Annotated in this window: 49 protein-coding genes and 2 pseudogenes (2 of these 51 cut by a window edge); 20 read left to right on the top strand and 31 right to left on the bottom strand. The window is 70.3% G+C overall.

Going from position 1 to position 57,671, the window contains the following annotated elements; genetic code table 11:
* From OG985_RS34485 to OG985_RS34465, 5 genes are all read right to left on the bottom strand, one after another.
* Positions 1-349, bottom strand: the beginning of a protein-coding gene (locus tag OG985_RS34485; RefSeq protein ID WP_371672275.1) for a carbohydrate ABC transporter permease. It extends 491 nt beyond the left edge of the window; only the first 349 of its 840 coding nucleotides appear in the window; its start codon is at positions 347-349; its stop codon lies beyond the left edge, outside the window.
* Complete coding sequence (locus tag OG985_RS34480) at positions 346-1,704, bottom strand: ABC transporter permease subunit (RefSeq protein ID WP_371672274.1); 1,359 nt, start codon at positions 1,702-1,704, stop codon at positions 346-348. The genes OG985_RS34485 and OG985_RS34480 overlap by 4 nt, the downstream gene beginning before the upstream one ends.
* Positions 1,705-1,710: 6 nt before the next feature.
* Positions 1,711-3,036, bottom strand: coding sequence for an ABC transporter substrate-binding protein (locus tag OG985_RS34475; protein ID WP_371672273.1), 1,326 nt, complete (start codon positions 3,034-3,036; stop codon positions 1,711-1,713).
* Positions 3,037-3,077: 41 nt separating this feature from the next.
* Positions 3,078-4,721, bottom strand: a complete 1,644-nt coding sequence (locus OG985_RS34470; protein WP_371674583.1) for a glycoside hydrolase family 13 protein — start codon at positions 4,719-4,721, stop codon at positions 3,078-3,080.
* A gap of 195 nt (positions 4,722-4,916) precedes the next feature.
* A complete protein-coding gene (locus tag OG985_RS34465) occupies positions 4,917-6,194 on the bottom strand; it encodes an ABC transporter substrate-binding protein (protein ID WP_371672272.1) in 1,278 nt (425 codons plus the stop codon).
* Positions 6,195-6,332: 138 nt separating this feature from the next.
* Between OG985_RS34465 and OG985_RS34460 the strand changes: the two genes are divergently transcribed.
* From OG985_RS34460 to OG985_RS34450, 3 genes are read left to right on the top strand one after another with little or no spacing between them, the layout of a single operon-like run.
* Positions 6,333-6,848 (top strand): PadR family transcriptional regulator, encoded by a 516-nt coding sequence (locus tag OG985_RS34460; protein WP_371672271.1) that lies wholly within the window; start codon positions 6,333-6,335, stop codon positions 6,846-6,848.
* Positions 6,845-7,594, top strand: coding sequence for an ABC transporter ATP-binding protein (locus tag OG985_RS34455; RefSeq protein ID WP_371672270.1), 750 nt, complete (start codon positions 6,845-6,847; stop codon positions 7,592-7,594). Before OG985_RS34460 ends, OG985_RS34455 begins: the two co-directional genes overlap by 4 nt.
* A 54-nt stretch (positions 7,595-7,648) precedes the next feature.
* Entirely contained in the window at positions 7,649-9,928 is a 2,280-nt protein-coding gene (locus tag OG985_RS34450) for an FtsX-like permease family protein (RefSeq protein ID WP_371672269.1), read from the top strand.
* Positions 9,929-10,034: 106 nt separating this feature from the next.
* Here the strand turns inward: OG985_RS34450 and pgi are convergent, their stop codons facing one another.
* From pgi to uvrC, 11 genes are all read right to left on the bottom strand, one after another.
* Positions 10,035-11,690, bottom strand: a complete 1,656-nt coding sequence (gene pgi, locus OG985_RS34445) for a glucose-6-phosphate isomerase (protein WP_371672268.1) — start codon at positions 11,688-11,690, stop codon at positions 10,035-10,037.
* A 406-nt stretch (positions 11,691-12,096) separates the two neighbouring features.
* Complete coding sequence (locus OG985_RS34440) at positions 12,097-12,432, bottom strand: RNA polymerase-binding protein RbpA (protein WP_003957010.1); 336 nt, start codon at positions 12,430-12,432, stop codon at positions 12,097-12,099.
* A gap of 234 nt (positions 12,433-12,666) precedes the next feature.
* Positions 12,667-12,903, bottom strand: a complete 237-nt coding sequence (gene secG, locus OG985_RS34435; RefSeq protein ID WP_371672267.1) for a preprotein translocase subunit SecG — start codon at positions 12,901-12,903, stop codon at positions 12,667-12,669.
* A gap of 110 nt (positions 12,904-13,013) precedes the next feature.
* Positions 13,014-13,790, bottom strand: a complete 777-nt coding sequence (gene tpiA, locus OG985_RS34430; RefSeq protein WP_371672266.1) for a triose-phosphate isomerase — start codon at positions 13,788-13,790, stop codon at positions 13,014-13,016.
* A gap of 6 nt (positions 13,791-13,796) precedes the next feature.
* Entirely contained in the window at positions 13,797-15,008 is a 1,212-nt protein-coding gene (gene pgk, locus OG985_RS34425; RefSeq protein ID WP_371672265.1) for a phosphoglycerate kinase, read from the bottom strand.
* A 135-nt stretch (positions 15,009-15,143) separates the two neighbouring features.
* The gene (gene gap, locus OG985_RS34420; protein ID WP_371672264.1) at positions 15,144-16,154 is read right to left on the bottom strand and encodes a type I glyceraldehyde-3-phosphate dehydrogenase; all 1,011 of its coding nucleotides are present in this window, start codon (positions 16,152-16,154) and stop codon (positions 15,144-15,146) included.
* Positions 16,155-16,379: 225 nt separating this feature from the next.
* The gene (locus tag OG985_RS34415; RefSeq protein WP_371672263.1) at positions 16,380-19,337 is read right to left on the bottom strand and encodes a M14 family zinc carboxypeptidase; all 2,958 of its coding nucleotides are present in this window, start codon (positions 19,335-19,337) and stop codon (positions 16,380-16,382) included.
* A 332-nt stretch (positions 19,338-19,669) separates the two neighbouring features.
* Entirely contained in the window at positions 19,670-20,659 is a 990-nt protein-coding gene (whiA, locus tag OG985_RS34410) for a DNA-binding protein WhiA (protein WP_371672262.1), read from the bottom strand.
* The gene (gene yvcK / locus OG985_RS34405; protein ID WP_371672261.1) at positions 20,650-21,717 is read right to left on the bottom strand and encodes a uridine diphosphate-N-acetylglucosamine-binding protein YvcK; all 1,068 of its coding nucleotides are present in this window, start codon (positions 21,715-21,717) and stop codon (positions 20,650-20,652) included. The genes whiA and yvcK overlap by 10 nt, the downstream gene beginning before the upstream one ends.
* Positions 21,714-22,754 (bottom strand): RNase adapter RapZ, encoded by a 1,041-nt coding sequence (rapZ, locus tag OG985_RS34400; protein ID WP_371672260.1) that lies wholly within the window; start codon positions 22,752-22,754, stop codon positions 21,714-21,716. The genes yvcK and rapZ overlap by 4 nt, the downstream gene beginning before the upstream one ends.
* Positions 22,751-24,796 carry an excinuclease ABC subunit UvrC gene (gene uvrC, locus OG985_RS34395; RefSeq protein WP_371672259.1) on the bottom strand — a complete coding sequence of 682 codons (2,046 nt, stop codon included), beginning with the start codon at positions 24,794-24,796 and terminating at the stop codon, positions 22,751-22,753. The genes rapZ and uvrC overlap by 4 nt, the downstream gene beginning before the upstream one ends.
* A gap of 473 nt (positions 24,797-25,269) precedes the next feature.
* Here uvrC and OG985_RS34390 point away from each other — a divergent pair, with 473 nt between their 5' ends.
* The 3 genes from OG985_RS34390 (at position 25,270) to OG985_RS34380 (ending at position 28,392) form a co-directional block, all read left to right on the top strand.
* The gene (locus tag OG985_RS34390) at positions 25,270-26,226 is read left to right on the top strand and encodes a hypothetical protein (RefSeq protein ID WP_371672258.1); all 957 of its coding nucleotides are present in this window, start codon (positions 25,270-25,272) and stop codon (positions 26,224-26,226) included.
* A gap of 163 nt (positions 26,227-26,389) precedes the next feature.
* The gene (locus tag OG985_RS34385; RefSeq protein ID WP_371672257.1) at positions 26,390-27,484 is read left to right on the top strand and encodes a LacI family DNA-binding transcriptional regulator; all 1,095 of its coding nucleotides are present in this window, start codon (positions 26,390-26,392) and stop codon (positions 27,482-27,484) included.
* The gene (locus tag OG985_RS34380; protein WP_371672256.1) at positions 27,481-28,392 is read left to right on the top strand and encodes a carbohydrate kinase; all 912 of its coding nucleotides are present in this window, start codon (positions 27,481-27,483) and stop codon (positions 28,390-28,392) included. Before OG985_RS34385 ends, OG985_RS34380 begins: the two co-directional genes overlap by 4 nt.
* Before the next feature lie 515 nt (positions 28,393-28,907).
* Here OG985_RS34380 and uvrA read toward each other — a convergent pair.
* Positions 28,908-31,970, bottom strand: coding sequence for an excinuclease ABC subunit UvrA (gene uvrA / locus OG985_RS34375; RefSeq protein ID WP_371672255.1), 3,063 nt, complete (start codon positions 31,968-31,970; stop codon positions 28,908-28,910).
* Positions 31,971-32,193: 223 nt separating this feature from the next.
* Between uvrA and OG985_RS34370 the strand changes: the two genes are divergently transcribed.
* Together OG985_RS34370 and OG985_RS34365 are read left to right on the top strand one after the other, a co-directional pair.
* Complete coding sequence (locus OG985_RS34370) at positions 32,194-32,883, top strand: maleylpyruvate isomerase family mycothiol-dependent enzyme (RefSeq protein ID WP_371672254.1); 690 nt, start codon at positions 32,194-32,196, stop codon at positions 32,881-32,883.
* 107 nt (positions 32,884-32,990) lie between these two features.
* Positions 32,991-33,641, top strand: a complete 651-nt coding sequence (locus OG985_RS34365) for an MBL fold metallo-hydrolase (protein WP_371672253.1) — start codon at positions 32,991-32,993, stop codon at positions 33,639-33,641.
* Between the two features lie 89 nt (positions 33,642-33,730).
* On the opposite strand, the gene OG985_RS34360 is transcribed toward OG985_RS34365, so the two are convergent.
* Positions 33,731-34,657, bottom strand: a complete 927-nt coding sequence (locus tag OG985_RS34360) for a hypothetical protein (RefSeq protein ID WP_371672252.1) — start codon at positions 34,655-34,657, stop codon at positions 33,731-33,733.
* Positions 34,658-34,702: 45 nt separating this feature from the next.
* Between OG985_RS34360 and OG985_RS34355 the strand changes: the two genes are divergently transcribed.
* The gene (locus OG985_RS34355; protein WP_371672250.1) at positions 34,703-34,966 is read left to right on the top strand and encodes a hypothetical protein; all 264 of its coding nucleotides are present in this window, start codon (positions 34,703-34,705) and stop codon (positions 34,964-34,966) included.
* Positions 34,967-35,016: 50 nt separating this feature from the next.
* On the opposite strand, the gene OG985_RS34350 is transcribed toward OG985_RS34355, so the two are convergent.
* The 4 genes from OG985_RS34350 to OG985_RS34335 are packed head-to-tail and all read right to left on the bottom strand — an operon-like array spanning position 35,017 to position 37,322.
* Positions 35,017-35,562: a hypothetical protein gene (locus tag OG985_RS34350; protein ID WP_371672249.1), complete on the bottom strand. Its 546-nt coding sequence runs from the start codon at positions 35,560-35,562 to the stop codon at positions 35,017-35,019.
* Positions 35,563-35,611: 49 nt separating this feature from the next.
* Positions 35,612-36,112 carry a hypothetical protein gene (locus tag OG985_RS34345; RefSeq protein ID WP_371672248.1) on the bottom strand — a complete coding sequence of 167 codons (501 nt, stop codon included), beginning with the start codon at positions 36,110-36,112 and terminating at the stop codon, positions 35,612-35,614.
* A 35-nt stretch (positions 36,113-36,147) separates the two neighbouring features.
* Complete coding sequence (locus OG985_RS34340; RefSeq protein WP_371672247.1) at positions 36,148-36,696, bottom strand: hypothetical protein; 549 nt, start codon at positions 36,694-36,696, stop codon at positions 36,148-36,150.
* Positions 36,697-36,743: 47 nt separating this feature from the next.
* A complete protein-coding gene (locus tag OG985_RS34335) occupies positions 36,744-37,322 on the bottom strand; it encodes a hypothetical protein (RefSeq protein ID WP_371672246.1) in 579 nt (192 codons plus the stop codon).
* A gap of 115 nt (positions 37,323-37,437) precedes the next feature.
* On the opposite strand from OG985_RS34335, the pseudogene OG985_RS34330 reads away from it, so the two are divergent.
* The 5 genes and pseudogenes from OG985_RS34330 to OG985_RS34310 all read left to right on the top strand — a co-directional run.
* A pseudogene (locus OG985_RS34330) lies at positions 37,438-37,602 on the top strand (IS5/IS1182 family transposase); the annotation flags it as partial.
* A 110-nt stretch (positions 37,603-37,712) separates the two neighbouring features.
* Positions 37,713-37,898 (top strand): annotated as a pseudogene (locus OG985_RS34325) (MBL fold metallo-hydrolase); the annotation flags it as partial.
* A gap of 388 nt (positions 37,899-38,286) precedes the next feature.
* Complete coding sequence (locus tag OG985_RS34320) at positions 38,287-39,171, top strand: ABC transporter substrate-binding protein (protein ID WP_371672245.1); 885 nt, start codon at positions 38,287-38,289, stop codon at positions 39,169-39,171.
* On the top strand, positions 39,168-40,085 hold the full coding sequence (locus OG985_RS34315) for an amino acid ABC transporter permease (RefSeq protein ID WP_371672244.1): 918 nt from the start codon (positions 39,168-39,170) through the stop codon (positions 40,083-40,085). Before OG985_RS34320 ends, OG985_RS34315 begins: the two co-directional genes overlap by 4 nt.
* The gene (locus OG985_RS34310; protein ID WP_371672243.1) at positions 40,082-40,843 is read left to right on the top strand and encodes an amino acid ABC transporter ATP-binding protein; all 762 of its coding nucleotides are present in this window, start codon (positions 40,082-40,084) and stop codon (positions 40,841-40,843) included. Before OG985_RS34315 ends, OG985_RS34310 begins: the two co-directional genes overlap by 4 nt.
* A gap of 25 nt (positions 40,844-40,868) precedes the next feature.
* Here the strand turns inward: OG985_RS34310 and aroQ are convergent, their stop codons facing one another.
* Positions 40,869-41,342, bottom strand: a complete 474-nt coding sequence (gene aroQ, locus OG985_RS34305) for a type II 3-dehydroquinate dehydratase (protein WP_371672242.1) — start codon at positions 41,340-41,342, stop codon at positions 40,869-40,871.
* 182 nt (positions 41,343-41,524) lie between these two features.
* Here aroQ and OG985_RS34300 point away from each other — a divergent pair, with 182 nt between their 5' ends.
* Positions 41,525-42,802 carry an MFS transporter gene (locus tag OG985_RS34300; RefSeq protein ID WP_371672241.1) on the top strand — a complete coding sequence of 426 codons (1,278 nt, stop codon included), beginning with the start codon at positions 41,525-41,527 and terminating at the stop codon, positions 42,800-42,802.
* Positions 42,803-42,974: 172 nt separating this feature from the next.
* Here the strand turns inward: OG985_RS34300 and OG985_RS34295 are convergent, their stop codons facing one another.
* The 6 genes from OG985_RS34295 to OG985_RS34270 form a co-directional block, all read right to left on the bottom strand.
* The gene (locus OG985_RS34295) at positions 42,975-44,075 is read right to left on the bottom strand and encodes a calcium:proton antiporter (RefSeq protein WP_371672240.1); all 1,101 of its coding nucleotides are present in this window, start codon (positions 44,073-44,075) and stop codon (positions 42,975-42,977) included.
* A gap of 147 nt (positions 44,076-44,222) precedes the next feature.
* The gene (locus OG985_RS34290; protein WP_371672239.1) at positions 44,223-45,224 is read right to left on the bottom strand and encodes a TerC/Alx family metal homeostasis membrane protein; all 1,002 of its coding nucleotides are present in this window, start codon (positions 45,222-45,224) and stop codon (positions 44,223-44,225) included.
* Between the two features lie 283 nt (positions 45,225-45,507).
* Entirely contained in the window at positions 45,508-47,589 is a 2,082-nt protein-coding gene (locus OG985_RS34285; RefSeq protein ID WP_371672238.1) for a TerD family protein, read from the bottom strand.
* Positions 47,590-47,656: 67 nt separating this feature from the next.
* Positions 47,657-48,235 (bottom strand): TerD family protein, encoded by a 579-nt coding sequence (locus OG985_RS34280; RefSeq protein ID WP_371672237.1) that lies wholly within the window; start codon positions 48,233-48,235, stop codon positions 47,657-47,659.
* Positions 48,236-48,406: 171 nt separating this feature from the next.
* Complete coding sequence (gene uvrB / locus OG985_RS34275) at positions 48,407-50,533, bottom strand: excinuclease ABC subunit UvrB (protein ID WP_371672236.1); 2,127 nt, start codon at positions 50,531-50,533, stop codon at positions 48,407-48,409.
* A gap of 40 nt (positions 50,534-50,573) precedes the next feature.
* Complete coding sequence (locus OG985_RS34270; protein WP_371672235.1) at positions 50,574-51,440, bottom strand: MHYT domain-containing protein; 867 nt, start codon at positions 51,438-51,440, stop codon at positions 50,574-50,576.
* A 279-nt stretch (positions 51,441-51,719) separates the two neighbouring features.
* Here OG985_RS34270 and OG985_RS34265 point away from each other — a divergent pair, with 279 nt between their 5' ends.
* Both OG985_RS34265 and OG985_RS34260 read left to right on the top strand, forming a co-directional pair.
* A complete protein-coding gene (locus tag OG985_RS34265; RefSeq protein WP_371672234.1) occupies positions 51,720-52,595 on the top strand; it encodes a glycerophosphodiester phosphodiesterase in 876 nt (291 codons plus the stop codon).
* Positions 52,596-52,663: 68 nt separating this feature from the next.
* Positions 52,664-53,218 carry a methylated-DNA--[protein]-cysteine S-methyltransferase gene (locus OG985_RS34260; RefSeq protein ID WP_371672233.1) on the top strand — a complete coding sequence of 185 codons (555 nt, stop codon included), beginning with the start codon at positions 52,664-52,666 and terminating at the stop codon, positions 53,216-53,218.
* Positions 53,219-53,326: 108 nt separating this feature from the next.
* On the opposite strand, the gene OG985_RS34255 is transcribed toward OG985_RS34260, so the two are convergent.
* On the bottom strand, positions 53,327-53,755 hold the full coding sequence (locus OG985_RS34255; protein WP_371672232.1) for a VOC family protein: 429 nt from the start codon (positions 53,753-53,755) through the stop codon (positions 53,327-53,329).
* 99 nt (positions 53,756-53,854) lie between these two features.
* Here OG985_RS34255 and OG985_RS34250 point away from each other — a divergent pair, with 99 nt between their 5' ends.
* Together OG985_RS34250 and OG985_RS34245 are read left to right on the top strand one after the other, a co-directional pair.
* Complete coding sequence (locus OG985_RS34250) at positions 53,855-54,763, top strand: pseudouridine-5'-phosphate glycosidase (RefSeq protein WP_371672231.1); 909 nt, start codon at positions 53,855-53,857, stop codon at positions 54,761-54,763.
* Positions 54,760-55,671, top strand: a complete 912-nt coding sequence (locus OG985_RS34245) for a carbohydrate kinase family protein (protein ID WP_371672230.1) — start codon at positions 54,760-54,762, stop codon at positions 55,669-55,671. Before OG985_RS34250 ends, OG985_RS34245 begins: the two co-directional genes overlap by 4 nt.
* 68 nt (positions 55,672-55,739) lie before the next feature.
* Here OG985_RS34245 and OG985_RS34240 read toward each other — a convergent pair whose 3' ends face one another.
* Positions 55,740-56,534, bottom strand: coding sequence for a class I SAM-dependent methyltransferase (locus tag OG985_RS34240; RefSeq protein WP_371672229.1), 795 nt, complete (start codon positions 56,532-56,534; stop codon positions 55,740-55,742).
* A 240-nt stretch (positions 56,535-56,774) separates the two neighbouring features.
* Here OG985_RS34240 and OG985_RS34235 point away from each other — a divergent pair, with 240 nt between their 5' ends.
* Positions 56,775-57,671, top strand: partial view of a magnesium and cobalt transport protein CorA gene (locus OG985_RS34235; protein ID WP_371672228.1) — the 5' portion only. 231 nt of this gene lie beyond the right edge of the window; 897 of the gene's 1,128 nt are visible here — the first part of the coding sequence; the start codon lies at positions 56,775-56,777; its stop codon lies beyond the right edge, outside the window.

Below are 57,671 nucleotides of genomic sequence, written 5' to 3'. Positions count from 1 at the left end.
CCACCACGACCAGGAAGAGCGACTCCCGGCCGGGGAAGTCCAGCCACGCGAAGGCGTAACCGGCGAGCGCCGCGAGGACCACGACCAGGACGGTCGTCGGAACCGATATCAGCACCGTGTTCACGAACGCCTGGGTGATCCCCGCGTTCCTCAGCAGTGCCGAGTAGTTGTCGAAGGACAGCTGCCCGGGACTGCTGAACACCGTCCACCAGCCGCCTCCGGCCGTGTCCTGGGCCGACCGCAGCGACGACAGGAACAGTCCCGCCAGCGGAGTGAGCCAGACCAGGCCGATCAGCACGAGGAGGACCTGAACGACACCGTTGCCCAGGGTGCGCCGCACCGCGTTCATCGCTGACTCCTTCGAAAGCGGCGGAGGTTGAAGACCATCGCCGGGACCACGAGGAGCAGGAGCAGCACACCCAGCGCGCTGCCGAGCCCCTGGTTGTTGCCGCCGCCGAACGACACCAGCCACATCTGCGTCGCGAGCACGGTCGCGTCCTCCTGCACCGGCCCGGGGGCGATGATGTAGACGAGGTCGAAGACCTTCATCACGTTGATCACGAGGGTCACGAAGACGACCGTCAGCACGGGTGCCAGCAGCGGCACCGTGATCCGCCGGAAGATCTGCCATTCGTTCGCCCCGTCCATCCGCGCCGCCTCCAGCGCGTCCCGGGGCAGCGTGGCGAGCCCGGCGCCGATCAGCACCATCGCGAATCCGGTCCAGATCCACAGGTACGCCCCGATGATCGCCGGTGTGACCAGCACGGGTCCGAGCCAGGAGACGCCCTGGTACGGCGGTGCGAAGTTGGCGGCCGGGAGCCGCACGCCGTAGGAGCCGGAGTCCAGCCCGGGGAAGGCGAAGGAGCCGTCCGAGGCGGTCGTCGTGCTCGCGACCGTCCTTCCGTCGCGCACCGCCTCGACCTTGATCTCCGGCAGCCCGCTCTCCCGCCGGTCGACCTTGCCTTGCTCCCCTCCCCCGCCCGGGGTGAAGTCCAGGTAGACCACCCCGCGCACCTCGTCCGGCGCCGCCTTGCGGCCGGCGGCCGGGTAGGCGGGTCCGGCGCCCGCGGGCAGGTCCTTCGGCGGGACGCCGACCAGCCCGAGCGCCACCGTGTCACCGGGCGACAGGCTCGTATCGGTCCGATAGGAGCCGTCCGGCCCCGCGCTGAGACCCTGGCCTTCGCGCGCCCGGGCGGTCGGATAGGCGGACGTGCCCGTGACGGCGTCGTGCACGGAGACCACGGCCGCGTTCAGCACGCCCTTGTCCGGGTCCTCGTCGTAGGCGAGCCGGAAGATGATGCCCGCCGCGAGGAAGGACACCGCCATCGGCATGAACAGCAGCAGCTTGAAGGCAGTGGCCCAGCGGACCTTCTCCACGAGGACGGCGAGGACCAGCCCGAGGCCCGTCAGGAGGGCCGGCGCCACGACGACCCAGACGGCCGTGTTGCGGACGGCCTTGAACGTGGCCGGGTCGTGGAGCATCTCGGCGTAGTTCCCACCGCCCACGAAGCGCGTCCCGGACGCGTCGAAGAAGCTGCGGCCGATCGAGAACAGCACCGGGTAGACGACCAGCGCCCCCAACAGGAGCAGCGCGGGGAGGACGAAGAGCAGGGCCACGGCGCGCCCCCGGCGCCGTCTGCGCCGCGCGCGGTCGGCGATCGCGGGGGGCGAGGGGGGCGCCTCTTTCACCAGAGTGGCGGTCATGACAGATCAGCCCCGGTACGCCTTGGCCGCCGCGGCTTCCAGCCCGGCCGCGGTCGCCGCCGGGTCGGACGGGTCGCGCAGGAAGTCCTGGAGCAGCTTCCATTCACCCGTGCCCTTCGTCCCGCCGAAGGCGGCCGGCGCCTGGTCGGACATGTCGAAGCGGACCGAGTCCCCGGCCCCGACCAGGGACTTGGCCGTGGCGCGGGTGACGTCGTCGCCGTACGAGGCGAGGTCGAGCTTCTTGTTCGGGGACAGGAAGCCGCCCGCTCCGGCCCACACGGCGGCGGCCTCCGGAGTGGCCAGGTACTCCAGGAACCGCGTCGCGGCCTTCTGGTTCTTGCCGTCCTTGAGCATGACGGCCGCATCCCCGCCGCTGACCACCGGCGCTTCGCCGCCGTCGACCGCGGGGAAGGGGAAGAAGTTCGCGTCCCGGCCGATGGTCTTCCCGAACTGGTCCTTGGCGACGCCCGCGACGAAGTCGCCCTCGTAGACCATGCCCGCCACGGGCTCGGGCCCGAACACCTTCTCCACGGACCCCGGGAAGTCGGTGTTCAGGGCCCCCTTCTGGCCGCCCGCCAGCAGCCGCTTGTCCTTGACGAGCTTGCCGAGGGTGGTGAGGGCCCTGACCACGCTCGCGTCGGTCCACTTCACGCTGTGCGCGGCGAGGGCGTCGTACTTCTCGGGTCCGGCCTGGGAGAGGTAGATGTTCTCGAACCAGTCGGTGAGGGTCCAGCCGTCCTGCCCGGCGACCGAGAAGGCGGCGAGACCCGAGTCGGATACCGTGTGCCCGGCCTTCAGCATCTCGTCGTACGTGGCCGGCGGCTTGACGCCGGCCTGGTTGAGGGCGTCGGGGCTGTACCAGACGGTCGACTTGTGGGCGGCCTTGAAATAGAGGCCGTAGAGGGTGCCGTCGACGCTGCCGTACTCCTTCCACACCTTCGCGTAGCCGGCGTCGACGGACCGCTCGGTCGTCTTGGACAGGGGCTTGAGCCAGCCCTGCTCGGCGAACTGCTGGAGCACGCCGACCTGCGGGACCATCACCACGTCGGGGGCGTTGCCGCCCTCGATCTTGCTGCCGACGACGGTGGAGACGTTGTCCCCCGTGGACACGAACTGCGTCGTCGCGCCGGTCTTCTCAGTGAACGCGTCCAGTACCTTCTGGAAGTTCTTCTGCTCGCTGCCGGACCAGACGCCGGCGACGGTGAGGCTCTGGCCGCTGAGCGGCTTGTCGCCGCCGCCCGCCGAGACCGGGCCGCCGCCGCAGGCGGTCGCGCCGAGCGCCAGGGCGAGGGCGGTGCAGGTGGTGAGCAGGGTGCTACGTCGTCGCATCATCGTTGATGTCCCTTCGAGGGGTGGGAGGTCGAGGTGAGGGGTCAGGCGTGGGTCGAACCGTCGTGGATCCACCACGCGGCGGTGGAGCCGGGAAGCACTCCCGCCGGGCACGGGCCGCTGGCCAGCAGCGGGGTGCCGGGAACCGGGGCGGGCGTGGGGGCCGTACCGAAGTTGACGGCACAGACGAAGTCGTCACCGTCGTCGCCGCGGACGAAGGCGAGGACACCGGGCGGCGTCTCCAGCCAGCGCAGCGCGCCTTCGCCCAACTGGGGCAGCGCGGCGCGCAGTTGCAGTCCGTCGCGGTACAGGTGCCAGGAGGAGCGGGTGTCGGCGAGGGCGCGGTCGGTGGCGTGTTCGGCGAACCAGTCGGGCTGCGGGAGCCACGGCTTGGCGCCCTCGGCGCCGGAGGTGAAGCCGAACGGCGACACCTGGCCCGACCACGGCAGCGGCACCCGGCAGCCGTCGCGGATGCGGGCTCGGCTGCCGGTGCGGCGGAAGATCGGGTCGGTGAGCACGTCGTCGGGCAGGTCGACCACCTCGGGCAGCCCGAGCTCCTCACCCTGGTAGACGTACGCGGCGCCGGGCAGCGCCAGCATCAGCAGCGCTGCGGCGCGGGCGCGGGCGGCGCCGAGGCCGCTGCCCTCGGTGGCGGGTTCGCCGTAGCGGGTGACGGTGCGGACCTGGTCGTGGTTGTTGAGGACCCAGGTGACCGTCGAGCCGGTGCCGGCGATGTCCTGCATGGCCTCGGTGACGACCTTGCGGAAGGTGTCGGCGCTCCACGGCGCGCTCAGCAGGTCGAAGAAGAAGGCCTGGTGGAGTTCGTCGGGTCGGACGTACTTCGCGTGTTCGCGGGCCGTGGGGACCGAGACCTCGCCGACGAGGAGCCGTTCGCGGCCGTCGCGGGCCGTGTACTCCTCGCACACCGCCCGCCAGTGCCGCCACACGTCGTGCACCTCGGGCTGGTTCCAGGCGAGCGGGTTGGCCGAGTCGCGGGTGCGGGCGTCGGCCTCAGGGTCCGGGGAGTCGGGCAGGTCGGGGTGCTTGAAGAGGCCGGCGGCGACGTCGATGCGGAAGCCGTCGACGCCCCGGTCGAGCCAGAACCGCAGGATGTGGTCGAAGTCGGCGGCGACCTCGGGGTTGCGCCAGTTCCAGTCCGGCTGCTCCGGCGTGAACATGTGCAGGTACCACTGGCCGGGGCGGCCGTCCGCCTCGGTGACGCGGGTCCAGGCCGGGCCGCCGAACATGGCGTGCCAGTTGTTGGGCGGCTCGGCGCCGTCCGGGCCACGCCCGTCGGCGAAGTGGAAGCGGGCGCGGGCCGCGCTGCCGGGGGCGGAGGCCAGCGCCTCGCGGAACCGGGGGTGCGCGCTGGAGCAGTGGTTGGGGACGATGTCCAGGAGCACCTTGATGCCGAGCCGCCGGGCGGCCGCCCCCAGCAGCTCGAACTCGGCGAGGTCACCGAAGACCGGGTCGACGTCGCGGTAGTCGGCCACGTCGTAGCCGTGGTCGTACTGCGGTGACGGGTAGAAGGGGCTCAGCCAGATCCCGTCCACGCCGAGCTTCTTGAGATAGGGCAGCCCTGCCCTGACTCCGGCGAGATCGCCGATTCCGTCGCCGGTGCTGTCCAGGAAGCTGCGGACGTACACCTGGTAGATCACTGCGTCGCGCCACCAGCGGTGGGTTTCGATGCGCTTGGGACTCACCCCGTAGGCCTGTCTGTGCGTGCTGACGGTTATGCATGCATGTTAGGTAGGGGTGTTGCGGCGGCGTCAACGAGTGGGCGCAAAATACTGAAGACTTGGTCCTTGATGTCAGGTTTTGTCGGCGCGAAAAAACCCTGCCGAGACGTCCGCGTTACCTAACAGGTAACCAGGAAGGGTAGGTCAGCGGGGATCGGTGGGGACCGCCGCGAGCTCCCGTGCCAGCCGGCGTACCGCGGCCTCGGGCGTCTCGCGCCCGGTCAGCGCGTCGTGCACGACGGCCTGAACCACCAGGCTGACCTGGTCGTAGCGCGGGCTCTTGGGCCGCGGCGCCGCCGCGAGCACGCTCTCGCGCAGGGTCGGCAGGTAGGGGAAGTCCCGGATCAGTCCGGGGTCCTCGTACAGCGCGGCGCGTACCGGCGGTAGGGCGCCGCGGGTGAGGACCTGGCGCTGGACGGGCTCGCTGGTGAGGTACGCGATCAGGCGCGCGGCCGAGTCGGGATGGCGTGCGTGGGTGCTGACGGCAAGGTTCGAGCCGCCGAGGACGCTGGTGCCCGGACCGTCCGGCCCCGGCAGCGGCACGGCACCGACCCGGCCGGCGACCGCGGAGCCCTCGGCGGAGGCGCCGACGTACGCGTACGGCCAGTTGCGCAGGAAGAGCAGCCGGCCGTCCTGGAAGGCCTGCTTGGACTCCTCCTCCTTGTACGTCAGCGCCCGCTGCGGAATCCAGCCCTCGCGCACACCCCGGACGAGGAAGCCGATGCCCTCGCGGGCGGCGGCCGAGTTCACGGTGACGCGCGCGCCCTCGTCACCGAGGATCGTGCCGCCCGCCGAGTAGACGGCCTCGGCCGCGTTGACGGTCAGGCCCTCGTACGGCAGGAACTGGCCCGCGTAGCCGTCGAGCCCGTACCTGGGGGCGATGGTCTCGGCGTCCCGCTCCAGCTCGGCCCAGGTGCGCGGCGGCGGGACGCCCTCCTTGGCGAGGACGTCCTTGCGATACAGCAGGAGCCCGGCATTGGTGACGTACGGGACGGCGTAGAGGCGGCCGTCGTACGTCGCCGTGTCGACGACCGGGGGCAGGAACGTCTTCAGCGGGAAGCGGTCGCGGGGCAGCGGGCGTATCCAGCCGGCGGCGGCGAACTCGGAGGTCCAGTTGACGTCGATGTTGAGCACGTCGAAGCGACTGCGGTCACCGTCGCGCAGGTCGGTCGCCATCTGCGCGTGGGTCTCGTCGGCTGAGTCCGGCAGCTCGACGAGGGTGACCCGCTCGCCGGGGTGGGTGCGGTTCCAGCCCTCCAGCAGGGGGCCGAGATAGCCGGTGAGGTCTCCGGCGGTGGCCACGGTGAGCGGGCCGCGGTCGCCCGCGGCGCCCCCACCGGCGTGCGCGCCGGCGGCGACGTAGCCGGCCAGGACCACGGCGAGAACGAGGAAGCCCCTACCGGCGGCGTGTATCCACCGCATAGGTTCCTCCCTGAACACCGGCACGGGCGCCTTCGCCCCGGAGTCTCCCCAAAAGGTGAGCCCGCAGGCATGTATACCTGTTAGGTATGGGCGATACTAGAGCCTGGAGCACATTCCGCGGACTGGAGGACAGCACGAGTGCGCCTGCCCCTCCTGGCTCTCCTCGCGCGCGGCCCGGCCCACGGCTACGAGCTCAAACAGGACCTTGAGCAACTGCTGGGCTCCGCGTACCCTCAGCCGAACGTCGGCCAGATCTACGTCACCCTCGGCCGCCTCGAGAAGACGGGACTGATCGAGGGCGAAGAGGTCGAGCAGTCGAGCCGCCCCAACAAGAAGATCTACCACCTCACCGACGCCGGGCGCGACGAGCTGCGCGCCTGGTACGAGGAGACGGCGGACGAGCCGCGGGTGCGGGACGAGTTCTTCATGAAACTGGCCCTCGCCCCGCGGACCGGTCTCGCCGACCAGGTCGCCCTCATCAACAAACAACGGCGCCAGTACCTCAACACCATGCGCAATCTGTCAAAACTGGCAGCCGCCGAGAACCGGGACAACCGCGTCTCCCATCTGCTGATAGAGGGCGCGATGCTGCACCTGCAGGCCGACCTCGACTGGCTGGAGCGGTGCCAGGAAGAGCTGGAGGAGCTGGAGTGAACGACAACCCCACTCCTGTGCTGCGCGCCCGGAACCTGGTCAAGACGCATCACGGCGAGGGCGCTCCGGCGCACGCCGTACGCGGGGTCGACCTGAGCGTGCGGCGGGGCGAGTTCGTGGCGGTCACCGGTCCGTCCGGCGCCGGGAAGTCGACGCTGCTGCACCTGCTGGGCGGGCTGCAGCGGCCGGACGGCGGCAGCATCTGGCTGGACGGCGCCTGCACGGACCTGTACAGCGAGGCGCGCTGGGCGGTGGAGCGCAGGAAACGCATCGGGATCGTCTTCCAGTTCTTCAACCTGGTGTCGAACCTGTCGGTCGCCGACAATGTGGAGCTGCCGGCGCTGCTGGCCGGGGTCTCCCCCCGGCAGGCACGCGCCGAGCGGGAGGGGCTGCTGACCGAACTGGGCCTCGCGGGCAAGGAGCGGAGCATGCCGGGCGAGCTGTCCGGCGGTGAGCAGCAGCGGGTCGCTCTGGCCCGGGCCCTGGTCAACCATCCGCCGCTGCTGCTGGCGGACGAGCCCGCAGGCAGTCTGGACAGCAAGGGCACCCGCGAGGTGATGCGGCTGCTGTCCCGCTTCCACCAGCGCGGCCAGACCATCGTGCTGGTCACCCATGACGCGCGGCTGGCGAGCGCCGCGGACCGGGTGATCAGCTTCTTCGACGGGCGGATAGCCGACGACGCGGCGCTGGACGGCACGCCGTCGCGCGGAACGGGCATCTCCGGCGTGCTGGAACTCAGGGACTGACATGCGGGTGCACGAGCGTTCCCTCGCCGCGCGCGAGCCGAAGGACTGAGGCCCGTGCGAGCCACGTTGCGCTGGGCGCACTCCGATCTGCGGACACACCGGGGCGAGGCACTGTTCCTGGTGCTCGCCACCGCGGGCATCACCGCGTCGCTGCTGCTGGCCACGGCGCTCTTCGGATACGCGACCAATCCCTGGCAGCGGGTCTTCACCCAGGCGCGCGGCGCCCACGTGTGGATCCACACCGGCCCGTCCGCGCGGGTGGACAAGGTGGCGGAGCTGGACGGCGTCGAGTCCGTCGCCGGCCCCTATCCCACCGCCTCCACCACGCTCGCCTCCCGCGGCGCCCGCGCCTCGGCCGAACTGCGCGGCATGTCCGAGCGGCCCGCCGTCGGCCGACCGCTGCTCACCTCCGGCCACTGGCTGGACCCCGCGAGCCCCGACGGCGTGGTGCTGGAGAGCCGCCTCGCCCACGCCCTGCTGGCCGCCCCCGGCGACACCCTCACCCTGCCCGGCACGACACGCAGGCTGACCGTCCTCGGCGTCGCCGACAGCGCCGAACCGCGCTACCGCCCGGGTGAGCAGCCCGGGCTGGTCTGGGCGCTCCCCTCCGCCGTGCCCGACCCGGGCGGTCGGGTGATCGGACTGCGCCTGACCGATCCCGCCGACACCGCCTACGCCGTCCAGCGCGCCGTCACCGTACTGGGCGCCGGCGCGATCGGCGAGATCTCCACCTGGCAGCAGGCCCGTGCCGAGGCGCAGGGCGACAACAGGCTGCTCGGGCAGGTGCTGGGGCTGTTCGGGCTGGGCGCGCTGGCCGCCGCCGGACTCGCCGTGCACGGGGCGATCGGCACCCGCATCCGCGGGCACCTCAGGGACATCTCGGTACTGAAGGCGATCGGCTTCACACCCGGCCAGGTGGTCCGCGTCTTCCTGCTCCAGCACATCGCCTGCGCGCTGCTCGGCGCCGTGACGGCCGCGGCCCTCATCCAGGCGCTCGGCCGCCGGATCCCCGGGCGCCTCGGGGACGCGGTCGGCGTGTGGCACGGGCTGCCCGGGCACACGGTGGCGCTGTTCGCCGTGCCGGTGGGTGCGGTCCTGCTCATCGCCGCGACGACCGGGCTCGCGGCGTGGCGGGCGGGGCGGGTGCCGCCGGTGCCGGTGCCGCGGCCCGCGGCCGCCGGAGGTGGCCGACTGTCGGCCGGGTCGCGCCGGGCGCTCGGGCTGCGGGTGCCGCCCGCGCTGGTGCTGGGCTGGCACAACGCGTTCACCAGGCGCCCCCGGTCGCTGGCGACGGTGGCCCGGCTCGCGCTTCCGCTGCTGCTGATCGTGGTCGCGATGAGCGCCTGGACCACCATCGAACGCTTCCAGAGCAGGCCCGAGCAGATGGGCCTGCCCACCGCGCTCACGGTCCACGCGGACGCCGGCCCGACCGGCCGACGGGCCCGCGCCCTGCTGGAGCGCGACCCGCAGGTCGCGGCCGCCTACCCGGGCGTGGAGGTGGCCGCCCTGGTCCCGGGGCAGACGGCCACGATCGCCCTGCGGGGCCTCGGCACCCGCCAGGACCCGTACCCGTACACACTGGCCCAGGGCCGCCCCGCGCGCGGCGGTGACGAGGCGGTGGCCGGGCAGGGCCTGCTCGACCTGCTGGACGTACGCGTCGGCGACTGGGTGCGGATGACGGTGGGCGAGCAGCCGCAGATCCTGCACATCGTGGGCCGCAGCATCGAACCGGAGAACGCCGGCCGGGTCATCTCCACCTCGCTCGACACCCTCCGCGAGAACGACCCCGGGCTGGGCCCGACCCTGTACGAGCTGCGGCTGCGTCCCGGCGCCGACCCGCGCGCGGTGGCCGGCCGGCTGACCTCGGCCGGGCACGGCCACCTGGACGTGCACGCCGTGGCCAACCCGGCCGACGGGCTCTCACCGCTGCGCGGAGTCGTCGTGGGGCTGATCGCCGTGCTGGCCCTCATCGGCCTCATCGAACTGCTGACCGCTATCGGCGGCACCGTGCGCGAGGGCGAACGGGACCTGCTGGCGCTGAAAGCCATCGGCCTGTCCCCGCGGCAGATCACCACGATCACGGTCACGGCCACCGCCTGTACCGCCCTGGCCGCGGTCCTCGTCGGTACGGCCCTGGGCGCACCCCTCGCGCACTGGCTGATCGACGCCCAGGGCAGGTCGAGCGGGGTCGGGGCCGGGGTCGCCCGCGGCCCGTCCCCCGCCCTCCTGCTGCTGTTCGGCGGCGGCGCGGTGCTGGGCGCGGCCGCACTCGCCGCGGTGCCGGCGGCCCGCGCCGCCCGCCGCCGGCTCGCGGACACGCTGAGCGCGGTATGACCTGAGGCCGCCGGTCCGCGGCCGTCACTGCGGGAGACGTCCGCGGGATCAGCGGGGCACGCCGCCCGCGGCTTCGACTCGCACGCCGCGCGCTCAACGGCCGCGGTCACTGCCTGCCGCGCAGCTCCCGGTAGGCGGCGACCAGAGCCTTCGTGGACGTGTCCAGGCCCGGCACGTCGGCGCCTTCGGTGAGTGCGGGCTCGATGCGCTTGGCGAGGACCTTGCCGAGCTCCACGCCCCACTGGTCGAACGAGTCGATGTTCCACACCGCGCCCTGGACGAACACCTTGTGCTCGTACAGCGCGACCAGCTGGCCCAGCACCGACGGGGTCAGTTCACGGGCGAGGATCGTGGTCGTGGGGTGGTTGCCCCGGAAGGTCTTGTGCGGCACCAGTTCCTCCGGCACCCCCTCGGCGCGCACCTCGGCCGGGGTCTTGCCGAAGGCCAGTGCCTGGGTCTGCGCGAAGAAGTTCGCCATCAACAGGTCGTGCTGGGCCCGGAGTTCCTCGGCGAGTTCGGCCACCGGCTCGGCGAAGCCGATGAAGTCCGCCGGGATCAGCTTCGTGCCCTGGTGGATGAGCTGGTAGTAGGCGTGCTGGCCGTTCGTCCCCGGCGTGCCCCACACCACCGGTCCCGTCTGCCAGTCGACCTCCTGGCCGTCACGGCCGACGTACTTGCCGTTGGACTCCATGTCGAGCTGCTGCAGATACGCCGTGAACTTGGACAGGTAGTGGCTGTAGGGGAGGACGGCGTGCGACTGGGCGTCGTGGAAGTTGCCGTACCAGATGCCCAACAGGCCCAGCAGCAGCGGCACGTTGGACTCGGCGGGCGCGGTCCGGAAGTGCTCGTCGACGAGGTGGAAGCCGTCGAGCATCTCCCGGAAGCGGTCCGGGCCGATGGCGATCATCAGGGACAGTCCGATGGCCGAGTCGTAGGAGTAGCGGCCGCCGACCCAGTCCCAGAACTCGAACATGTTGGCCGTGTCGATGCCGAAGCCGCTCACCTTCTCGGCGTTCGTCGACAGCGCCACGAAGTGCTGTGCCACGGCCTCCTGACCGGCCTTCAGCCCGGTGAGCAGCCAGTCGCGGGCCGAGGTGGCGTTGGTGATCGTCTCGATCGTGGTGAAGGTCTTGGAGGCGATGACGAACAGCGTCTCGGCCGGGTCCAGGTCGCGGGTCGCCTCGTGCAGGTCGGCGCCGTCCACGTTCGACACGAAGCGGACGGTGAGGTCGCGGTCGGTGAAGCTGCGCAACGCCTCGTACGCCATCGCGGGGCCGAGGTCGGAGCCGCCGATACCGATGTTGACGACGTTCTTGATGCGCCTGCCGGTGTGCCCGGTCCAGGCGCCGGAGCGGACGCGCTCAGCGAAGTCGGCCATCTTGTCGAGAACGGCGTGCACGCCCGGCACCACGTTCTCCCCGTCGACCTCGACCACGGCGTCCCGCGGGGCCCGCAGCGCGGTGTGGAGCACGGCGCGGTCCTCGGTCGTGTTGATCTTCTCGCCACGGAACATGGCGTCCCGGAGGGCGAAGACGCCGGTGGCGGCGGCCAGCTCGCGCAGCAGCCGCAGGGTTTCGTCGGTGACGAGCTGCTTGGAGTAGTCGACGTGCAGGTCACCGACGCGGAGCGTGTACCCGGAGCCACGGCCCGGCTCGGCGGCGAACAGCTCCCGCAACCGCACCTCGCCCAGTTCCTCACGGTGCCTGGCCAGAGCGGTCCACTCGGGCGTCTGGTTGAGCCTGCTACGGCCGTCTGCGTTCATCTCGGACTTCAGCCTTCTTCCTGGCATGTGCTGCGCCCCGCTGCCGATCCCAACCTAATTGATCAGGACGAGGCGCGATCCCGCGTCGGGTGGTCGTACGGTCCAACAACAGGTACGTCCACCTGAAGCGCCGGTATCAACGCGGTGCCGACGGGTCCGAAGGGCAGGAAGACCGGCGGCGGCATCGACTCGTACGCCGGTGAACCGCGTGGCTGGGAAAGGGCGTCACGGCCGTACACGGCGAGCCAACGGCGCGCCTGAAGGCAGCGGCGACGCGCACAGCCGCATCGCGTCTTCGCGCGGGTGCACGGGTACGCGAGCGCGCGGAGAACCCGGCGGGCGGTCGCCGGCGCGCGGGAAACAGGTCCGGCCAGGCACCCCTGGGTGTCCGGCCGGTTCTCGACTCCTAGATCTCGCCCCGCAGTTTGGCGAGCGCCTCGGCGAGGATCGCCTCGCCGTCCGCGTCGCTGCGCCGCTCCCGCACATACGCGAGGTGCGTCTTGTACGGCTCGGTACGCGGCGGGTCCGGCGGGTTGTCCCGGTCCTGTCCGGCGGGGAAGCCGCAGCGCGGGCAGTCCCAGGTGTCGGGGACCTGCGCGTCGCTGGCGAAGCTGGGCTGCGTCTCGTGCCCGTTGGAGCACCAGAAGGAGATGCGCAGACGCGGCGCGGACTCGCCGCGCTCGGCCTCGCCCATCGGCCCCGCCCCGACCCGGCTACCTCGGATCGCGTTGCCACTTGCCACGGTCGTAACTCCCTGCGTGATGGTGCCGCGAAGCGAGTCGGCGTGTCGCTTCGTTGCGAGCGCCTCAGTCTACGTAAGGCCCAACGCGCGTCCAGTGGTTGGAGTTACAGGCCCCTACACCTAGACGCAAGCCCCATGATAGGCCGCGCTCAGCTGCGCGTACCGAACATGGGGCCTTACGTGCGGAATGTACGTGTGTGATGTGCGTGCGTGGTGTGCTGTGTCAGCCGCTGATCAGTTGTTCGTCTTCATCAGGATGCCGAGTACGACGATGCACGCGAACCACAGCAGACCGATCACCACGGTGATGCGGTCCAGGTTGCGCTCGGCGACCGAGGAGCCGCCGACGGACGACTGCATACCGCCACCGAACATGTCGGAGAGGCCGCCGCCCTTTCCCTTGTGCATCAGCACCAGCAGCATCATCAGCAGGCTGAAGACGATCAGGGCGATCGAGAACCCCAGAACCACGGCTGGACCAACTTCCTCGGATTCGGATGGACGACAGGGGCACGGTGGCTTGCCACCATGCCCCCGTAAGAGTACGACGGATCGTCGCTACCGCCTACTCGCTGATCGACTCACTGGTCGCGGAAGCGCACGATCTTGACGAACTCCTCGGCGTCCAGCGAGGCGCCCCCGACCAGGGCACCGTCGATGTCGGCCTGCGCCATGATCTCGGCGACGTTGCCGGACTTGACGGAGCCGCCGTACTGGATGCGGACCTTGTCGGCCAGCTCCTGCGTGTACAGCTCGGCGACCTTGGCGCGGATGGCCGCGCAGACCTCCTGGGCGTCCTCGGCGCCGCACACCTTGCCGGTGCCGATGGCCCACACCGGCTCGTAGGCGATCACGACGGACTCGGCCTGCTCGGCCGGGACGTCCTTGAGGCCGCCCTCGACCTGGGTGAGCGTGTGCGTCACGTGGTTGCCCGCCTCGCGGACCTCCAGCTCCTCACCGACGCACAGGATCGGCGTCAGGCCGTGCTTGTAGGCGGCCTTGACCTTGGCGTTCACGACCGGGTCGGTCTCGTGGTGGTACTGGCGGCGCTCGGAGTGGCCGACGGCCACGTAGGTGCACTTGAGCTTGGCCAGCATCGAACCGGAGATCTCGCCGGTGTAGGCGCCGGAGTCGTGCGCCGAGACGTCCTGCGCGCCGTACTTGATCTTGAGCTTGTCGCCGTCGACCAGGGTCTGCACGGAACGCAGGTCGGTGAAGGGCGGCAGGACGGCGACCTCACAGGCCTCGTAGTCCTTGTCGGCCAGGGCGAAGGCGAGCTTCTGCACGTGGGCGATGGCCTCGAGGTGGTTGAGGTTCATCTTCCAGTTGCCCGCCATCAGCGGCGTACGAGTGGTCATGCGGGGTCAGTCCTCCAGTGCGGCGAGACCGGGGAGCGTCTTGCCCTCGAGGTATTCGAGGGAGGCGCCGCCGCCGGTCGAGATGTGGCCGAATGCCGTCTCGTCGAATCCCAGGATGCGGACGGCCGCGGCGGAGTCGCCGCCGCCGACGACCGTGAAGGCCGGGGAGTCGAGAAGAGCCTGGGCGACCGCCTTGGTGCCCTCGGCGTAGTCGGGGTGTTCGAAGACGCCCATGGGGCCGTTCCAGAAGACGGTGGCGGCGTCGGCGAGCTTCGAGGCGTACAGCTTGCGGGTCTCCGGACCGATGTCCAGGCCCAGCTGGTCGGCGGGGATGGCGTCCGCGGCGACGGTGTGGGGGTTCGAAGGCGCCTTGGTCTTCAGGTCCGGGAACCCGGTGGAGGTCAGCACGTCGACGGGAAGGACCAGCTCGACGCCGTTCTTCTCGGCCCGCTCGATGTACTCCTGGACGACCGGGATCTGGTCCTCCTGGAGCAGGGACGCGCCGACCTCGTACCCCTTGGCCTTGAGGAAGGTGAAGACCATGCCGCCGCCGATGAGGAGGCGGTCCGCCTTGCCGAGCAACTGGTCGATGACGGCGAGCTTGTCGGAGACCTTGGAACCGCCGAGGGCGACGACGTAGGGCCGCTTGACGTCCTCGGTGAGCTTCTTCAGGACGGCGACCTCGGTGGCGATGAGGTAGCCGGCGGTGTGCGGCAGACGGGCCGGGAGGTCGAAGACCGAGGCGTGCTTGCGGTGCACGGCGCCGAAGCCGTCGCCCACGTACAGGTCGGCGAGCTGTGCCAGCTGGTCGGCGAAGGCGCCGCGTTCGGCGTCGTCCTTGGACGTCTCCCCGGCGTTGAAGCGCAGGTTCTCGATGACGGCGACCTGGCCGTCGGCGAGGCCCGCGACCGTGGACGTGGCGGACTCGCCGACCGTGTCGGTCGCGAACGCCACGTCGGCGCCGAGGAGTTCACCGAGGCGGGCGGCGGCCGGGCCGAGCGAGAAGGCGGGGTCCGGGGCGCCCTTGGGGCGGCCGAGGTGCGAGGCGACGACCACGCGCGCGCCCGCCTCCGCGAGGGCCTTCACGGTGGGCAGGACGGCGCGGATACGGCCGTCGTCGGTGATGGTGGTCCCGTCCAGCGGCACGTTGAGGTCGGCGCGGACGAAGACCCGCTTGCCTGCGACGCCTTCGGCGAGAAGTTCGTCGATCGTCTTCATTGGGGGAACTCCTGGGGAGGGCTCGTGATGCTCGTGATCGTGAGAGGGCCTGATCCGTACGTGCGTCAGGGCTCGGGCAGCGCGTCGTCGCGCGGCCCGAGCCCTGCACTCACATCGAGGTGCCTGCTCTGTCGGTCAGAGCTGGTTGCCGACGAAGACCGTGAGGTCGACGAGGCGGTTGGAGTAGCCCCACTCGTTGTCGTACCAGCCGAGGATCTTCACCGAGTTGCCGTCCTGCACCATGGTCAGGGAGGAGTCGAAGGTGCAGGAGGCCGGGTCGCCGACGATGTCCGAGGAGACGATCGGGTCCTCGGTGTAGGTCAGGTAGCCCTTGAGGTCGCCGTCGTCGGAGGCCTTCTTGAACGCGGCGTTGACCTCGTCCTTGGTGACCTCGCGCTGCAGCGTCACGACCAGGTCGGTGGCCGAGCCGGTCGGGACCGGGACGCGCATCGCGATGCCGTCCAGCTTGCCCTTGAGCTGCGGCAGGACCAGGGCGGTGGCCTTCGCGGCACCCGTCGTGGTCGGGATGATGTTCTCGGCGGCGGCGCGGGCGCGGCGCAGGTCCGAGTGCGGGAAGTCCAGGATGCGCTGGTCGTTCGTGTACGCGTGGACCGTCGTCATCAGGCCCTTGACGATGCCGAAGTTCTCGTCGAGGACCTTCGCCATCGGCGCCACACAGTTGGTGGTGCAGGAGGCGTTGGAGATGACGTGGTGGTTCGCCGCCTCGTACTTGTCCTGGTTGACGCCCATCACGATGGTGATGTCCTCGTCCTTGGCCGGAGCCGAGATGAGGACCTTCTTGGCGCCGCCGGCGATGTGCTTCTCGGCGTCGGCCTTCTTCGTGAAGATGCCGGTCGACTCGATGACGATGTCGACGCCCAGGTCGCCCCACGGGATGTCCGCGGGGTTGCGCTCGGACAGCACCTTGATGGTGTGGCCGTCCACGGTGATCGTGTCGGCGGTGTGCGACACCTCGGCCTTGAGGCGGCCCAGGATGGTGTCGTACTTGAGCAGATGAGCGGTGGTCGCGGTGTCACCCAGGTCGTTGACAGCCACGATCTCGATGTCAGCACCCTGCTCCAGCAGCGCGCGGAAGTAGTTACGACCGATGCGGCCAAAGCCGTTGATGCCTACGCGGATCGTCACGAAACCGATCTCCTCGTTGGTACGCCGGGTTCGACACCGGCGAGCTGTATGGGATGTCCCCGACCGCCTACGACCCTACCTCCCTGACGCCGCCGAGGTGACATCGAGATGGCCCATACACGGCAGGGCGGTCCGTACCCGCCAGTAGGGGTACGGACCGCCCGGGTCGGAAGAACCGATCACCCGATGTGACGACGGAAGATCAGCGCCTGTTGACCAGCTGGATCATCCTTTCAGCGCCGCGAGGGCCTTCTTGATCAGCGCGGTCCGGTCGGCCGCCGCGGTGACGTGTTCCAGGCCGAAACCCAGCAGCACGGTGTCGTCGGTGGTGACCGCTCCATATGTCTGGAACAGCGTCCCGGTGCGCGTCCAGTCCTTGAGGACGGCCGGGCTGCCCGCGGGCGGTCCGGCCACACTCCAGGCGCCCAGGGAGCTCTCGAAGCCCTCGGCCCCGGTGGCCGTGCCGCCCACGACGAGCGAGGTGTCGTCGGCGAGGACGCCGTGACCGCCGGAGCCCGGGTCGGTGACGTAGCTGATCGACACCTCGACGGACTTGCCCGCGTAGGCGCTCAGGTCGAAGTTCACCTGCTGCCAGCCGCTGGAGGCGCCGGTGAGGCTGTTCCACGCACCGGAGGTGCCGGTCGCGGTGCAGCCGCCCGACGCGACCGTCAGGTAGTGCTTGAGCCAGGGGTGCTCGCCGACGTAGAAGCCGCCCTCGCACTCCGCGGGCACGGTGGTGCTGGTGGCACCGCCGGTCTCCGGGAGGGTCGTCCAGTCGTCGGCCCCGGTGGTGTGCGCCTCGACCACGACGTTGTCGTAGCCGGGCTCGGTGTCCCACAGCAGCTGTGCGCGCAGGGTGGGCGTGTCCGCCGCGCCGACGCCGGTCAGGTCGACGGTCCGGGTGAGCCGCTTGTACGCGTCGTCCGTGTGCACGGCGGCCGCCATGGACGAGCCCGCGTAGGGTCCGTACGGGTTGACGGTTCCGGCGAACTGGCCCGCGCCCGCGCTGGCGAACTGCGGGTACGTGGCGGCCGGCAGCTCGTCCGAGGTCACGCCGTAGGTGCCGGCCCGTTCGAGCGGGTTGCCGGTCGCGGCGCCGAGCGGGGCCGTGAGGCCGGCGAGAGGGCCGGAGCCGGTGAAGCCGGTGGCCCCGGGTGTCGACGTACGCGAGTAGGCGCCCAGGTAGTACTGGCTGAAGTCGTTCGACAGGGTGCCGTCACCGAGGTCGACGTTGCCGCCTGCCTGCTCGCCCGCCTCGATCAGCTTGCCGCCCTCGTTGAGGAAGGCGCGCAGCTGGAGCTGGGTGGCGACACCGGGAACGCTAGCGCCGGTGTAGTGGACGACCGTGCCGAAGTGGTCCAGCACGCCGAGCGCGTCCGGCGCGCCCTGCGTCGCGACGTCCCAGACGATCGCCTTGCGGCCGGCCGCCTTCAGCGCGTCGACGTACTTCTGCGCCTGCGTGGCGGCCGCGCCCTCCTCGGCGACCACGAGCGTGTCCGCGCGCGGCCGCTCGGCCACGGTGTACGTGAAGTGCCGGCTGGAGACCGCCCTCTTGTTCTTCGTGCCGCCGGTGAACCACACCTCGACCTTGTCGCCCGGATCGCCGTCCTTGACCTTGGCCCGGTACTCGTCGAAGTAGAGGTTGTCGTCACCGCCGTACGTCTCGCCGCCCTTCCACGCCCGGAGCGGCACGTCCTTGGCGCGATGGCCGTTGACGCGGTACCTGAGCTTCTTGTCGCGCACCGCCTTCCGCACGACTACGGAGACCTCCTGGTCTGCGCCGCGGGAGTACGAGGCCGCGAACGTGGCCGGGGTGAAGTCGGCCGCGTCGATGCCGACCGAGGAGGACGGCTTGTCCGGGTGGGTGGCGGTCTCGGCGACGGAGAGCGCGAAGGGGATGTTCTTCGCGAACTCGTCCTGGATCAGCTTCTCGTCGTCCGGGAAGGTGAAGATCGACTGGCAGTCGGCCGCGTTCCAGGCGTCGCCCGGATCCACGGCCGAGGCCGTCTGGCAGGTGGACATCTCGGGGGTGAACATCGACATGCCGTTGACGTTCGCCGCGTGGCCGTCGGCCTCGCCGTTGGTCGTGTACAGCTCCGAGGAGACCTGCGGGTGGTAGCCGGGGATCGCGGAGTTGTCGGGCGTGCCGGCGAGCGCCTCGTAGGCGACGTCGTCCGGAGTGGGTGTGGCCACCTGCCAGCCGACCCCGTAGAGGAGGAGTTCGGCGGCGGAGTGGTAGTTGATGGCGTACCTGAACCCGATCCGCTTCTCGAAGGCGTCGAGCGCCTTGGTCTCGGGTTCCGAGCCCGGCGCGGCACCGCGGTAGGTCTGGCTGGTGGGGTTGGGCGACGAACCCTCGTCGTCGTAGCCCCACTTGTAGGCGAAGTTGCGGTTGAGGTCGACGCCGTCACCGGTGGAGATGACACCGTCGGCGTTGACGTCCCGAAGGTTCTTGCGCCACAGGCGGTTGTCGGAGTCCTGGAAGGTGTAGTCGTAACCGTCGGGGTTGGCCGACAGGACGAACCACAGCTCGGTGGAGTCGACGAGTTTCCTGACGCGCTTGTCCTTCTTGTAGTTGTCCAGGTAGTAGTGCATCAGCCGGCGGGTCATCTCCGGCGTGATCCACTCGCGCGCGTGCTGGTTGGACATGTACAGCACGGAGGGCTTGGAGCCGTCCTTGGACTTCTTCGCGCCCTTGGTCAGTTTGAGCGCGAGGATGTCCTGGCCGCCGACCGTCTTGCCGATGGAGACGACCTTGGTGAGCCCCGGGTTCGCCTGCCCGGTCGCGACGATCTCCTCCTTCAGCCCGCCACTGCCGCTGTACGGGCGGAACACGCCCTCCGCGGCGGCTCCGACGCGTGCCTCGGCCTTGGCGGAGAAGGTGTGCTCGGTGAGATCGACACCCTGCTTCTCGAGCTTCCCTGCCTGCTTGTCGGTGAGGTAGACCTCGACGGTGGCCCTGCCCTTCTCGGGCACCTGCTCGCCGAGTTCGTGACCGTCCTGCCCGGTGGCCAGCAGCAGGGGTACCTGCTGCTTGGTGACGTCGGCGCGGAAGACCTTGACCTCGTCCGCGTCGGACGTCCCGGGTGCGCCCTGCGGTTGTGCCTGGGCGATGGGCGCGAAGGCCGCTCCGCCGATCAGGAGTGCGCCGACGGCGAGGATCGATCTCGCTCTTCGTCTCATGAACCCCCCTTGCGTGGGTTCGCCACAGCAGCGAACTCTGCCAGGCTCATGACAGTTCATGATCGAGTCAAGGGTGCCTCAGGAACAGGGAAACGCCGGTGCCGTCGCCCAATCGGACTAGTGCACCGGCGTTCTGACGGATCATCATCTGACGTGACCACGATCGGCCGCGCGGCCTGGAGCCGACTCGGACGGCGCGGACGGCTTCAGCGGGTCCAGGGGGGTCAGCTCATTCAGCGGGTTCAGCGGGTCCAGCCGGTCCAGCCGGTCCAGCCGGTCCAGCCGGTCCAGCCGGTTCAGCCGGTTCAGCCGGTTCAGCCGGTTCAGCCGGTTCAGCCGACGAGGTTGTCGGCCAGCTCCTCGCTGATGCCGCACTCCGTGCTCGGGATGCCGAGATCCGAGGCGCGCTTGTCCGCCATCGCGAGCAGACGGCGGATACGACCGGCGACGGCGTCCTTGGTCAGCGGCGGGTCGGCGAGCGCGCCCAGCTCCTCCAGCGAGGCCTGCTTGTGCTCCATCCGCAGCCGGCCCGCGGCGGCGAGGTGCTCGGGGACGTCGTCGGCGAGGATCTCCAGGGCCCGCTGGACACGGGCGCCCGCCGCGACGGCCGCGCGCGCCGAGCGGCGCAGGTTGGCGTCGTCGAAGTTGGCGAGCCGGTTCGCCGTGGCGCGCACCTCGCGGCGCATCCGGCGCTCCTCCCAGGCCAGCACCGACTCGTGCGCTCCCAGACGGGTGAGCAGGGCGCCGATCGCGTCGCCGTCGCGGACGACGACCCGGTCCACACCGCGGACCTCACGGGCCTTCGCAGCGATCGACAGCCGGCGGGCGGCCCCGACCAGGGCGAGCGCGGCCTCCGGACCCGGGCAGGTCACCTCGAGGGACGAGGAGCGGCCGGGCTCGGTGAGCGAGCCGTGTGCGAGGAACGCCCCGCGCCAGGCCGCCTCGGCGTCGCAGGTGGCCCCCGAGACCACCTGCGGGGGCAGGCCCCGGATCGGGCGGCCGCGGCCGTCGACCAGGCCGGTCTGGCGGGCCAGCTGGTCGCCGCCGGCCACGACGCGCACGACGTAGCGCGAGCCGCGCCGCAGTCCGCCGGGCGCCATCACGATCAGTTCGGAACTGTGGCCGAAGATCTCCAGGATGTCCCGCTTGAGGCGGCGGGCCGCCATCGCGGTGTCCAGCTCCGCCTCGATCACAATGCGCCCGCTCACCAGATGGAGGCCGCCGGCGAACCGCAGAATGGCGGAGACCTCCGCCTTCCTGCAGCAGGTCCGGGTGACGGGAAGCCGGGAGATCTCGTCCTTCACCGCTGCCGTCATCGCCATGGGCCGATCCTTCCATGCATCCGAAAAATACGGTCGTACGCGGCGGCAAGGAGCTCCGGGTCATGCCTCGGGCTCCCGTCCTGCCGGGCCACCGGCGCCAGCTCGACCGCGGCGCCGAGCCGCTTGGCGGCCTCGGTGAGTACATCGCGGTCGGGCACGGCGGCCTCGTCGGCCAGCACCACGTCCAGGGCGAGTTTAGGGGCGTGTCGTGCCAAAACCTCCAAATGACGCTGCGGAGAGAAGCCGTCGGTTTCTCCGGGCTGCGGGGCGAGGTTCAGCGAGAGCACCCGGCGCGCCTTCGTCTGGGTGAGCGCGTCGAGGAGATCGGGCACGAGCAGGTGCGGGATGACCGAGGAGAACCAGGAGCCTGGCCCGAGGATCACCCAGTCGGCGTCGAGGACCGCCTCGACGGCCTCGGGGACGGCGGGCGGGTCGTGCGGCACGAGGTGCACGGACTGCACCTCGCCGGGCGTGAGGGCGACGGTCGCCTGCCCCCGTACGGTGTCCACGTCGTCCGGCCGGTCCGGGTCGTGCCCCTTGACCAGGGCCTGGAGCTCAAGGGGTACGGCGGACATGGGCAGCACGCGCCCGTGCGCGCCCAGGAGCTTGCCGACCAGGTCGAGGGCCTGGACGTGATCGCCGAGCTGCTCCCAGAGGGCGACGATCAACAGGTTGCCGACCGCGTGCTCGTGCAGGTCGCCCTGGGACTGGAAGCGGTGCTGGATGACGCGGGCCCAGGTCTGGCCCCAGTCGTCGTCGCCGCACAGCGCGGCCAGGGCCTTGCGCAGGTCGCCGGGCGGCAGCACACCGAGCTCGTCGCGCAGGCGGCCGCTGGAGCCGCCGTCGTCGGCCACGGTGACCACCGCGGTGAGGTCGCCGGTGATCCGGCGCAGGGCGGCGAGCGAGGCCGACAGACCCATGCCGCCACCGAGGGCGACCACCTTGGGCTGGGCGCCGCGGCGGCGCGGCCTGGCGCCGCGGGCCTCGACGGCCCGGCCCGCGCGCCCCTCGGGCACCGTACGGCGCAACCGGGTCAGCCGCGGAGAACGTGCGGTCATTCGCGTCCCATGTCCCGGTGCACGACCACCGTCTCCACGCCCTCGGCGGCGAGGCGCGCGGCGAGCTTCTCCGAGGTGGCGACCGAGCGGTGCTTGCCGCCCGTGCATCCGATGGCGATGGTCACGTACCGCTTGCCCTCACGCCGGTACCCGGCCGCGATGAGCCTCAGCAGTTCGGCGTACCGGTCGAGGAACTCCTTGGCGCCGGGCTGGTTGAAGACGTAGGCCGACACCTCCTCGTTCAGTCCGGTGAACGGACGCAGCTCGGGGACCCAGTGCGGGTTGGGCAGGAAGCGCATGTCCGCGACCAGGTCGGCGTCGACCGGCAGGCCGTACTTGAAGCCGAAGGACATGACGGTGGCCCGCAGCTCGGGCTCCTCCTCGCCCGCGAACTGGGCGTCCATCTTGGCCCGCAGCTCGTGCACGTTGAGGCTGGAGGTGTCGATCACCAGGTCGGCGTCGCCGCGCAGCTCGCGCAGCAGTTCGCGCTCGGCGGCGATGCCGTCGACGATCCGGCCGTCGCCCTGCAGCGGGTGCGGGCGGCGCACCGACTCGAAGCGGCGCACCAGGGCGTCGTCGGAGGACTCCAGGAAGACGATCCGCCGGGTGACGCCCCGGGTGTCGAGGTCGGCGAGGGACTCACGGAGGTTGTCGAAGAAGCGGCGGCCGCGCACGTCGACGACGACCGCGATCCGCGCCACGTTGCCCTGCGAGCGGGCGCCGAGCTCCACCATGGTGGGGATCAGGGCGGGCGGGAGGTTGTCGACCACGAACCAGCCGAGGTCCTCCAGACACTTCGCGGCGGTCGAGCGGCCGGCCCCCGACATGCCGGAGATGATCACCAGCTCGGGGATGGCCGCATCGGGGACCGCGGCTGTTTCGCTGCCCGTACTCACCTGTGCTCCGTTTTCCTGCTGTGCGTCGTGTTCCGCGTCCTGCGGGGCATCCTGCCGGACGTCCTGTCGCGCGGGATTCTCGACCGCTTCCTTGTGCGTGTGATCTCGACCCGCTGTGGGCTGCTGCTCGTGCTCGGTCATGTCTCCTGCCCCCGTCGTTCGTCCGGGGCGCCCGCGGCCACGGGCTCCCCCGAGGCACCCGTCGGTGTCTCGGGTGCCCCGTCTTCATCGTCTTCCATGATCTCTCCAGTCGCCGTGTTGACGGCGGGTGCGGCGGGAACCGCCTGGGCGAGGGCCACGGCGACCGTCTCGGCCGTCTTGCGGCCTATACCGGGAACCTCGCAGATCTGGTCGATTGTCGCGGACCGGAGCTTCTTCACCGAACCGAAATGCTTGATCAGTGCTTGTTTGCGTGTCTCGCCGAGGCCCGCCACGTCGTCCAGGGGGCTCGCCCGGAAGCGTTTGGCGCGTTTGGCGCGCTGATAGGTGATCGCGAAGCGGTGGGCCTCGTCGCGGACGCGTTGCAGCAGGTAGAGGCCCTCGCTGGTGCGGGGCAGGACCACCGGGTCGTCATCGTCCGGCAGCCAGACCTCCTCCAGACGCTTGGCGAGGCCACACACGGCGATGTCGTCGATGCCGAGCTCGTCCAGAGCCCTCTTGGCGGCCGCGACCTGCGGCTGACCGCCGTCGACCACGACGAGCTGCGGCGGGTAGGCGAAGCGCTTCGGGCGGCCGTCCTCTTCGGTGAGAGGGTTCTCGCCGTCGGTCCACTCCCCCGTCCTCTCCTTCTCGGCGAGGTAGCGCCGGAAGCGACGGGTGATCACCTCGTGCATGGAGCGGACGTCGTCCTGGCCCGCGAAGCCCTTGATCTGGAAGCGGCGGTACTCGCCCTTGCGCTGCAGTCCGTCCTCGAAGACGACCATGGAGGCCACGACGTCGTCGCCCTGGAGGTGGGAGATGTCGTAGCACTCGATCCTGAGCGGGGCGCTGTCCAGGTCCAGGGCCTCGGCGATCTCCTCCAGCGCGCGCGAGCGTGTGGTCAGGTCGGAGGCGCGCTTGGTCTTGTGCAGCACCAGCGCCTGCTGGGCGTTGCGCTGCACGGTCTCCATGAGGGCCTTCTTGTCGCCGCGCTGCGGGATGCGCAGGGACACGTTGGACCCGCGCCGCTCGGTGAGCCAGTCCTGCACGGGCTCCACCGGATCCGGCAGGGCCGGGACGAGGACCTCCTTGGGCACCGCGTCGCCGCGCTCCTCGCCGTAGAGCTGCTGGAGGGCGTGCTCGACGAGGGCGCCGGTGGTGATCTCCTCGACCTTGTCGGTCACCCAGCCGCGCTGGCCGCGCACGCGTCCGCCGCGCACGTGGAAGATCTGTACGGCCGCTTCCAGCTCGTCCTCGGCGACCGCCATGAGGTCGGCGTCGGTCGCGTCGGCGAGCACGACCGCGTTCTTCTCCATGGCCTTCGTCAGGGCCCCGATGTCGTCGCGCAGGCGGGCCGCCCGCTCGTACTCCATCTCCTCGGCCGCCTGCGTCATCATCTTCTCGAGACGACGGATGTACGTGCCGGTGCGGCCGGCCATGAAGTCGCAGAACTCCTCGGCGAGTTCGCCGTGCTCCTCGGGCGAGACGCGGCCGACGCAGGGCGCGGAGCACTTGCCGATGTAGCCGAGCAGGCAGGGGCGGCCGGTGCGGGCCGCGTTCTTGAACACGCCGGCCGAGCAGGTGCGGACCGGGAAGACCCGCAGCAGGAGGTCGACGGTGTCGCGGATCGCCCAGGCGTGTCCGTACGGCCCGAAGTAGCGCACGCCCTTGCGCTTCTGGCCGCGCATCACCTGCACCCGCGGGAACTCCTCGTTCATCGTCACCGCGAGGTACGGGTAGCTCTTGTCGTCGCGGTACTTGACGTTGAACCGGGGGTCGAACTCCTTGATCCAGGAGTACTCCAGCTGCAGGGCCTCGACCTCCGTGGACACCACGGTCCACTCCACGGACGCCGCCGTGGTGACCATGGTGCGGGTGCGCTGGTGGAGGTTCGACAGGTCCTGGAAGTAGCTTCCCAGGCGCTGACGCAGGCTCTTCGCCTTTCCGACGTAGATCACCCGGCGGTGCTCGTCGCGGAATTTGTAGACCCCGGGAGTGTCCGGGATCTCTCCCGGCTTGGGGCGGTAGCTGGAGGGGTCGGCCATGTCTCACACCCTACTGGCGGGCGGTGACAGTGCGGCGGGCCTGTGGACAACGCTCCCCGGTCTCCGTGCGCGACACGAGCCCGCGCGGGCGACGGGGTGACGCACGCCACCTTCGCGTCCGGCGTCAGGGCGTCCTGCCCTACGCCAGTCCTGTACAGCGCCTGTCCGTACTCCATACGTCGTCGTGTACTACGCGCGTCCTGTACTACGTGTGAGTTCGCGGGCGCGTTCCGCGACCGTGAGCCGCCCGGGCCCGGCCACCGGAGCGGGACGGGTCCGGACTCGGCCAGGAGTACGTCGCTGTTGGGTATCAGGTGTTGTCGGGACTTGGTCAACACGCTTCAATGCGGGGGAACTCGGGGCGGTGAACGACGGCGTACGGATGTGAAGATCCCCGACGCCTTCAGGAGGGCCCCGACGCCCCCGCGAACGGTCTGACCAGCCGTTGTGAACATTCACAGAAAGGCCCCTGCATGCCGCACGCCACAGAGCACGCGGACGTCGCCACCGTCGGCACCGCTGAACTGGACACGGCCCTGCGGGGCGGCCCCTTCCACGTCGCGCTGCGCGCCGCGATCGCCGCCCGGGGACTGCCGTTGCAGCGTGTGCAGCACCATCTGTCGCGCTACGGGGTCAGGGTGGGCGTGACGAGCCTCAGTTACTGGCAGCAGGGCGCCCGGCGCCCGCAGCGCCCCGAGTCGCTGCGGGCCGTACGCGCGCTGGAGGAGATCCTCCAGCTGCCGGACGAGTCCCTGATCAGGCTGCTCGCCGAGAGCGACGAACGCACGGTGGCCCAACCGCCCGCGGCCCGCTCCTACCGCTCCCTCGTGGCGGCCTCCGGCGTCCTGGAGCAGCTGCTGGCCGAGCTGGACTCGCAGGCGGACAGCGGACTGCTCACCCTCGGGCACCACGAACGGGTACGGATAGGCGCGCACCGCGAGCTCACCAGCCGCGAGTCCCACCACATCGTGCGCGCCCACCGGGACGGCGTCGACCGCTTCGTGGCCGTCCACCACGGTGACCCCGGCTGCGTGCCGGAACGCATGTCCGTACACGCGCTGGAGAACTGCCGTACGGGGCGTGTCCGGCTGCATCACGACACCGGGGTGCTCGTCGCCGAGCTGCTTTTCGACACGCGACTGCGTGCCGGCGACACCTTCCTCTTCCGCTACGCCGTCGAGGACGGCACGGCAGGCATGTCACGCGAGTACGTCCGCGGATTCGGGTCGGCGGGTGGCCAGTACGCCCTCCAGGTGCGCTTCGACGAGCGCGCGCTGCCGGTGCGCTGCCACCGGTTCGCGCAGCACTCGGCGGCGGCACCGCGCAGCGGCCGCCAGGAGCTGGCGCTCACCGGACGCCACCACTCGGTGCACCTTGTCGAGCCGCGGGTGCGGTCGGGGATCGTGGGGATCGGGTGGGACTGGGAGTGACGCAGCGCGTAAACGCTTGCGCAAGCGTTTACGCGCCCACTCTGAATGGGATACCTTCCGGCCAGAAGGACGGTGCGGCTCGGGCTCGATGAGTCGATGGCTCCATCACTCGACGACTCGACGACTCGACGAGGTGTGCGGCTCAGGAAGGGGACCGGACGCGATGCCGACCATGGCCGACGTCGCACGCAGCGCGGGTGTGTCCGTGGCGACCGTCTCGCACGTGCTGAACGACACCCGGCCGGTGCTCCCCCACACCCGGCAGGCCGTGCTCGACGCCATCGACGAACTCGGCTACACGCCCAACACCCTCGCCCGTTCCCTGGTGACCTCCCGCACCCGGTCCATCGGGCTCGCGGTGTCGGCGATCAGCAATCCGTTCTTCACGGACATCCTCCAGGGAGTCGAGGCCGGCGCCCTGGAGCACGGCTACAGCCTGCTCATCGCCGATCCGCACGACGATCCGGAGCACGAGCTCAAGGTCGTCCAGCTACTGCACGAACGGCGGGTGGACGGCATGATCGTCGCGCCCTCCGCGGACCCTCGGGGACTGCTCGCCTATCTCGGACGGCACGCCGTACCCACCGTGCTCCTCGACCGGGTGGTCGACTCCCCCGCGGCCGGTGTGCCCGGCTTCGACCAGGTCTGCGCGGACGGTGCCGAGCCGACGGCCCTGCTGGTCACCCATCTCGCCGGGCTGGGTCACCGGCGGATCGCCCTGGTCGCGGGGCTGCCCGGGCTCAGCACCACCAGCGAGCGGATCACCGGCTACCGGCACGGCCTCGCCGCCGCCGGCTTCCCCTATGACGAACGCCTTGTGGTGCACGGCGCCTCCGACTCGGCCGGCGCGGAGCGTGCCACCGCCGCCCTGCTGTCCCTCGCCGTGCCACCCACCGCACTCGTCACCGCCAACAACGCGATGACCATCGGAGCGCTGCGCGCCCTGCGCGACCGTGGCCTGTCCGTGCCCGACGACATCGCGCTGTGCTGCTTCGACGACTTCGCCTGGGCGGACCTGTTCTCTCCACGCCTCACCGCGATCTCGCAGCCCAGCCGGGAGATCGGCGCCCGGGCGGTCGATCTGCTCCTGGAACGCCTCGCCGCACCCGACCGTCCCGCCCGGACGGTGCGGCTCGGTTGCGCCTTCGTCCACCGCACTTCCTGTGGTTGTCCCGACCGCCCGGAGCACTCCGGGCAACCCGCGCAGTCCCTGCGGTCCGTGCAGTCCGTTCGGCCAGTGAAAGGAAGCATCTCGTGATCGTCGTCGCCGGTGAGGCACTGATCGACCTGGTACCGCAGGGTGCGGGCGCCCTCGCGAGCCTGCGGCCGGCGCTCGGCGGCGGCCCCTACAACACGGCCGTGGCCCTCGGCCGCCTCGGGTCTCCCACCGCCTTCTGCTCCCGTACCTCGAACGACGCCTTCGGCGAGGCGCTGCTCGGCGGGCTGCGCGAGGCGGGGGTGGACGTGTCGGGCGTACAGCGCGGTCCGGAGCCGACCACTCTGGCGGTCGCCACGATCGACACGAGCGGCTCCGCCGCCTACTCCTTCTACGTCGACGGCACCGCCGACCGGCTCTTCGCAGCTCCCGACAGGCTCCCCGCGGATACTCGCGCGGTCTCGTTCGGTACCTGCTCGTTGGTCCTCGAGCCGGGCGCGAGCGCCTACGAGGACCTGATGCGGGCCTCGGCCGCTCAGGGAGTGTTCACCGCGCTCGACCCGAACATCCGGGCCGGCCTGATCCCGGACGCGGACGCCTACCGGGCCCGTTTCAAGAACTGGCTGCCCTCGGTGTCGCTGCTCAAGCTCTCCGAGGAGGACGCGCGGTGGCTGGGCGGTTCCCCACACGAATGGCTGGCCTCCGGCCCCTCGGCGGTCGTGATCACCCGGGGTGGTGACGGGCTGAGCGTGTTCACCCGGGACGGGTCCGAGCACTCGGTGCCGGGCGAGAAGGTCGACGTCGTGGACACGATCGGCGCCGGCGACACCGTCAACGCGGCCCTGTTGCACGGCCTGTCCGTACAGAACGCCCTCTCGGCGCGGGCGCTCGCGGGCCTGGGCGCCGACGGCTGGACCCGACTGCTGCGGTTCGCCGCCCGCGCGGCGGCGATCACATGCTCCCGGGCGGGCGCTGAACCCCCCTACGCCACCGAGATCGGTGACGTGTAGCGGCACACGCCGACGGGGTTCGCCGAAGTCTTCTTGGCACCGAAGTCTTCCTGGCACCGGAGGCCGTGGGGGGCGGACACGGTGGGCGGCGGAGGCCGTGGGCGGCGGACACCGCCCGGGGCGGACGCCGCAGGGAGGCGGACACCGCCGGCGTGCGGACGCCGCGGGGAGGCGGCCACCGCCGGGAGGTGGACGCCGTGGGGGCGCGAACCTCGTGGGCGACGGGGTTCCCTTGGCTCGGCGAGCGGTGGGATGAGCGGTGCCCCCGCGGGAGTTCCCCCGGGGGCACTGGTCGAGCTCGCCGACTGCGTCGGATCCGGGCGTGGCCGAGCCGGTCGGGCTAGGCCAGGCCGTACCCGTCCGGACTGGGGGTCCGGTCGGGCCGGGTGCGTCCGGACTGGGGCCCCGGTCGGGCCGGGTGCGTCCGGGCTCGGCCCCGGTCGGGCCGCCCCCGGACGGGCCGGCCCCGGGTCGGCCCGGCTCCGGGTCTGCCCGGCCCCGGGCGTCCCCGGCGCTCAGGCCTTGCGGGCCCGGGTCGTCTTCTTCGCGGGCGCGGCCGCCTTCTTGGTGGTCGCGGTCGCCTTCTTGGTGGTCGCGGTCGCCTTCTTCGCCGCCGCGGTGGCGGTGGTCCCGGCCGCCTTGGCCGTCGCCGTCTTCTTCGCGGTCGACTTGGCCGCGACCGTCTTCCTCGCCGCCGCCCTGCGCGGGGCGGGGACCGAGGTGGCGTCGCTGATCCGGTCGGCGCCGAGGACCTCCTGCAGGAACTTGCCGGTGTGGCTGGCCGGAACTCCGGCGATCTCCTCGGGGGTGCCCTCGGCGACGACCAGGCCACCGCCGCCGCCACCCTCGGGACCCATGTCGACGACCCAGTCGGCGGTCTTGATCACATCGAGGTTGTGCTCGATGACGATGACCGTGTTGCCCTTGTCGACCAGGCCGCCGAGGACCGTGAGCAGCTTGCTGATGTCCTCGAAGTGCAGACCGGTGGTCGGCTCGTCGAGTACGTAGACCGTGCGTCCGGTGGACCGCCGCTGCAGCTCGCTGGCGAGCTTCACGCGCTGGGCCTCGCCACCGGACAGGGTGGTGGCGGACTGGCCGAGGCGGACATAGCCGAGACCGACGTCGTGCAGGGTCCTGAGGTGACGGGAGATCGAGGGGACTGCCTCGAAGAAGTCCATCGCCTCCTCGATCGGCATGTTCAGGACCTCGGAGATGGACTTGCCCTTGTAGTGGACCTCCAGGGTCTCCCGGTTGTAGCGGGCACCGTGGCAGACCTCGCACGGGACGTAGACGTCCGGGAGGAAGTTCATCTCGATCTTGATGGTGCCGTCGCCCGCGCAGTTCTCGCAGCGGCCGCCCTTGACGTTGAAGGAGAAGCGGCCGGGCAGGTAGCCGCGGACCTTCGCCTCGGTGGTCTCGGCGAACAGCTTGCGGACGTGGTCGAAGACGCCGGTGTACGTCGCCGGGTTCGACCGGGGGGTGCGGCCGATGGGCGACTGGTCGACGTGCACGACCTTGTCGACGAGGTCGTCGCCGTCGACGCGCGTGTGCCGCCCCGGGACACTGCGGGCGCCGTTCAGTTCGCGCGCCAGGTGCGTGTACAGGATGTCGTTGACCAGCGTCGACTTGCCGGAGCCGGACACGCCCGTGACCGCGGTGAACACGCCCAGCGGGAAGGACACGTCGATGTCCTGCAGGTTGTTCTCGCGGGCACCGTGCACCGTGAGCTTGCGCGAGGGGTCGTGCGGGCGCCGGATCTCCGGCAGCGGAATCGCCTTCCGGCCGGACAGGTACTGCCCGGTCTGCGACTCCTCGTTGGCGAGCAGTCCCTTCAAGGAGCCGCTGTGGACGACGTTGCCGCCGTGCTCGCCGGCGCCGGGGCCGATGTCGACGATCCAGTCGGCGACCTTGATGGTGTCCTCGTCGTGCTCGACGACGATGAGCGTGTTGCCCATGTCGCGCAGCCGGACCAGGGTCTCGATCAGCCGGTGGTTGTCGCGCTGGTGCAGGCCGATGGACGGCTCGTCCAGGACGTACAGGACGCCGACGAGGCCGGAGCCGATCTGGGTGGCCAGGCGGATGCGCTGGGCCTCGCCGCCGGAGAGCGTGCCGGCCGCGCGGTTCAGTGAGAGGTAGTCCAGGCCGACGTCGACCAGGAACCGCAGCCGCTCGTTGACCTCCTTCAGCACCCGCTCGGCGATCTTCTTGTCACGGGCGTTGAGCTTCAGCTCGCCCAGGAACTCGGCGCAGTCGCTGATGGACATCCCCGACACCTCGGCGATGGACTTCCCCATGACGGTGACCGCGAGGACGAGCGGCTTCAGGCGCGTGCCCTCACAGGTGGGGCAGGGCACCTCGCGCATGTAGCCCTCGAAGCGCTCCCGGCTGGCGTCGCTCTCGGCTTCACCGTGCCGGCGCTTGACGAACGGGAGGGCACCCTCGAAGGGGGTCGTGTAGACCCGCTCGCGTCCGTACCTGTTGCGGTAGCGGACCTCGATCTGCGTCTTGTGGCCGTAGAGCAGGGCCTTCCTGGCGCGCTGCGGCAGGCCGGCGAAGGGGATGTCCGTCCGGAAGCCCAGCGCGTCCGCGAGGGCCCCGACGAGACGACCGAAGTAGTCCTTGGTGTGGCCGTGCGACCAGGGGTGGATGGCGCCCTCGTCGAGCGACTTGTCCTCGTCCGGGACGATCAGCTCGGGGTCGACCTCCATGCGCGTGCCGATGCCGCTGCACTCGGGGCAGGCGCCGAAGGGCGAGTTGAAGGAGAAGGAGCGGGGCTCCAGCTCCTCGAAGGACAGGTCGTCGTACGGGCAGTACAGGTGCTCCGAGTACATGCGCTCGCGGTCGGGGTCGTCCTCGGGGAGGTCGACGAAGTCGAGCACGACCATGCCGCCGGCCAGGCCGAGGGCGGTCTCCACGGAGTCGGTGAGCCGGCGCTTGGCGGAGTCCTTCACCGTGAGGCGGTCGATGACCACCTCGATGGTGTGCTTCTCCTGCTTCTTCAGGACGGGCGGGTTGGAGAGCTGGACGGTCTCGCCGTCCACCCGCGCGCGACTGTAGCCCTTGGTCTGGAGGTCGGAGAAGAGGTCGACGAACTCGCCCTTGCGCTCGCGCACCAGCGGTGACAGCACCTGGAAGCGGCTGCCCTCGGGCAGCTCCAGGACCTTGTCGACGATGGCCTGCGGGGACTGACGCGAGATCGGGCGGCCGCACTCGGGACAGTGCGGCTTGCCGATGCGCGCGAAGAGCAGCCGCAGGTAGTCGTAGACCTCGGTGATGGTGCCGACCGTCGAGCGCGGGTTGCGCGAGGTCGACTTCTGGTCGATGGACACCGCCGGGGACAGGCCCTCGATGAAGTCGACGTCCGGCTTGTCCATCTGGCCGAGGAACTGGCGGGCGTACGAGGAGAGCGACTCCACATAGCGCCGCTGGCCCTCGGCGAAGATGGTGTCGAAGGCCAGGGAGGACTTGCCCGACCCGGACAGGCCCGTGAAGACGATGAGCGAGTCACGAGGCAGGTCGAGCGAGACGTTCTTCAGGTTGTGCTCACGCGCGCCACGGACGATGAGACGGTCGGCCACGCCGGTCCGCACCTTTCTTTGAGAGAAGTGACAGGGGCGAGGCCCCATGCTTTCTCAGACTAGGGGGAGCCACTGACAACGCCGGTCGGATTCCGGGTTGCATAACAATCCCCGGCCATCCAGCATGCCCGACGCCACACCCGACCATATAGCACGCCCATTCGAATTCCGGCGCTGCTTCACCACCTTCACCCGAAGGTGTGGCGGCGCTAGTGTCAGCACCATGATTGATCACGCGCCTGACCTGGTGTCTGTACGGGATGCGACGGACCGCTTGCTGATCGCGGTCGCCGCACTGGACAACGCCTCCGTGACGGAGCCGACACGGCTTTCCGGTTGGTCCCGTGGCCACGTGCTCGCCCACCTCGCCCGGAACGCCGACGCCCTGGTGAACGTCCTCGAAGGCCGCCCTATGTACGTCTCAGGCAACGCCCGGGAAGCGGACATCGAGCGGGACGCCCCGCGCCCCCTCGACGTGCAGCTCGCCGACCTGCGGGAGAGCGCTGCCCGCTTCCAGAAGGCGGGGGACGCGCCGGCGGACTGGTCGCGCACGGTGGAGCTGCGCAACGGGGTCACCGACTCGGCGTCCCGCGTGCCGTTCCGGCGCTGGGCCGAGGTGGAACTGCACCACGTCGACCTGGGGATCGGGTACGAGCTGGAGGACGTCCCCCCGGAGTTCGTGGAGCGGGAGATCGACTTCCTCGCGGAGCGGTTCGGCGGCCATCCGGAGGTTCCCTCGACAGGCCTGGCCACCGACGAGGGCCGGGTCTGGACCACGGGCGGTGGTGCCGACGGGGGCCCGATCGAGGTCAGGGGAACGGCGGCCGACCTGCTCGGCTGGCTCGCCGGGCGCCGTGACGGCTCCGCACTGGGCGTGCGGGGCGGCGCGCTGCCGACACTTCCGCCGCTGTAGCCCGCCGTAGCGGCGCTACGGCGGGCTACGGCGAGGTCCCGCGGGAGGAGGTCGTGGGCCAGGGCAGGGGCGATCCACGAACGGTTCCCGGTTATAGGCTGGCCGCCATGACGTACAGCGGAGCGGTGAAGGTCGGGGGCTCGGCCGACGTGCACGAGCTGCGGGACCTGATGATCACGAAGATCGCGGTCGGCCCGATGGACAACAACGCCTACCTGCTGCGGTGCCGGGCCACGGACGAGCAGCTGCTGATCGACGCCGCCAACGACGCGGCGACACTGCTCGGCATGATCGGTGACGACGGCATCGCGTCCGTCGTCACCACCCACCAGCACGGCGACCACTGGCAGGCCCTCGCCGAGGTCGTCGCGGCCACCGGTGCCCGCACCCACGCGGGCCGTGAGGACGTCGAGGGCATCCCCGTGCCGACCGACGTCCCGGTCGACGACGGCGACACCATCCGGGTGGGGCACGTCGAACTCACCGCGCGCCACCTGGTCGGCCACACCCCCGGTTCGATCGCCCTCGTGTACGACGACCCCCACGGCCACCCCCACGTCTTCACCGGCGACTGCCTGTTCCCCGGCGGGCCTGGCCGGACAACACGTCCCGAGGACTTCGAGTCGTTGATGTCAGGTTTGGAGGCGAAGGTCTTCGTACTCCCGGACGAGACCTGGATCTACCCAGGCCACGGCAACGACACCACGCTCGGCACCGAGCGACCTCACCTCGGCGAGTGGCACGAGCGGGGCTGGTAGGTCGGCGGGCATCGCCGCCTCGGAGGCCGCTGGGGAATAGCCGCGTCTGTGGCAGTCGGTCGAAGCCAGCGGCCACCGCACGAAAACGGTCAGCCGAAGAGCCCCGTACCCGCCGCGATGGCCGCCTGGACAGCTGCGTCGGCACCCGCCGCCGCAGCTGCGGGCAGAGCGGGCGTGACGATGCGTGCGATCCGACGCATGATCCTGCGGCCCCGGGTCGGCTCGGCCCCTTCGCTCTCAAGGGTGTCGATCTCCTCGGCGAGTTCCTCGGCGTCATCCTGCGAGAGCTCCAGGGCCGGCACGATCTGACGCAGCTGGGCGACGAGCGAGGCAAGCGCGTCCCCATCCACGCCCTGATTGACGGTCTGGGTGTTGCCGCCGCCCGTGGCGAGGTTGCTGCCGGTCGCGTTCCCCTGGACGACGATGCCGCCGAAGTGGTTGGTGACGCTGGACGAGTGCGGCTGCTGAGTGGTCATGAAGGTCCTCAAGGTCATGTGGGAGTGGGCGAACTTGATGCCGAGGGGGGTCGGCCGGACGCCGATGCGGCCGGGGACGCGCTCCACGGCGAGGAGGTTCTCGGCCTCGAGGAAGTCGACTGCGGCGAACACCTCGTCCCAGGTGACCTCCGTGCCAGCGAACCACCAGTGCTCGTCTCCGGCGAACTCCTGAAGACTCGCCGATCCTCCAGCCGGGGTGTTGTCGTAGGCCCAGCGTACGAGCCAGTTGTGGAGGTAGACGTCGCGTTCAGTCTTCGACCGCGATATCCGGCGCAGGTGCTGTGCGTGCTCCAGGCCGGCGTTCGTGAACCTCAGCGCGTACACGGGACGTTCGCGGGTCTCGCCCCCGCTGCTCACGTACCCCTGCTCGATCAGCAGCGAGAGGATGGCGTCCTTCTCAGGCATGTCGAGCCGGGCAGATTTCATGATCGCTTCGGGGTCCAGGAACTCAGTGAGACTCCCCCCGGATACTTCGAGCAGGCACAGGAGGAACTGCTCGGCATACCGCTCGGTGGTCATGCTGAGGGATGGTAGCGCCGGAGCCCAAGTTGTCATATTTGACATATGTTTCGGTCCTGGGTCCACCGTGCGCGGCCGTTCAGCAGCGCCGTCCCCGCTGACCAGCGCGCACACCGCCTACGTCGGGGCAGCCGCAGTGGCAGACCACCGGCCTTCGACCGCGAGACCTACATGCAGCGCAACACCGTCGAGCGGTGCGTCAAACGCCTCAAACAGTGGCGAGGCATCGCCACCCGCTACGAGAAGACCGCCACCATATACCTGGCCGGACTCCACATCGCGGGCATCTTCCTCTGGTCCGCCCGGTGATCCAAACGAAACTGCCTAGTACAAAGTGCAAGCACCTGTTCTGACGGGCGTCATGACGGGTCCGGAAGGCGGCTGGCGACGGAGGTCATCATGGCAACGTAAGAACGATGCCTAGGAGGCAGAGGCTCATCCCGCATGTGTGCGGCGAGCACCTCCAACGCTTCACCGGCGGCGCTGTTCCACCAACTGCACATGGCCCTTTCGCGAGACTGACCTTCGACCACTGGAGCCGTTTCCCAGGCGAGGAGAACCTGAACAATCTCCTCCAAGCGCTCCCGAACTTCGTGAGCACGTACAAGAAGTAGAGCCGCGTGTCTAGCCGTGTGCGTGTGCTCGATGACCGTCTCGGTGAGCACACGCAGGGAGTTGGGATCTGCTGAGTCCGGCCGACCGATCCCCAGGGCGACCTGCTGCACCTTGAGGAACGCACCGAGGGCCGCGTCTGCGGCTGCCCTGGAGTAGCCCTCCTGCCGCTCCATACGGACCGTCTTGGCCTGATGATGCTGCTGGAGCCATGCGCCCATCAAGGCGCCTCCAGCGCCTATGACGGCACCACCTAGACCACTGATCAGCCCCACCAACGTCTCCGTCTGCACGGCGATCATCCTCTCGGCTCGGCCAGCTCGGTCAGGTACACAGGTGTCATCACGGAGGCCAAGCGCCGGGGAACTGGCCCCATATGCCGTCCGGGAAAGGCTCCCTGCGGATTACCGTCCCCATGACGGTGGGGAAGTGGATGCAGATGTCTCGGTATCGGGCTGTCGGCCAGTCCTCCTCCTCGGCCACACCTTCGGGATCCCGAAGGATCTCGGCGTGGCGCCACCGCACGACCTGCTGAACCTTCGGGTCGGGGAACCTCAGAGCCTGGGACTCCAGATCCCGAAGGATCATCCGGAGATCCGCGAACCACTGCCGATGGGTATCCGGCATATTCGTCACCGGCACTCCGTCCTCGAAGTGGTCCTCTACCGCGTAGGTCAGTCTGATCACCTCGTTGGCAGCCGCCTCGGCCAGGCCCAGCAGGTGCGTCCGCTCGGCCTCTTGCGCGGTCTTCCGCTGCTGCCAGATCACGGCCCCCGTGGATACCCCAGCACCCACCACGGCACCCGTGAGGCCCATGAAAGCCGCCAACGTCTCTGCCTGCACTGCTAGAACCTCCTGGGACTCCGGCTCTGACGGCCTCAGTCGTCGCCGCCGTCGTAGGGCTCGAACCGGCTGTCGTGCTCACGAGCACGGGTCCTGTAGCGCTCCAACCCGATCTCCGGGATGGGCTCTCCGCGCATGTGGGCAGAGAGCATGTCGATTGCGGCAACCACGCAGTGCTTCATCCACTGGACCTGTCGCTGGCGGTGCTGTCCTGCCAGCTCGAACCGCTTGGCGAGGATCAGGACTTCCACCACGCGCGCGTGGACGAGAGGAGCGCTCGGCATCAGCATCACGGCCAACTCGGCCTCATCCAGGTGCGTCACGGCGATGAACCGCCAGGGCTGACGCTCCTGTGGAACGTTTCCGGCCACACCACACTCCACCAGGTGCTGACGGAGCTGGTACAGCTCTGCGAGGGCCTGCTCTCCTGCCGCGTACCCTCGGGCCTCCAGGCGCTCGTGCCTCGCTGTCTTCGCCTGGTGCCGCTGCTGGAGCCATCCGCCCAGGAGGGCACCGCCGGCACCCACCACAGCGCCTCCGAAACCGATCAACCCCACCAACGTCTCCGCTTCCACGGTGGTCATCCTGCCGGAAATAGGAAGTTGTCGAAGCTGATCTCTCGGGTCCTGGATCAGTGGTAGCCCTCTTCGTACGACCGGGCCTCCTCCTCCATCCGGGCGTTGTACTCCGCAATGATGCTTGCGGCGTCTCGGACGGCCTGGTGTTCATCGGGTAGTGGCTCATGACGCACAGCAGTACCCAGGCAGTCGAGTCCGTGCCGGAACAGCTCATAGGCGAGGCTGGGGTAGCCGTCCAGACTGGGATCCCTTAGCTCGCGGTAGTAGGCCAGCGCCTCCACGATCTGCTCAACGCGCTTACGCAACTTCGCATCGCGAAGACGCGGAGTGATCAACCCCATCTGCGCGATCTGCTTGCGCAGTCGCTCATTCCAGGAGGACAACGACCTTTGGTCGTCTCCACGGGGGTGCGTCCAGTAGTGCTGCTTGATGACGTGGAGCTGGCGGATCGCCTCATCCGCAGCGGCTTCGGACTTGTCCCGTGATCGGAGGTCGGCTCCGGTCTGCATCTGTATCTGCATCGCCTGGATCTGTCCCCTCTGAGCGTATGCCGCGGCCTTAATGGAGGCGATTCCTCCGATCCCCGCGCCGATCAGACCTGACACTGCTGCGACCCACGCCGATGCATCCATGCGGTGCATCATGCCGATGTGATCAGTCCCGTGGGGCTGATCACGTCAAGTCCTCGCCGGCTCACCGTTCGTGGACTGAATCCGCAGGCGAGGGACCTAGGCCGTTTCGTTTAACAGGCGCGGAATCCGTGCGGTCATCCCTGTCACGGCCGACTAGCAGGCACACCGCCTTCGACGCGGCAGCCGGGGCGGCCGGCCGCCCGCCTTCGACCGCGAGACCTACAAGCAGCGCAACACCGTCGAGCGGTGCATCGACCGCCTCAAGCAGTGGCGAGGCATCGGTGAGGTCGACTCGGGGCGCCCTGCTGGTGTTTCCACCAGTGGGTTTCCCCGAGCCGCCTCCCGAACCCGGCGTGCCCGTCTCCAGGCACCGGGCTCTCCACAAATGGCTTCTCCAGCGGTGTGGGCAACACCCGTAAGGACGCGAAGGCGTTCGCCAGTCTGATCCACGATGTGGAGACGAAGATCTTCGACGTGCTGCCGGACGAGACCTGGGTCTATCCGGGACACGGCAACGACACGACGCTTGGCGCGGAACGCCCGCACCTGCCGGAGTGGCACGCGCGCGGGTGGTGAGCACCGGGCGCGGGCTGTCTGCCACGGCTCGGCGGTGAAACCCGGCGCTCGGCGGTGAAGCCCGGCGCGCGCCGGTGAGTGCGCGCCCCGTTCCCGCTCCGCGCGCTCCCCGTGTGAAGCCTTCACACGCACCCGCGTCACACGCGCGCTCCCGGCGTATCTGGTTGCGCGCTCAACTGGAAGCAGCCCCGCGCGGGATGACGGCTCCTGCGCGGTACGGGCCGCCGGTCTTTCGATCCCCGCCCTCGACCGGCGGCCCCGGCACGAATCGAGGTCGGACGCCAGAGCGCGGGAACGCGTTCACGAGAACGCAACACCCGTTCCCACCATGCGGACACATCTCGCCGTGACCTCGACAAACGGGACGCCAGACTGTCACTCTCCCGCCATGCACTCTGCCCCGCACGCGCTGCGCCGCGTTGTCGCCGCCGCCGCCACAGCCCTGCTCGCCACCGCCGTGGGCTGCGCCCCGCAGCCGGAGGAGAAGGCCGCCGACTCGCCTTCGGGGTCGGCCGGGACCGCGTGCGTGAAGGGCGGGTTGGCCACCAAGTCCTCCGGCAAGCTGACGATCGCCACCGACGAGCCCGCGTACGAGCCGTGGTTCAAGGACGACAAGCCGGCCAACGGTGAGGGCTTCGAGTCGGCGGTCGCCTACGCCGTGGCGAAGCAGCTCGGATACGACAAGAGCGCCGTCGTCTGGCAGAGCGTTCCCTTCAACAAGGCGTTCGCACCGGGTGAGAAGACCTTCGACTTCGACGTCAACCAGGTGTCGATCAGCGCCGAGCGCAAGAAGGCCGTGGACTTCTCCTCCGGCTACTACGACGTGCGCCAGGCCGTCATCGCGCTCAAGGGCAGCAAGGCCGCCAAGGCGACGAGCATCGCGGACCTGAAGGGCCTCAAGCTCGGCGCCCAGGTCGGCACCACCAGCCTCGACTACATCGACGACGTGGTGAAGCCGAGCCGGGACGCCGCCGTCTACGCCAAGAACGACCAGGCCAAGTCGGCGCTGAAGAACGGCCAGGTCGACGCCATCGTCACCGACCTGCCGACCGCGTTCTACATCACGGCGGCCGAGGTCACCGACGCGAAGATCGTCGGGCAGTTCGAGAACCAGGGTGGTACGCCGGAGCAGTTCGGGCTCGTGCTCGACAAGGGCAGCGCGCTCACCACGTGCGTGAGTGCCGCGGTGGACGCCCTGCGCACCGACGGCACGCTGGCGGAGATCGAGACGCGTTGGCTGTCCGACGCCGTCGACGCCCCGGTGCTCAAGTGACCGTCACCAAGGAGGAGTCCGGCCGGGAGGGCGCGGACGACGACGGTGGCATGACCGGCGCCGGCGACGAGTACGTGCCCTCGCTGCGGCGGATCGAGCGCGAGCGCCACAAGCGCGTCCGGGCCCGCCGGGCCACCTCGGTCGCCGCGCTCTCCACCCTGGTCACGGGTGTCGTCCTCTACCTGGTCGTCGTCAGCGCGCCGGGCTGGCAGCGCACCAAGGAGACGTTCTTCGACGGGCAGTACGCGCGCGAGGCGTTCCCCAAGGTCCTGGAAGGGCTGTGGCTCAACGTCCGGCTGCTGCTCATCTGCGGTGTCGCCGTGCTGGTGCTCGGCATGCTGATCGCCATCGCGCGCACCCTGCGCGGGCCGGTGTTCTTCCCGCTGCGGGCGCTGGCCGCCGCGTACACCGACTTCTTCCGCGGGCTCCCGCTGATCATCAACCTGATGATCGTGGTCCTGGGCGTTCCGGCGCTGCGCCTACAGGGCGTGACCGTCGACCCGGTGCTCCTCGGCGGTACGGCACTGACGCTGACGTATTCGGCGTACGTCGCCGAGGTGTTCCGCGCCGGCATCGAGTCGGTCCACCCCTCGCAGCGCGCCGCGGCCCGCTCGCTGGGCCTCACCAACCGGCAGGCGCTGCGGTACGTGGTGTTGCCCCAGGCCGTACGCCGCCAGGTGCCGCCTCTGCTCAACGACCTCGTCTCGCTCCAGAAGGACACCGGGCTCGTGTCGATCGGCGGTGCGATCGACGCCGTGCGGGCCGCCGACATCATCGTGGGCCGCAGCCTCAACTACACGCCGTACATCGTCGCGGGCCTGGTGTTCGTGGCACTGACCATCCCGATGACCCGTTTCACCGACTGGGTGACGGCGCGGATGGACCGCCGGCGGGCCCAGGGAGGCACCATATGAGCACCGCCGACACGTCCTCCGTGCTGCGCATGGAGTCCGTCCGCAAGTCCTTCGGCGACTCGGTCGTGCTCCGGGACGTCGACCTGGAGGTCGCCCCGCACACGGTGACCGCCCTGATCGGCGCCTCGGGCTCCGGCAAGTCCACGCTGCTGCGCTGCGCGAACCTCCTGGAGGAGATCGACGACGGTGCGATCTGGCTGGACGACGAGGAGATCACCGACCCGCGCGCCGACCACGACGCGGTGCGCCGCCGTATCGGCGTGGTCTTCCAGGCGTACAACCTCTTTCCGCACATGACGGTCCTGGAGAACATCACCCTTGCCCCGCGCCGGGTGCACGGCGTCTCCCGCTCGGAGGCCGAGGAACGGGCCCGGGACCTCCTGGAGCGGCTCGGGCTGGCCGGCAAGGCGGGCGAGTATCCGGACCGGTTGAGCGGCGGCCAGCAGCAACGGGTCGCGATCGTGCGCGCCCTGGCCGTACGGCCCCGGCTGCTGCTGTTCGACGAGATCACCGCCGCCCTCGACCCGGAGCTCGTGGGCGAGGTCCTCAGCGTCGTCCGCGATCTGAAGGACGACGGGATGACCATGGTGCTCGCCACGCACGAGATGGGCTTCGCGCGCGACGTCGCCGACCAGGTCTGCTTCCTCGACGGCGGCGTGGTGTTGGAGCGCGGCAGCGCCGAGCAGATCTTCGGCGATCCGCAGCAGGAACGCACCCGGCGCTTCCTGCGGCGGATCGTGGAGGCCGGGCGACTGTAAGTCCCGCCCGCCAGGACGACGGGACTTACGCGTCGGCCCGGGCAGCCCCGGCGAGCGCGGCGACCCGTTCGACACCGAACACGTACCCCTGCACCCCGCACCCGGCGATGACGCCGTCGGCACGCAGCGAGACGTAGGAGTGGTGGCGGAACGACTCGCGCCGGTGGATGTTGGAGATGTGGACCTCCAGCACCGGAAGGCCGTCACACGCGTTGAGCGCGTCCAGGATGGCCACGGAGGTGTGGGAGTAGGCACCCGGGTTGATGACGATCCCGCAGTGCTCGAGTCGCGCCTCCTGGATCCAGTCGACGAGTTCGCCCTCGTGGTTGGACTGGCGGAAGTCCACCGTGCCGCCGTGCGCGGCCGCCGCCTTGACGCACAGGGCCTCCACGTCGGCGAGCGTGTCGGAGCCGTAGATCTCCGGCTGACGCTGCCCCAGCAGGTTCAGGTTGGGTCCGTTGAGGATCATGATCGGGGCGTTGGCCAGGCTGCGGGGCACGGTTCCTCCGGTCCGTTCGGACGTGTCGTTCGAGCTGGGCGGCCGGTTGACGACCGTTGCTCGGTCCCGGTCTATCACGGTCTCGTACGACCGCCCTTCGCCACCGCGCGCCCCCGTAACCGCCGATCACCGTGGGTAGTTGACGCGGCATGCACGCCGTACGCACCGTAAGGGCCCCCTCCATGCCGCGCCTCGCGGCCGCCTCCCTCGTCGGGACGGCCATCGAGTTCTACGACTTCTTCGTCTACGGCACCGCCGCGGCACTGGTCCTGGGGCCACTGTTCTTCCCGACGTTCTCGCCGGTGGCGGCCACGCTGGCCGCGTTCGGGACGTTCGGCGTGGGCTTCGTCGCCCGGCCGCTGGGGTCGGCCCTGTTCGGGCACATCGGGGACCGGCGGGGGCGGCGGCCGGTTCTCGTCGCCTCGCTGCTGCTGACCGGCGCCTCGACGGTCGCCGTCGGCTGCGTACCGACGTACGACACGATCGGTGTCGCCGCCCCCGTGCTGCTCCTGGTCCTGCGTTTTCTGCAGGGCCTCGGGCTCGGCGGGGAGTGGGGCGGGGCCGTCCTCCTCGTCGCGGAGCACGCGCCGGCCGAGCGGCGTGCTCTGTGGTCGAGCTTTCCCCAGGTCGGACCCGCAGTGGGCTTCGTGCTCGCCAACGGCGTGGTGCTGGCGCTGTCGGCGACGCTGTCCGAGGCACAGTTCGCGCAGTGGGGATGGCGGGTGCCGTTCTGGGCCGCGGGGGTACTGGCCGCGGTCGGGTTGTGGCTGCGCTCGTCGCTCGCCGAGAGCCCGCGCTTCCTGGAGATCGACGACCACGCGCGCGTGCCCCTCGCCGAGGTCGCGCGCGACCACTGGCGGCTCCTCCTGCTGACCGCCGGCGCGCTCTCGGTCGGGTACGCGGTCTTCTACGCCGTGACGACCTGGTCCCTCGCCTATGGGACGGAACGGCTCGGGGTCAGTCGTGCCGTCATGCTGACGTGCATCATGGCGGCGGTCGTGGTGAAGGGTTCGCTCACACCGCTGGCCGCCCTCCTGGGCGACCGCTACGGACGGCGACCCATGTGCCTGGCCGGATGTGCGGCGGCCGCGGCCTGGATGTTCCCCATGGTGGCGCTGCTCGCGACGGGCTCCCCCCTGCTGATGTTCGTCGGTTTCCTGGGCGCGCTGCTCGCGTTCGTGACGATGTTCGCCGTGATCGCCGCCTATCTGCCGGAGTTGTACGAGCCGCGGATCCGGTGCACGGGCGCCGCGGTGGGCTACAACCTCGGCGGGGTCCTCGGAGGCGCGCTCACACCGATCGTCGCGACCGCGCTCGCCGAGCGGGGTGGCCGGGTGCCCTGGGGTGTGGGCGCGTATCTCACGGGGATGGCGCTGCTCAGCCTGGGCTGCTTCGCGCTGCTGCCCGAGACGCGTCCGGCGACGGTGGGGGTAGCGGCGACCGAACCGGCCACCGGGTGAGGACGCGGGTCGTGTGCTGCGGAGGCGTGTCGTGGGTTGGGGTGGAAGGTTGAGTGTTGCGAGTGCGGTCGCGGGTGGTGCGTAAGCGTTTACGCAAGCGGTTGCGCCGCCTGTTTCGCGCCACTGACGGGGCACTGTCGCTCGGAGCCTGCGGAGGCGCTGCTGCTCGAACCTACGGATTGACCGCGAGTTCCAGGTACGCCGCGAACAGCACCAGATGGACCCCGCCCTGCAACGGCGTGGCCCGGCCCGGCACCACCGTCAGTGAACTGACCACCACGGTCAGGGCGAGCAGCACCGTATAGGTCGCCCCGAGGCCGAGAACGAGCGGACCGGAGAGCCAGACGGACGCCAGGGCCACCGCGGGGATGGTCAGTCCGATGCTGGCCATGGCCGAGCCGAGCGCGAGGTTCAGGCTGGTCTGCACCCGGTCCCGGCGGGCGGAGCGCAGCGCCGCGATCGTCTCGGGGAGCAGCACCAGCAGGGCGATGATCACACCGACGACGGCTTGAGGCAGGCCGGCGGCCTCCACACCGGACTCGATGGTGGGCGAGACCCCCTTGGCCAGGCCGACCACGCCGATCAGGGCCAGCCCCAGCAGGCCCAGACTGATCAGTGCGGCGCGGGCGGGCGGTACGTCGGCGTGTCGGTCCGCGCTGATCACCTCGCCCTGGCGGGTGATCGGCAGGAAGTAGTCGCGGTGCCGTACGGTCTGGGTCGCCACGAAGAGGCCGTACAGGATGAGCGAGGACAGTGCGGCGAAGGTGAGCTGCGTCGTGGAGAACTCGGGCCCGGGCTTGCTGGTGGTGAAGGTGGGCAGCACCAGGCTGAGCGTGGCGAGGGTGGCGACGGTCGCGAGGGCGGCGCCGGTGCCCTCGGGGTTGAAGACGGCCGTGCCGTGGCGCAGGGAGGCGACGAGGAGGCTGAGGCCCACGATGCCGTTGCAGGTGATCATCACCGCTGCGAAGACCGTGTCCCTGGCCAGGGTGGAACTCTTGTCGCCGCCGTCCACCATCAAGGTGACGATGAGCGCGACCTCGATGACCGTGACGGCGACGGCGAGAACCAGGGAGCCGAAGGGCTCGCCGACCCGGTGGGCGATGACCTCGGCGTGGTGCACGGCGGCCAGAACGGCTCCGGCGAGGACCAGCGTCACCAGCGCGACGACCGCGCCGGGGAGATCGCGCCCCCACGTGAAGACCAGCAGCAGGACGGCGACCACCGGCACGAGGGACGTCCACCGCGTCGTGAGCGTCCCGAGCCGAGCGATCATGCAGCGATCGTCGCAGACCCGCACGGACCCCGCATTCCGATGCGGGAGCTCCACGGTGCGACCCTGTGCGGGACGGCACCGGGAGCGGTGGCCGGCTGTTTCGCCGAGCCCCGCTCCCGGTGGTCGTCGGCCCTGGGGCCGAAACGGTCAGGCCCCGACGCTGTCCTTCGGGGAGCCGTCGCCCTGCGCCTGTGCCGCCTCGGCCGCCGCCTGTTTCTTGGAGGCCATGAGGCTGGTGATGGTGGTGATGACCAGGATCCCGCAGATCACGCCGAGCGAGACCGGAATGCTGATCTCCGGAACATGGACCCCGGACTCGTGGAGTGCGTGCAGCACCAGCTTGATGCCGATGAAGCCGAGGATGACCGACAGGCCGTAGCTGAGGTGGACCAGCTTCCTGAGCAGGCCGCCGATGAGGAAGTACAGCTGCCTCAGGCCCATCAGCGCGAACGCGTTGGCCGTGAAGACGATGTACGGGTCCTGCGTCAGACCGAAGATCGCCGGGATCGAGTCGAGCGCGAAGAGCACGTCGGTGGTGCCGATGGCGAGCATCACGACCAGCATCGGGGTCATGACCCGCTTGCCGTTCTGCTGGATCCACAGCTTGGTGCCGTGGTAGCGGTCGGCCACTCCGAAGCGCCGCTCGGCGGCCTTGAGCAGCTTGTTCTCCTCGAACTCCTCGTCTTCGTCGTCGGCCCGGGCCTCCTGGATGAGCTTCCAGGCGGTCCAGATCAGGAAGGCGCCGAAGAGGTAGAACACCCACGCGAAGCTGGCGAGGATCGCGGCTCCGGCGGCGATGAAGATCGCCCGGAGCACGAGGGCTATGAGCACGCCGACCAGGAGCACCCGCTGCTGGTACTGCGAGGGCACGGCGAACTTCGCCATGATCAGGACGAAGACGAAGAGGTTGTCGACGCTCAGCGACTTCTCGGTGATGAAGCCGGCGAAGAACTCTCCGGCGGGCTGACCGCCTCCGAAGAGGAGCAGGCCGAGCCCGAAGAGCCCGGCGAGGGCGATCCAGACGACCGTCCAGATTCCGGCTTCCTTGATGGACACGTCATGCGGCTTACGGCCGATGAAGAAGTCGACCGCGATCAGGGCCGCCAAGCCCACGATGGTCAGGACCCACAGGTTCAGGGAAACATTCACTGCGCCTCCGGCAGTACGTAACGGCAAATGTCAGCGTCGTCGCTGCCGGAGGTCTCTTCCACCCCGGACCACGGGCGCGGATGACGCGTCCGAAGTCCACGGGCCGACGCCCCGGGATCTGGCCTGATCCGTATTGACGGGTACGCCGCACAGACAGGGAGTACTCCCCTCCGTGGGAAAAACAGTACCCCAATCACCAAGGAAAGGTAAAGGGTTTAGTAAAACAAAGACCAAGTTCGCAGGTCAGACGGCTTTACGTGTCCTTGATGGAGGGCGGACACGGTCATCTGTTCCACGAGCGGCGGGCCGCCGCGACCTGGGTGAGCACCTGCTGGAGAACCTGGCTGCCGGGCGGCACGAGCGAGGGTTCGTACGTCCACGCGTGCCCGACCCACGGGTCGGCGAGGTGGTCGTCGGGCACCGGCGTGAGTCGCAGGAGCGAACGCCACAGCGGATCGAGCAACGGCCCGTAGCCGGCGGCCTCCTCACGGTCGGCCACCATCATCAGATGGACGCCGACGGCCGGTCCCTCGTCCGCGAGGTAGCGCAACTGGGTCACGGCCCGGTCGTCGAAACCGTGCGGGAAGTCGTTGACGATCAGCAGCTGCTCGGAGGTGTCGACGCCGGGCGGGAGCGAGTCGGCCGCACCGCCGCGCACCGCCATCTGCACCAGGTCGACGCGCTGAGTGAGCCGGGCCAGGACGTCCGCCACACCGGCGGCGCCGACGGCGGGCGGAGCCGCGAGCACGCCGCTCTGCACGAGCGGTGCGAGGGCCTGCGCCCCCGAGCCGGCGGCGTCGATGACATGCACGCTGAAATCGCCCGCCGGATGGACGGCGAGCAGCCGGGCCGCGTGTGCCACCGCGGTGTCCAGTGCGAGGCGCCGCAGTTCGTGGGAGTCGGTGAACGAGCCGTCGAGCGAGTCGGCGCGGCCGCTGTCGATCCACAGGCCGCGCTCCAGAGGGAGACGGACCAGCACGGGGACACGCAGCTCGGGGGCCTCCGGCAGGTGCAGGTCACCCACCCGCAGGGCCATGGGAGTCTCCATCGGCACGCGGTAGCCGTGCCAGACGGGGTTGTCCCAGCGCGCGTACGCCGGCGGCAGCGCGGGCTCGACCACCTCGGCCTCGGCGGTCAGCTGCGCGAGGTCACGGTCGAGGGCGGCCTGTGCCTGGTCGACGAGCTGGGCACGCTTGGCGCGGGCCGCCTCGCGTGCGGCATCGCCCTGGCCGCCGATCCGGCTGCGCGGGTCGGACAGGACCTGGTCGAGCTCCTTCTCCATGCGCGAGTCGGCGAAGTCGACGGCGCTGCGGAACGCGGCCGCCGTCCGGGCCAGGTCCTCGAACATGCCCCACACCTGGTTGTAGAGCCGTTCCTCCATGGACCACCCGGTGGCGTCCCCGGCGACGGGACGCGCGGGCTGTCCCGGCGGAGTGGGAGGCGCGGTGGGCGGGGGCGGTGGCGGGGCGGCGTTCTGCCGCCGGGGGTGGCTGTAGCTGATCGGGCCGGTGTCCGCGGTGGGTGCGGACGGCCGGCTGACGGCCGCGGGGTCCCCCGCTCCCGTTCCGCCCGGGTGCGTCGGCAGTGGCGCGGACTGGTCCGGGCCATCGGGAGTCCGCCCACCGGCGTGCGGGGCCTGGGGGCCGTAGTGGCCCGTCGGCTGCGGCTGCACGGAGCCCGTGACGCCCTGGGGGGCCGAGGCACCGTGGGACGCGGGGCCGCTCTGGTCCGGGCCCGGCGCCGGTGCGGCCGGCTGCCGGGAGCGGTCGGCGTCCGCCGTACGCGGTGGGGGTGGTGGGAACGAGCGGGCCAGGCCCTGGGCCACGGCCTCGTTGATGCTGTCGGCGAGTTGGCGGGCCTGCGGCAGACCCTGGTCGGTGAGGAGTTCGGACAGGCCGCCTGCGTAGCCCTGGCCGACCGCGCGCACCTTCCAGGCGCCCTGACGGCGGTAGAGCTCCAGGGCGACGACGGCCGACTCGGCCTCCAGGCCGGTGACGGTGTAACTGGCGACCTGGGTGCCGTCGAGGCCGGTGACCGCGATGAACGGGGCGGCGACGGAGCCGAAGCGGACCGGGCCTCCGGCACTCGCGACCGGCAGGGCGAGCAGCACGCTGATCCGATGCACGGCCTCCGGCATGGCGTCCAGGTCCACCGCGAGGCGGTGGTCGGACGCGGCCTGCTTGGAGACCTCGAGCCCCTGCAGGGTGGGAGCGCCCGGATGGGCGACCCACCCGGCGCCGTGGACCCTGCCCTGCTCGTCGCCGAGAGTGGCTCCGGCCACGATCGGTGTGCCGGCCGAGATCCGGATCTCGAGGCGGACCTGGGAGAGCGGGTGGTTCTGCCCCCGCACCAGCTCGGCCGTCATCGCCCTCGTCCCCCCCATGTCGACTGTGTCGCCGTGTGTGCTGTCGTGTGCCGCCCGACGGGGCTGCCTACAGGTGCGGCAGGATCGCCGGCATCAGGTCCTGGAAGGTGCGGCCGTTGGCCGGGGTGCCGAGGGCGGTCATGGTCCAGCCCTGGCCGGTGCGGTGCACCTTCGCCATGATCTGAGCCGTGTAGGCGCCGCCGCCTGCCAGCGTGTAGCGGGCGAGTTCCTGGCCGTTGGTCTCGTCGACCAGGCGGCAGAACGCGTTCTGCACTTCCTGGAAGGTCTGGCCCGTGAAGCTGTTCACGGTGAAGACGATCTGGTCGATGTGGACCGGGATGCGCTGGAGGTCCACGAGGATGGCCTCGTCGTCGCCGCCCTGGCCGACGCCGCCGACCAGGTTGTCGCCGGTGTGGCGCACCGAGCCGTCGTCGCTCACGAGGTGGCGGAAGAACACGACGTCGACGGGCTGCTTGTCCGCGAACAGCACGGCGGAGGCGTCGAGGTCGACCTCCCGCGTGCGCGTGCCGAACAGGCCACGCCGGGGCGCCGCCTGCCAGCCGAGACCCATGCGCACCGCGGTCAGGCTGCCCCCGTCGCTCTTCTGCAGACTGATGGCCTGACCCTTGGTCATGTTGACGGTCACGCGCTGATCCCCTCTCGAACTGTCCCCTGTTTCCGTGGAGTCCACGGATGAGCAGAACCCTACGCAGGGGCACTGACAGTGCCGTACCCCGGTCCACACTTTGTGTCGTTCTTGCAACACAGTGCGTGCAAAAGCGACCTGGCCGCCGGTGGGCCGGGCCGCCCGGCGAGGTCAGGCCAGGCCCGCCTCCTTCATCTGGCGAAGCTCCTTCTTCATCTCGTGCACCTCGTCACGCAGCCGGGCGGCGACCTCGAACTGCAGGTCGGCGGCGGCGGCGCGCATGCGTGCCGTCATGTCCTCGATCTGCTCGGTGAGTTCGGCTGCGGGGCGGTCGGTCGGCACCGTCTCCTTGGCCTTGCCCCTGCTCTTGGCCGCCTTGCCGCCGAGCGCGGGAACGGGGGCCTTGGCGCCCTTGCCGTCCTTCGTCTTGCGGTAGCCCGAGCCGAGCAGTTGTTCCGTGTCGACGTCCTCGCGGGCGATCTGCGCGACGATGTCGTTGATCTTCTTGCGGAGCGGCTGGGGGTCGATGCCCCTCTCCGTGTTGTACGCGACCTGCTTCTCCCTGCGGCGGTTGGTCTCCTCGATGGCCTTCTCCATCGCCGGGGTGATCTTGTCGGCGTACATGTGGACCTGACCGGAGACGTTGCGCGCGGCGCGGCCGATGGTCTGGATCAAGGAGGTGCCGGAGCGCAGGAATCCCTCCTTGTCGGCGTCGAGGATCGCCACCAGGGAGACCTCGGGCAGGTCGAGGCCCTCGCGGAGGAGGTTGATGCCGACCAGGACGTCGAACTCACCGGACCGCAGCTCGCGCAGCAGCTCGATGCGGCGCAGGGTGTCGACGTCGCTGTGCAGATAGCGCACCCGGATGTCGAGTTCCAGGAAGTAGTCCGTGAGGTCCTCGGCCATTTTCTTGGTGAGCGTGGTGACCAGGACACGTTCGTCCTTCTCCACGCGCTCCCGGATCTCGTGCACCAGATCGTCGATCTGGCCCTCGGTGGGCTTGACCACGACCTCCGGGTCGATGAGGCCGGTGGGCCGGATGATCTGCTCGACGGCGCCGTCCGCGCGCGAGAGCTCGTACTTGCCGGGCGTGGCCGACAGGTAGACGGTCTGGCCTACGCGCTGCTGGAACTCCTCCCACTTCAGGGGGCGGTTGTCCAGGGCCGAGGGCAGCCGGAAGCCGTGGTCGACGAGGGTGCGCTTGCGGGAGGCGTCGCCCTCGTACATGGCGCCGATCTGCGGGACGGTGTTGTGGGACTCGTCGATGACGAGCAGGAAGTCGTCCGGGAAGTAGTCGAGCAGGGTGTTCGGCGGGGAGCCGGGCGAACGGCCGTCGAAGTGCATCGAGTAGTTCTCGACACCGGAGCAGGAGCCGATCTGGCGGAGCATCTCGAGGTCGTACGTCGTGCGCATCCTGAGGCGCTGGGACTCCAGGAGCTTGCCCTGCTTCTCCATCTCGGCGAGGCGCTCGCCGAGTTCCTTCTCGATGTCGTTGACGGCCCGCTCCAGGCGCTCGGGGCCCGCGACGTAGTGGGAGGCCGGGAAGACGTACAGGTGCTCGTCGTCGCTGATGATCTCGCCGGTGAGCGGGTGGAGCGTGGACAGGGCCTCGATCTCGTCGCCGAACATCTCGATGCGGACGGCGAGCTCCTCGTAGACCGGGAAGATCTCGATGGTGTCGCCGCGGACGCGGAAGGTGCCCCGGCTGAAGGCGGTGTCGTTGCGCGTGTACTGGATGTCGACGAAGCGGCGCAGCAACTGGTCCCGGTCGATCTCCTCGCCGACCTTGAGCGAGACCATGCGGTCCACGTACTCCTGGGGGGTGCCGAGACCGTAGATGCAGGAGACCGAGGCGACCACGATGACGTCGCGGCGGGTGAGCAGCGAGTTGGTCGCGGAGTGGCGCAGGCGCTCCACCTCCTCGTTGATCGAGGAGTCCTTCTCGATGTAGGTGTCCGACTGGGGGACGTAGGCCTCGGGCTGGTAGTAGTCGTAGTACGAGACGAAGTACTCGACGGCGTTGTTCGGGAGGAGCTCCCGGAACTCGTTCGCCAGCTGGGCGGCCAGGGTCTTGTTCGGCGCCATCACGAGGGTGGGGCGCTGGAGCTTCTCGATCATCCACGCCGTGGTGGCGGACTTGCCGGTGCCGGTGGCGCCGAGCAGGACGACGTCCTTCTCGCCTGCCTCGATGCGCCGGGCGAGCTCGGCGATGGCCTTCGGCTGGTCGCCGCTGGGCTGGTAGGGACTGACGACCTCGAAGGGCGCCACCGTGCGTTCGATGTGGGAAACGGGCCGCATGGAATCAACCGTACGACCCGCCACTGACAACGCGGCCGGATCAGCGGTTCTGCGGGGTGCGGGCTCCCCTGTGTCCGTCGGGCCGCCGGGAGGTGGGCACGGAGTGGTGGTGGGGGTGCCGGACGGTGCTGCGGGCAGGGACACCCGGCTTGTTCTCGACGGGTGTCCAGTCGGGCTTCCCCATGACCATCAACGGGTCGAACATCACGACGACACCCGCCAGGAGGAGGAAGGCCAGCGGGCCGATCAGCATGGGAGCGAGCAGGCTCGCGTGCGAGTCGCCCGAGCCGGGCACGGGCGTGCCGTGCAGATGGACGCTGAGCGCGGCCATCCCGGTGTAGTGCATGCCACTGACGGCCAGCCCCATGACGAGGCTCGCACCCACGCTCCACGCGAACCCTCTGACCTGGCCGGCGGCCCACAGTGCGGCGGTGGCCGCGACGACGGCTATGACGACGGACGCGCCGACGGTGAAGGTGTTGTACTCGAGCTTTCCGTTGAGGCGCATGCCCGCCATGCCCAGGTAGTGCATCGACGCCACGCCCAGGCCGGTGATGGTTCCCCCGGTGAAGAGCGCGGTCCCCCTGGCACCGCGGTAGCCGACGATGAAGATCCCGACGCCCACCATGACGATGGCGACGCCGAGACTCGCGTAGGTGGTCGCCTTGTCGTAGTGGATCGGCGCCTCCTTGACCGTGAACCCCATCATCGCGACGAAGTGCATGGTCCAGATGCCGGAGCCGATCGCCGCCGAGCCCAGGGCAAGCCAGCCGGGCCGCCAGGAGTGGGTGACGAGCATGGATCTGGTGGTGCAGCGCAGGCCGAGGGCACCACCGAGGCAGGCCATGACGTAGGCCACCAGCGGTGTGACGAGTCCGTAACTGAAGCCGTCGACCGTGCCCTGCATGCGCGGCTGCCCTTCCGCCCTGTTGCGTCCTGGAATCCTCTGGAATGCACCCCTTCCCGGACCGCCCGGGCGATCAGGGTCGAGGCAGAGAGTATGACTGCCACCGGAATGGTCGAACGATTTTCAGGCAAAGAAACACGGCCTCGCCCCACTTGTGCGGCACCGGTGAGCGGAGTTGGAACAACCCCATCGGGTCTGTGGTCATTCTGCGCCCCGCTGCCGTTGACCCTGTGCTGTCACAGTTGAGCTGTCCGTGATGTTCCGACGCGAGGAGCACGCATGCACGCGCGCGCCGTTGCCGCCACCACCACCGCGCTCCTGGGGGCCGCCGCCCTCCTGCTGCCCGCCTCCGGCGCCCTGGCGCACGAGGTGGCCGAGCGGCCCCGGGTCATCGCCCACCGGGGCGCTTCCGCGTACGCGCCCGAGAACACCCTCGCCGCCGTCGACAGAGCGGAACGGATGGGCATCGACTGGGTGGAGAACGACGTCCAGCGCACCGAGGACGGGCAACTCGTCGTCATCCACGACGACAGTTTGCGGCGCACCACCGACGCCGAGGAGGTCTTCCCCGAGCGGGCGCCCTGGAAGGTGAGGGACTTCACGGCCGCCGAGATCGCCCGCCTGGACGCGGGGAGCTGGTTCGGCCCCGTCTACGCGGGTGCGCGCGTGCCCACTCTGGAGCAGTACGTGCGCCGCGTGGAGCACAACCACCAGAAGCTGCTCCTGGAGATCAAGAACCCGGAGCTCTACCCCGGCATCGAGCGGCAGACCCTCAAACTTCTCGGCAACGAGGGCTGGCTCGACCGGCGGCACCTGACCGGCCGGCTGGTCGTGCAGAGCTTCAGCGCGGACAGCATCCGGACCGTGCACGACCTGAAGCCGGGCGTCACGACCGGCTTCCTCGGCACTCCGCCCGTCGCGGAGCTGCCGGGGTACGCGACCTTCACCGATCAGATCAATCCCTCGTACGCCTCCGTCTCCCGGGGGTACGTCGCCGCGGTGCAGGCGCTGACGGGACCGCACGACAGGCGGCTGCACGTGTTCACCTGGACCGTCGACGACGCGTCGACCGCGTTGCGGGCCGCCGGGTACGGCGTCGACGGAGTCATCACCAACAGGCCCGACGTGGTGCGGGGCGCGTTGCGCGGCTGGTGAGTCCAGGCCGACCGGCGCTCGCGGGCACTCCCCGGGCGTTGTCAGTGGCGGGCCGTACGGTGGAGCGCATGGACAGCCATCGGCAGTACGAGCAGCAGGTCGTGTGGACCGTCGTCGACACCGGCATCGGTCCGCTGCTGCTGGCCGCGACCCGCGAGGGCCTGGTCAACGTCGTGTTCCACGCGACGGACGAGGTGCGCGACAAGGCGCTCGACCGGCTCGCGTCCCGGCTGGGTGGTGAGCCCGTCGAGGCGCCCGGTTCCCCGCTGCTGGCCGAGGCGATACACCAGGTCGAGGCGTACTTCGCGGGACGGCGTCGCGATTTCGAGCTGCCGTTGGACTGGTCGCTGATATCGGGCTTCAACCGACAGGTGCTGCGCGAACTCGCGGCCGGGGTGTCGTACGGCACGGTCGTGGGGTACGGCGACCTGGCCGGGCGTGTCGGCCAGCCGGGCGCGGCCCAGGCGGTGGGTGTGGCGATGGGCTCCAATCCGCTGCCGGTCGTCGTGCCCTGCCACCGGGTCGTCGAGCGGGACGGCGGCATCGGCGGATTCGGTGGCGGCCTGGAGACCAAGCGAAAGCTGCTCGCGCTGGAGGGCGTGCTGCCGGAGCCGCTCTTCTGAGAGGTCGGACCCGCAGGGCCGGGGGTCTGCGGGTCCGAGGATGAGCGGGGTCCGAGGGTTGTCGGTCCGGGGTCCGCACACACGTGTACGCGCGGACTTCCGGGCGCGTTACTCGTAGTGCCGGGCCTCGAAGATGTTGCCGTCGGGGTCACGGAAGTAGAAGCTGCGCCTGGCCATGCCCCGGGCACCGTAGGAGTCGTACGAAAGATCGGACACCGGGACGGCCCGCTCCTCCAAGCGGCTGCGCAGAGCGTCGAACGCGTCTCCCGGGAGGGCCAGGCAGACGTGGTTCACGGCATGGCCGGCGCTGTCGGCGGCGCCCGGAAGCATGTTCATGCCTTCCGCCAGGGACAACGGTGCGAGGTCGAAAATGGTCTCCTCGTTGAGACGCACAGAGGGAAAGGACACCTGTCCCGCGGCGAACTCGGTGATCCGCAGAGGTTCCAGTCCGACCGCCTTCTCGTAGAAGTCGGCCGCGGCCACCGGGTCACGAACCCAGAGGACGACATGGTCGAGACGAGTCGTGTTGTTCGTCATGTAGACCAGGCTGGTGTCGTCCCCCACAGGCCGCAAGGGTTTGACCGGGCGTGCCGCCCGCCAGAGATGAGGGAAGACCCACGGACAGGAGGCAGGCGCGTGGTGCTGAAGGTGTCGGAAGAGGTGCGGGACGCGGTCGACGCGCGTCGACCCGTGGTGGCCCTGGAGTCCACGATCATCGCGCACGGGCTGCCACGCCCGCGCAACCTGCAGGTGGCGTTGGAGCTGGAGGACGTCGTTCGACGGGAGGGAGCCGTGCCCGCGACGATCGCCGTGCTAGACGGGCGACCCCACGTCGGCCTCGACAAGGAGCAGCTGGAACGAGTCGCCAACGAGGACGGGATCCGCAAGCTGGGGCACCGCGACCTGCCGCTCGCCGTGGCCTCCGGGGTGAGCGGGGCGACCACCGTGTCGGCGACGGCCCAGCTGGCGGCGCTGGCGGGCGTCCGGGTGTTCGCGACGGGCGGGCTCGGTGGGGTGCACCGGGAGTGGACGGTGACGCAGGACGAGTCAGCCGACCTCGGACTGCTGGCCCGCACGCGAATCACGGTGGTCTGCGCGGGCGTCAAGTCGATCCTCGACGTACCGGCGACCCTGCAGCGCCTGGAAACGCTGGGCGTCGCCGTGGCCGGATACGGCACGGACCGGTTCCCCGGCTTCTATCTGTCCGACTCGGGCCATCCCGTGGAGTGGACGCTGGACAGCCCGCGGCAGGTGGCGGACGTGATGCGCGCCCAGGACGTGCTGGGTGGGCACGAGTCGGCGCTGATCGTCGCCAACCCCGTGCCCGCGGAGGAGCAGCTCGATCCCGGCCTGCACGCGCGCGTGCTCGCGGAGGCCCTGAACGCGTGCGAGCAGGAAGGTGTCACCGGTCAGGCGGTCACGCCGTTTCTGCTCGACTACCTGGTGCGCCACACGGACGGTGCCTCGCTGAGCGCGAACCTGGCGGCAGTGCGCGGCAACGTCAGGCTGGCGGGACGGATCGCGGCGGCCTGGGCCGCGGCGTGACAGCCGAGCCGGACGGCGCGCTGCTCGTCGTCGGGGACGTGATCACGGACGTCGTCGCCCGGCACCGCGGACCTCTCTCGCCGGGCACGGACACGGTTTCCGCGATCCGGACACTGCCCGGCGGTGCGGGCGCCAACGTGGCCTGCTGGGCCGCCCACCGGGGCGCCGAGGTACGGCTGCTGGGCCGGGTGGGCGCGGACGCGGCCGGATGGCACGAGCGGGAGCTGACCGCCTGCGGAGTACGGCCCCGTCTCGTCGTCGATCCGCGGGCGCCGACCGGGACGGTGATCTGCCTCGTCGACACGGGCGCCGCGGCGGAGCGGACGTTCCTCACCGACAGCGGCGCGTCCTTGCGACTGGACCCCGACGACTGGTCGGACACCCTGCTCGACGGCGTCGTACGACTGCATCTGTCGGGCTACCTCCTGTTCTCCGAACCGAGCCGGGCACTGGTGGCGGTGGCCATCGCGTCCGCACGCGCGCGTGGCGTGCCGGTGAGCCTGGATCCGGCGTCGGCCGGCTTCCTGAAGCAGTTGGGCGTCGACCGTTTCCTGGAACTCACCGAGGGAGTGAGTGTGCTGCTGCCCAGCCGGGACGAGGCGTGCCTGCTGACCGGGCTGCCCGATCCGGTGGACGCGGCGGCGAAGCTGAGCCGCCAGATCCCGCTGGTGGTGACCAAACAGGGGGCGGACGGTGCGCTGGTGGCCCGGTCCGGCACCGTGCACGCGCACGTCCCCGCCGTACCGGTGACTCCTCGGGACACCACGGGGGCCGGTGACGCCTTCACGGGCGCGTTCCTGGCCGCCCTGCTCGCGGGCGCCACATCCGAGGACGCGGCGCGGGAGGGGTGCCGGGCGGGGGCACTGGCAGTGGGGCGCGTGGGCGGGAGACCGCCGGCACGAGACTGACGGCTGCGCGGCAGCGAGCCGGGGAGGCGGGCCGAGGCGCCCGCACACGCGCCGACGTCCTGCCGGCTCTAGGCCTTGCGTCCCCATGCGGAGATCATGGGGGCGGTGGCCAGATCCATGGTGCCGGAGGCGACGTTCCTCAGATGGCGGTCGACGTCCTCGTCCGAGGCACGGCCGGTGGCGACGAGCTGACCGCGAATCTGACGCACGGTGGCCGACTCCAGGGCGGCACAGGCGGGTGAGGTGACGGGGAAGTACGCGTCGGCCTCCACCCGGCTGAGGCCGGCTTCGCGCAGCAGGCGCGGGAGCCGGCGGCCGTAGGACAGGTCGGCGCCCCGCTCGGCGAGCAGCTCGCGGAAGCCGTGCCTCAGCCGGTTCGCCAACTGCTGCTCGGGGCCGTACTCGTCGGGGCACAGCAGGGGTTGCAGGGCAGGGTCGCCGTCCTCCACCAGGAGCCTGCCACCGGGGCGCAGGGCCTTCACCATCGACCTCAACGCCCTTTCCCGCTCCGGCACATGGACGAGGACGAGCCGGGCGTGCACCAGGTCGAACCCCTCCTCCGGCGGCTCCTGCTCCCCCACGTCGTGGACAAGGACCTCGACCGGCGGACGCCCCGCCGAGGCGACCCGGGAGGTGTCGATGTCGGTCGCGACGACCCGGCCGGTCGGCCCGACCTTCTTGGCCAGCCAGGACACGACGGAGGTCCCGCCGGCGCCCACCTCCCAGCAGCGCCAACCGGGTCCGACACCCAGCGCTTCGAGGTGCCGGAAGGTCGTGGGGTCGAAGACGGTGGCGAAGGCGTCGAAACGCTCGCTCGCCTCGGGCTGCCGGTTGTCGAGGAGGTACCGGTCGGTTCGCGTCATGCCGCGATCATCCCAGTTGTGCGGCTTGTCCGAAGGGGGCGACGCTCGAAGACGGCGAGATGTCGGTCACCGGCCGGTCCGGGGGTTACGGCGTGCGGCGCCAAGTCCCGTTGTCCACAGCCGGGAACAAAGCGGAACATTCCGTTCCCACAGGCTCACCCGGCCCCTGCGCCGACCTGGCAGACTTGCTCGCCAGGGCGCGGAAACACGGCGCGAGGAGATCCATGCGGGGAGATCCAGATGTCCATGGCAGGGAATTTGCGGAAGGTCACGAGCCTCGGCAGGGTCGGCGGCCTCCGCGGAGTGGCACGGCTGGCCCGGCGGCGCCCGCGCGTCGACCTGAGCCACCCCGCCCGGTCTCCGCTGGGCTCCTCCGTGGTGAACTGCGTGACGTACCGGGACGGCGTCCGGACCCCCGCGGGAAGTGATCTGGTCGACGCGGTGGAGCGGGTGCGCAAGCATCGGGACGGCTTCGTGTGGCTCGGCCTCCACGAACCGACGGACCACGAGTTCGCGGGCATCGCCGAGCTGTTCGAACTGCACCCCCTGGCGGTCGAGGACGCGGTCGAGGCCCATCAGCGGCCGAAGCTGGAGCGCTACGGCGAAACGCTGTTCGCGGTGTTCAAGACCGTCTGCTACATCGAGCACGAGGAGCTCACGGCGACCAGCGAGGTCGTGGACACCGGGGAGATCATGGTGTTCGTCGGCCCGGACTTCGTGATCACGGTGCGCCACGGCCGGCACGGATCCCTCGGTCCGCTGCGCGAGGAGCTGGAGGCCGACGCCCGGCAGCTCGCCAAGGGCCCGGCAGCGGTGCTGCACGCGATCGCCGATCATGTGGTCGACGACTACCTGCACGTCACCGACTCCGTGCAGGAGGACATCGACCAGGTCGAGACGGACGTGTTCGCGGAGAACGGCGCGCGGGCCGATCCCGGGCGCATTTACCAGCTCAAGCGCGAGCTCCTGGAACTGAAGCGGGCGGTGGTCCCGCTCGGCCGCCCGCTCGAGGACCTCGCCACCCGTCCGATACAGGTGGTCGGCCCGGAGATACAGGCCTACTTCCGTGACGTCTCCGACCACCTGCACCGGGCCAAGGAACAGATCGCGGCCTTCGACGAGTTGCTGAACTCGATC

Origin of the sequence: Streptomyces sp. NBC_00289, assembly GCF_041435115.1 — a bacterium.
GTDB lineage: Bacteria > Actinomycetota > Actinomycetes > Streptomycetales > Streptomycetaceae > Streptomyces.
This window is presented reverse-complemented; position numbering and strand designations above follow the sequence as displayed.

Coding starts and splice junctions, on each gene's coding strand:
- OG985_RS34480 (WP_371672274.1), bottom strand. CDS start 1,704: ATGACCGCCACTCTGGTGAAAGAGGCGCCCCCCTCGCCCCCCGCGATC.
- OG985_RS34475 (WP_371672273.1), bottom strand. CDS start 3,036: ATGATGCGACGACGTAGCACCCTGCTCACCACCTGCACCGCCCTCGCC.
- OG985_RS34465 (WP_371672272.1), bottom strand. CDS start 6,194: ATGCGGTGGATACACGCCGCCGGTAGGGGCTTCCTCGTTCTCGCCGTG.
- pgi (WP_371672268.1), bottom strand. CDS start 11,690: ATGAACGCAGACGGCCGTAGCAGGCTCAACCAGACGCCCGAGTGGACC.
- tpiA (WP_371672266.1), bottom strand. CDS start 13,790: ATGACCACTCGTACGCCGCTGATGGCGGGCAACTGGAAGATGAACCTC.
- pgk (WP_371672265.1), bottom strand. CDS start 15,008: ATGAAGACGATCGACGAACTTCTCGCCGAAGGCGTCGCAGGCAAGCGG.
- OG985_RS34415 (WP_371672263.1), bottom strand. CDS start 19,337: ATGAGACGAAGAGCGAGATCGATCCTCGCCGTCGGCGCACTCCTGATC.
- whiA (WP_371672262.1), bottom strand. CDS start 20,659: ATGGCGATGACGGCAGCGGTGAAGGACGAGATCTCCCGGCTTCCCGTC.
- yvcK (WP_371672261.1), bottom strand. CDS start 21,717: ATGACCGCACGTTCTCCGCGGCTGACCCGGTTGCGCCGTACGGTGCCC.
- rapZ (WP_371672260.1), bottom strand. CDS start 22,754: ATGACCGAGCACGAGCAGCAGCCCACAGCGGGTCGAGATCACACGCAC.
- uvrC (WP_371672259.1), bottom strand. CDS start 24,796: ATGGCCGACCCCTCCAGCTACCGCCCCAAGCCGGGAGAGATCCCGGAC.
- OG985_RS34390 (WP_371672258.1), top strand. CDS start 25,270: ATGCCGCACGCCACAGAGCACGCGGACGTCGCCACCGTCGGCACCGCT.
- OG985_RS34385 (WP_371672257.1), top strand. CDS start 26,390: ATGCCGACCATGGCCGACGTCGCACGCAGCGCGGGTGTGTCCGTGGCG.
- OG985_RS34370 (WP_371672254.1), top strand. CDS start 32,194: ATGATTGATCACGCGCCTGACCTGGTGTCTGTACGGGATGCGACGGAC.
- OG985_RS34365 (WP_371672253.1), top strand. CDS start 32,991: ATGACGTACAGCGGAGCGGTGAAGGTCGGGGGCTCGGCCGACGTGCAC.
- OG985_RS34360 (WP_371672252.1), bottom strand. CDS start 34,657: ATGACCACCGAGCGGTATGCCGAGCAGTTCCTCCTGTGCCTGCTCGAA.
- OG985_RS34355 (WP_371672250.1), top strand. CDS start 34,703: ATGTTTCGGTCCTGGGTCCACCGTGCGCGGCCGTTCAGCAGCGCCGTC.
- OG985_RS34340 (WP_371672247.1), bottom strand. CDS start 36,696: ATGACCACCGTGGAAGCGGAGACGTTGGTGGGGTTGATCGGTTTCGGA.
- OG985_RS34335 (WP_371672246.1), bottom strand. CDS start 37,322: ATGGATGCATCGGCGTGGGTCGCAGCAGTGTCAGGTCTGATCGGCGCG.
- OG985_RS34320 (WP_371672245.1), top strand. CDS start 38,287: ATGCACTCTGCCCCGCACGCGCTGCGCCGCGTTGTCGCCGCCGCCGCC.
- OG985_RS34310 (WP_371672243.1), top strand. CDS start 40,082: ATGAGCACCGCCGACACGTCCTCCGTGCTGCGCATGGAGTCCGTCCGC.
- OG985_RS34300 (WP_371672241.1), top strand. CDS start 41,525: ATGCCGCGCCTCGCGGCCGCCTCCCTCGTCGGGACGGCCATCGAGTTC.
- OG985_RS34295 (WP_371672240.1), bottom strand. CDS start 44,075: ATGATCGCTCGGCTCGGGACGCTCACGACGCGGTGGACGTCCCTCGTG.
- OG985_RS34285 (WP_371672238.1), bottom strand. CDS start 47,589: ATGACGGCCGAGCTGGTGCGGGGGCAGAACCACCCGCTCTCCCAGGTC.
- uvrB (WP_371672236.1), bottom strand. CDS start 50,533: ATGCGGCCCGTTTCCCACATCGAACGCACGGTGGCGCCCTTCGAGGTC.
- OG985_RS34270 (WP_371672235.1), bottom strand. CDS start 51,440: ATGCAGGGCACGGTCGACGGCTTCAGTTACGGACTCGTCACACCGCTG.
- OG985_RS34265 (WP_371672234.1), top strand. CDS start 51,720: ATGCACGCGCGCGCCGTTGCCGCCACCACCACCGCGCTCCTGGGGGCC.
- OG985_RS34260 (WP_371672233.1), top strand. CDS start 52,664: ATGGACAGCCATCGGCAGTACGAGCAGCAGGTCGTGTGGACCGTCGTC.
- OG985_RS34255 (WP_371672232.1), bottom strand. CDS start 53,755: ATGACGAACAACACGACTCGTCTCGACCATGTCGTCCTCTGGGTTCGT.
- OG985_RS34240 (WP_371672229.1), bottom strand. CDS start 56,534: ATGACGCGAACCGACCGGTACCTCCTCGACAACCGGCAGCCCGAGGCG.